Source organism: Pseudonocardia aurantiaca (genome assembly GCF_039526725.1).
GTDB classification, from domain to species: Bacteria; Actinomycetota; Actinomycetes; order Mycobacteriales; family Pseudonocardiaceae; genus Pseudonocardia; species Pseudonocardia aurantiaca.
On the sequence record NZ_BAAAJG010000012.1, the window covers coordinates 228,898 to 285,195 of the forward strand.

General features: G+C 70.6%; 56 protein-coding genes, 1 tRNA gene and 1 riboswitch (2 of these 58 cut by a window edge). Of the genes, 20 read left to right on the forward strand and 37 right to left on the reverse strand.

Features of this window, described 5'->3' with window-relative positions:
- Positions 1 to 151, reverse strand: partial view of a hypothetical protein gene (locus ABD143_RS20915; protein ID WP_343980899.1) — the 5' portion only. The gene continues 53 nt to the left of window position 1, outside the view; 151 of the gene's 204 nt are visible here — the first part of the coding sequence; its start codon is at positions 149 to 151; the stop codon falls past the left edge of the window.
- 145 nt (positions 152 to 296) lie between these two features.
- Here ABD143_RS20915 and ehuB (ABD143_RS20920) point away from each other — a divergent pair, with 145 nt between their 5' ends.
- The gene (ehuB, locus tag ABD143_RS20920; protein ID WP_343980902.1) at positions 297 to 1,163 is read left to right on the forward strand and encodes an ectoine/hydroxyectoine ABC transporter substrate-binding protein EhuB; all 867 of its coding nucleotides are present in this window, start codon (positions 297 to 299) and stop codon (positions 1,161 to 1,163) included.
- Positions 1,164 to 1,223: 60 nt separating this feature from the next.
- Here the strand turns inward: ehuB (ABD143_RS20920) and ehuA are convergent, their stop codons facing one another.
- From ehuA to ehuB (ABD143_RS20940), 4 genes are read right to left on the reverse strand one after another with little or no spacing between them, the layout of a single operon-like run.
- Positions 1,224 to 1,988, reverse strand: coding sequence for an ectoine/hydroxyectoine ABC transporter ATP-binding protein EhuA (gene ehuA / locus ABD143_RS20925; RefSeq protein ID WP_343981095.1), 765 nt, complete (start codon positions 1,986 to 1,988; stop codon positions 1,224 to 1,226).
- A 4-nt stretch (positions 1,989 to 1,992) separates the two neighbouring features.
- Complete coding sequence (gene ehuD, locus ABD143_RS20930; protein ID WP_343980904.1) at positions 1,993 to 2,652, reverse strand: ectoine/hydroxyectoine ABC transporter permease subunit EhuD; 660 nt, start codon at positions 2,650 to 2,652, stop codon at positions 1,993 to 1,995.
- A complete protein-coding gene (gene ehuC / locus ABD143_RS20935; RefSeq protein ID WP_343980906.1) occupies positions 2,649 to 3,356 on the reverse strand; it encodes an ectoine/hydroxyectoine ABC transporter permease subunit EhuC in 708 nt (235 codons plus the stop codon). The genes ehuD and ehuC overlap by 4 nt, the downstream gene beginning before the upstream one ends.
- A 16-nt stretch (positions 3,357 to 3,372) precedes the next feature.
- Complete coding sequence (ehuB, locus tag ABD143_RS20940; protein ID WP_343980909.1) at positions 3,373 to 4,290, reverse strand: ectoine/hydroxyectoine ABC transporter substrate-binding protein EhuB; 918 nt, start codon at positions 4,288 to 4,290, stop codon at positions 3,373 to 3,375.
- Positions 4,291 to 4,569: 279 nt separating this feature from the next.
- Between ehuB (ABD143_RS20940) and ABD143_RS20945 the strand changes: the two genes are divergently transcribed.
- Positions 4,570 to 5,403, forward strand: coding sequence for a hypothetical protein (locus ABD143_RS20945; protein WP_343980912.1), 834 nt, complete (start codon positions 4,570 to 4,572; stop codon positions 5,401 to 5,403).
- On the opposite strand, the gene ABD143_RS20950 is transcribed toward ABD143_RS20945, so the two are convergent.
- From ABD143_RS20950 to ABD143_RS20970, 5 genes are all read right to left on the reverse strand, one after another.
- Complete coding sequence (locus tag ABD143_RS20950) at positions 5,400 to 7,409, reverse strand: protein meaA (protein WP_343980914.1); 2,010 nt, start codon at positions 7,407 to 7,409, stop codon at positions 5,400 to 5,402. The genes ABD143_RS20945 and ABD143_RS20950 overlap by 4 nt on opposite strands.
- A 73-nt stretch (positions 7,410 to 7,482) precedes the next feature.
- Positions 7,483 to 8,241, reverse strand: a complete 759-nt coding sequence (locus ABD143_RS20955; RefSeq protein ID WP_343980916.1) for a DUF1206 domain-containing protein — start codon at positions 8,239 to 8,241, stop codon at positions 7,483 to 7,485.
- Positions 8,242 to 8,366: 125 nt separating this feature from the next.
- Positions 8,367 to 9,035: a DedA family protein gene (locus tag ABD143_RS20960; RefSeq protein WP_343980918.1), complete on the reverse strand. Its 669-nt coding sequence runs from the start codon at positions 9,033 to 9,035 to the stop codon at positions 8,367 to 8,369.
- Positions 9,036 to 9,110: 75 nt separating this feature from the next.
- Positions 9,111 to 10,379: a UDP-N-acetylglucosamine 1-carboxyvinyltransferase gene (gene murA / locus ABD143_RS20965; protein ID WP_343980921.1), complete on the reverse strand. Its 1,269-nt coding sequence runs from the start codon at positions 10,377 to 10,379 to the stop codon at positions 9,111 to 9,113.
- Between the two features lie 31 nt (positions 10,380 to 10,410).
- Positions 10,411 to 11,022, reverse strand: a complete 612-nt coding sequence (locus tag ABD143_RS20970) for a TetR/AcrR family transcriptional regulator (protein ID WP_343980924.1) — start codon at positions 11,020 to 11,022, stop codon at positions 10,411 to 10,413.
- Between the two features lie 101 nt (positions 11,023 to 11,123).
- On the opposite strand from ABD143_RS20970, the gene ABD143_RS20975 reads away from it, so the two are divergent.
- The 5 genes from ABD143_RS20975 (at position 11,124) to ABD143_RS20995 (ending at position 15,145) form a co-directional block, all read left to right on the forward strand.
- Positions 11,124 to 11,864 carry an SDR family NAD(P)-dependent oxidoreductase gene (locus ABD143_RS20975; protein ID WP_343980927.1) on the forward strand — a complete coding sequence of 247 codons (741 nt, stop codon included), beginning with the start codon at positions 11,124 to 11,126 and terminating at the stop codon, positions 11,862 to 11,864.
- Between the two features lie 97 nt (positions 11,865 to 11,961).
- On the forward strand, positions 11,962 to 12,618 hold the full coding sequence (locus ABD143_RS20980) for a DUF998 domain-containing protein (RefSeq protein ID WP_343980930.1): 657 nt from the start codon (positions 11,962 to 11,964) through the stop codon (positions 12,616 to 12,618).
- Positions 12,619 to 12,810: 192 nt separating this feature from the next.
- A complete protein-coding gene (locus ABD143_RS20985) occupies positions 12,811 to 13,179 on the forward strand; it encodes a YciI family protein (protein WP_343980933.1) in 369 nt (122 codons plus the stop codon).
- A 78-nt stretch (positions 13,180 to 13,257) separates the two neighbouring features.
- Positions 13,258 to 14,526, forward strand: a complete 1,269-nt coding sequence (locus ABD143_RS20990) for an RNA polymerase sigma factor (RefSeq protein WP_343980936.1) — start codon at positions 13,258 to 13,260, stop codon at positions 14,524 to 14,526.
- Between the two features lie 43 nt (positions 14,527 to 14,569).
- The gene (locus tag ABD143_RS20995; RefSeq protein ID WP_343980938.1) at positions 14,570 to 15,145 is read left to right on the forward strand and encodes a cob(I)yrinic acid a,c-diamide adenosyltransferase; all 576 of its coding nucleotides are present in this window, start codon (positions 14,570 to 14,572) and stop codon (positions 15,143 to 15,145) included.
- 173 nt (positions 15,146 to 15,318) lie between these two features.
- Here the strand turns inward: ABD143_RS20995 and ABD143_RS21000 are convergent, their stop codons facing one another.
- The 12 genes from ABD143_RS21000 to ABD143_RS21055 form a co-directional block, all read right to left on the reverse strand.
- On the reverse strand, positions 15,319 to 15,774 hold the full coding sequence (locus ABD143_RS21000) for a DUF2550 domain-containing protein (protein ID WP_343980940.1): 456 nt from the start codon (positions 15,772 to 15,774) through the stop codon (positions 15,319 to 15,321).
- A 7-nt stretch (positions 15,775 to 15,781) separates the two neighbouring features.
- On the reverse strand, positions 15,782 to 16,168 hold the full coding sequence (locus tag ABD143_RS21005) for a F0F1 ATP synthase subunit epsilon (RefSeq protein ID WP_343980942.1): 387 nt from the start codon (positions 16,166 to 16,168) through the stop codon (positions 15,782 to 15,784).
- A 4-nt stretch (positions 16,169 to 16,172) separates the two neighbouring features.
- Entirely contained in the window at positions 16,173 to 17,615 is a 1,443-nt protein-coding gene (gene atpD / locus ABD143_RS21010) for a F0F1 ATP synthase subunit beta (RefSeq protein ID WP_343980944.1), read from the reverse strand.
- Positions 17,615 to 18,601: a F0F1 ATP synthase subunit gamma gene (locus tag ABD143_RS21015; RefSeq protein ID WP_343980946.1), complete on the reverse strand. Its 987-nt coding sequence runs from the start codon at positions 18,599 to 18,601 to the stop codon at positions 17,615 to 17,617. The genes atpD and ABD143_RS21015 overlap by 1 nt, the downstream gene beginning before the upstream one ends.
- A gap of 21 nt (positions 18,602 to 18,622) precedes the next feature.
- Positions 18,623 to 20,278 (reverse strand): F0F1 ATP synthase subunit alpha, encoded by a 1,656-nt coding sequence (gene atpA, locus ABD143_RS21020; protein WP_343980948.1) that lies wholly within the window; start codon positions 20,276 to 20,278, stop codon positions 18,623 to 18,625.
- A 49-nt stretch (positions 20,279 to 20,327) separates the two neighbouring features.
- The gene (locus ABD143_RS21025; RefSeq protein WP_343980950.1) at positions 20,328 to 21,164 is read right to left on the reverse strand and encodes a F0F1 ATP synthase subunit delta; all 837 of its coding nucleotides are present in this window, start codon (positions 21,162 to 21,164) and stop codon (positions 20,328 to 20,330) included.
- On the reverse strand, positions 21,164 to 21,727 hold the full coding sequence (locus tag ABD143_RS21030; RefSeq protein WP_343980952.1) for a F0F1 ATP synthase subunit B: 564 nt from the start codon (positions 21,725 to 21,727) through the stop codon (positions 21,164 to 21,166). Before ABD143_RS21030 ends, ABD143_RS21025 begins: the two co-directional genes overlap by 1 nt.
- Before the next feature lie 43 nt (positions 21,728 to 21,770).
- Positions 21,771 to 21,977, reverse strand: a complete 207-nt coding sequence (atpE, locus tag ABD143_RS21035; RefSeq protein ID WP_343980954.1) for an ATP synthase F0 subunit C — start codon at positions 21,975 to 21,977, stop codon at positions 21,771 to 21,773.
- A gap of 65 nt (positions 21,978 to 22,042) precedes the next feature.
- A complete protein-coding gene (atpB, locus tag ABD143_RS21040) occupies positions 22,043 to 22,822 on the reverse strand; it encodes a F0F1 ATP synthase subunit A (RefSeq protein ID WP_343980957.1) in 780 nt (259 codons plus the stop codon).
- Between the two features lie 489 nt (positions 22,823 to 23,311).
- The gene (locus ABD143_RS21045; protein ID WP_343980960.1) at positions 23,312 to 23,785 is read right to left on the reverse strand and encodes a Cg1360 family ATP-synthase-associated protein; all 474 of its coding nucleotides are present in this window, start codon (positions 23,783 to 23,785) and stop codon (positions 23,312 to 23,314) included.
- Entirely contained in the window at positions 23,782 to 24,915 is a 1,134-nt protein-coding gene (locus ABD143_RS21050) for a glycosyltransferase family 4 protein (protein WP_343980963.1), read from the reverse strand. The genes ABD143_RS21045 and ABD143_RS21050 overlap by 4 nt, the downstream gene beginning before the upstream one ends.
- A gap of 12 nt (positions 24,916 to 24,927) precedes the next feature.
- The gene (locus ABD143_RS21055; RefSeq protein WP_343980966.1) at positions 24,928 to 26,217 is read right to left on the reverse strand and encodes a serine hydroxymethyltransferase; all 1,290 of its coding nucleotides are present in this window, start codon (positions 26,215 to 26,217) and stop codon (positions 24,928 to 24,930) included.
- A gap of 179 nt (positions 26,218 to 26,396) precedes the next feature.
- Here ABD143_RS21055 and ABD143_RS21060 point away from each other — a divergent pair, with 179 nt between their 5' ends.
- Positions 26,397 to 27,107 carry a TetR/AcrR family transcriptional regulator gene (locus tag ABD143_RS21060; RefSeq protein ID WP_343980969.1) on the forward strand — a complete coding sequence of 237 codons (711 nt, stop codon included), beginning with the start codon at positions 26,397 to 26,399 and terminating at the stop codon, positions 27,105 to 27,107.
- A 149-nt stretch (positions 27,108 to 27,256) separates the two neighbouring features.
- On the opposite strand, the gene ABD143_RS21065 is transcribed toward ABD143_RS21060, so the two are convergent.
- From ABD143_RS21065 to argS, 10 genes are all read right to left on the reverse strand, one after another.
- The gene (locus ABD143_RS21065) at positions 27,257 to 27,904 is read right to left on the reverse strand and encodes an L-threonylcarbamoyladenylate synthase (RefSeq protein ID WP_343980972.1); all 648 of its coding nucleotides are present in this window, start codon (positions 27,902 to 27,904) and stop codon (positions 27,257 to 27,259) included.
- Between the two features lie 60 nt (positions 27,905 to 27,964).
- Positions 27,965 to 28,837: a peptide chain release factor N(5)-glutamine methyltransferase gene (gene prmC / locus ABD143_RS21070; RefSeq protein WP_343980975.1), complete on the reverse strand. Its 873-nt coding sequence runs from the start codon at positions 28,835 to 28,837 to the stop codon at positions 27,965 to 27,967.
- Positions 28,838 to 28,919: 82 nt separating this feature from the next.
- On the reverse strand, positions 28,920 to 29,984 hold the full coding sequence (gene prfA, locus ABD143_RS21075) for a peptide chain release factor 1 (protein WP_343980978.1): 1,065 nt from the start codon (positions 29,982 to 29,984) through the stop codon (positions 28,920 to 28,922).
- A gap of 93 nt (positions 29,985 to 30,077) precedes the next feature.
- Entirely contained in the window at positions 30,078 to 30,299 is a 222-nt protein-coding gene (rpmE, locus tag ABD143_RS21080; RefSeq protein WP_343980981.1) for a 50S ribosomal protein L31, read from the reverse strand.
- Positions 30,300 to 30,507: 208 nt separating this feature from the next.
- Positions 30,508 to 32,781, reverse strand: a complete 2,274-nt coding sequence (gene rho / locus ABD143_RS21085; RefSeq protein WP_343980984.1) for a transcription termination factor Rho — start codon at positions 32,779 to 32,781, stop codon at positions 30,508 to 30,510.
- A 402-nt stretch (positions 32,782 to 33,183) separates the two neighbouring features.
- Entirely contained in the window at positions 33,184 to 34,086 is a 903-nt protein-coding gene (thrB, locus tag ABD143_RS21090; protein WP_343980988.1) for a homoserine kinase, read from the reverse strand.
- Positions 34,086 to 35,162 carry a threonine synthase gene (gene thrC / locus ABD143_RS21095; protein ID WP_343980991.1) on the reverse strand — a complete coding sequence of 359 codons (1,077 nt, stop codon included), beginning with the start codon at positions 35,160 to 35,162 and terminating at the stop codon, positions 34,086 to 34,088. The genes thrB and thrC overlap by 1 nt, the downstream gene beginning before the upstream one ends.
- Positions 35,159 to 36,487, reverse strand: coding sequence for a homoserine dehydrogenase (locus tag ABD143_RS21100; protein ID WP_343980994.1), 1,329 nt, complete (start codon positions 36,485 to 36,487; stop codon positions 35,159 to 35,161). Before ABD143_RS21100 ends, thrC begins: the two co-directional genes overlap by 4 nt.
- 7 nt (positions 36,488 to 36,494) lie before the next feature.
- The gene (lysA, locus tag ABD143_RS21105; RefSeq protein WP_343980996.1) at positions 36,495 to 37,937 is read right to left on the reverse strand and encodes a diaminopimelate decarboxylase; all 1,443 of its coding nucleotides are present in this window, start codon (positions 37,935 to 37,937) and stop codon (positions 36,495 to 36,497) included.
- A 1-nt stretch (position 37,938) separates the two neighbouring features.
- On the reverse strand, positions 37,939 to 39,588 hold the full coding sequence (gene argS, locus ABD143_RS21110) for an arginine--tRNA ligase (protein ID WP_343980999.1): 1,650 nt from the start codon (positions 39,586 to 39,588) through the stop codon (positions 37,939 to 37,941).
- Positions 39,589 to 39,765: 177 nt separating this feature from the next.
- Here argS and ABD143_RS21115 point away from each other — a divergent pair, with 177 nt between their 5' ends.
- The 3 genes from ABD143_RS21115 to ABD143_RS21125 all read left to right on the forward strand — a co-directional run bounded on the left by ABD143_RS21115 (position 39,766) and on the right by ABD143_RS21125 (position 41,375).
- A complete protein-coding gene (locus ABD143_RS21115; RefSeq protein WP_343981002.1) occupies positions 39,766 to 40,554 on the forward strand; it encodes a thioredoxin-like domain-containing protein in 789 nt (262 codons plus the stop codon).
- A gap of 11 nt (positions 40,555 to 40,565) precedes the next feature.
- On the forward strand, positions 40,566 to 41,264 hold the full coding sequence (locus tag ABD143_RS21120; protein WP_343981005.1) for a DUF305 domain-containing protein: 699 nt from the start codon (positions 40,566 to 40,568) through the stop codon (positions 41,262 to 41,264).
- A 36-nt stretch (positions 41,265 to 41,300) separates the two neighbouring features.
- A tRNA-Arg gene (locus tag ABD143_RS21125) sits at positions 41,301 to 41,375 on the forward strand.
- A gap of 291 nt (positions 41,376 to 41,666) precedes the next feature.
- On the opposite strand, the gene ABD143_RS21130 is transcribed toward ABD143_RS21125, so the two are convergent.
- From ABD143_RS21130 to ABD143_RS21140, 3 genes are all read right to left on the reverse strand, one after another.
- A complete protein-coding gene (locus tag ABD143_RS21130; protein WP_343981008.1) occupies positions 41,667 to 42,464 on the reverse strand; it encodes a GNAT family N-acetyltransferase in 798 nt (265 codons plus the stop codon).
- A 571-nt stretch (positions 42,465 to 43,035) separates the two neighbouring features.
- A complete protein-coding gene (locus tag ABD143_RS21135; RefSeq protein ID WP_343981011.1) occupies positions 43,036 to 43,398 on the reverse strand; it encodes a nuclear transport factor 2 family protein in 363 nt (120 codons plus the stop codon).
- A gap of 27 nt (positions 43,399 to 43,425) precedes the next feature.
- The gene (locus ABD143_RS21140) at positions 43,426 to 43,998 is read right to left on the reverse strand and encodes an NADPH-dependent FMN reductase (protein ID WP_343981014.1); all 573 of its coding nucleotides are present in this window, start codon (positions 43,996 to 43,998) and stop codon (positions 43,426 to 43,428) included.
- 171 nt (positions 43,999 to 44,169) lie between these two features.
- On the opposite strand from ABD143_RS21140, the gene ABD143_RS21145 reads away from it, so the two are divergent.
- Positions 44,170 to 44,655 (forward strand): MarR family winged helix-turn-helix transcriptional regulator, encoded by a 486-nt coding sequence (locus ABD143_RS21145; RefSeq protein ID WP_343981017.1) that lies wholly within the window; start codon positions 44,170 to 44,172, stop codon positions 44,653 to 44,655.
- A gap of 608 nt (positions 44,656 to 45,263) precedes the next feature.
- Positions 45,264 to 45,920, forward strand: coding sequence for an alpha/beta hydrolase (locus ABD143_RS21150; RefSeq protein WP_343981020.1), 657 nt, complete (start codon positions 45,264 to 45,266; stop codon positions 45,918 to 45,920).
- A gap of 114 nt (positions 45,921 to 46,034) precedes the next feature.
- Here the strand turns inward: ABD143_RS21150 and ABD143_RS21155 are convergent, their stop codons facing one another.
- Entirely contained in the window at positions 46,035 to 47,279 is a 1,245-nt protein-coding gene (locus ABD143_RS21155) for an MFS transporter (RefSeq protein ID WP_343981023.1), read from the reverse strand.
- 120 nt (positions 47,280 to 47,399) lie between these two features.
- Between ABD143_RS21155 and ABD143_RS21160 the strand changes: the two genes are divergently transcribed.
- From ABD143_RS21160 to ABD143_RS21170, 3 genes are all read left to right on the forward strand, one after another.
- Complete coding sequence (locus tag ABD143_RS21160) at positions 47,400 to 48,368, forward strand: LysR family transcriptional regulator (protein ID WP_343981025.1); 969 nt, start codon at positions 47,400 to 47,402, stop codon at positions 48,366 to 48,368.
- A 94-nt stretch (positions 48,369 to 48,462) separates the two neighbouring features.
- On the forward strand, positions 48,463 to 48,696 hold the full coding sequence (locus ABD143_RS21165; RefSeq protein ID WP_343981028.1) for a hypothetical protein: 234 nt from the start codon (positions 48,463 to 48,465) through the stop codon (positions 48,694 to 48,696).
- A gap of 304 nt (positions 48,697 to 49,000) precedes the next feature.
- Positions 49,001 to 49,702, forward strand: coding sequence for a hypothetical protein (locus ABD143_RS21170; protein WP_343981031.1), 702 nt, complete (start codon positions 49,001 to 49,003; stop codon positions 49,700 to 49,702).
- Here ABD143_RS21170 and ABD143_RS21175 read toward each other — a convergent pair.
- Complete coding sequence (locus ABD143_RS21175; protein ID WP_343981034.1) at positions 49,694 to 50,230, reverse strand: universal stress protein; 537 nt, start codon at positions 50,228 to 50,230, stop codon at positions 49,694 to 49,696. The genes ABD143_RS21170 and ABD143_RS21175 overlap by 9 nt on opposite strands.
- Before the next feature lie 258 nt (positions 50,231 to 50,488).
- Positions 50,489 to 50,551: riboswitch (Fluoride riboswitch) on the reverse strand.
- A gap of 96 nt (positions 50,552 to 50,647) precedes the next feature.
- On the opposite strand from ABD143_RS21175, the gene ABD143_RS21180 reads away from it, so the two are divergent.
- The 4 genes from ABD143_RS21180 to nrfD all read left to right on the forward strand — a co-directional run.
- Positions 50,648 to 50,872, forward strand: coding sequence for a hypothetical protein (locus ABD143_RS21180; RefSeq protein ID WP_343981037.1), 225 nt, complete (start codon positions 50,648 to 50,650; stop codon positions 50,870 to 50,872).
- Between the two features lie 223 nt (positions 50,873 to 51,095).
- The gene (fdh, locus tag ABD143_RS21185) at positions 51,096 to 54,389 is read left to right on the forward strand and encodes a formate dehydrogenase (RefSeq protein ID WP_343981040.1); all 3,294 of its coding nucleotides are present in this window, start codon (positions 51,096 to 51,098) and stop codon (positions 54,387 to 54,389) included.
- Positions 54,386 to 55,426 (forward strand): 4Fe-4S dicluster domain-containing protein, encoded by a 1,041-nt coding sequence (locus tag ABD143_RS21190; protein ID WP_343981043.1) that lies wholly within the window; start codon positions 54,386 to 54,388, stop codon positions 55,424 to 55,426. Before fdh ends, ABD143_RS21190 begins: the two co-directional genes overlap by 4 nt.
- Positions 55,423 to 56,298 carry the 5' portion of an NrfD/PsrC family molybdoenzyme membrane anchor subunit gene (gene nrfD / locus ABD143_RS21195; RefSeq protein WP_343981046.1) on the forward strand. Its footprint extends 171 nt past the window's final position, so the window shows 876 of its 1,047 coding nt (coding positions 1–876); the start codon lies at positions 55,423 to 55,425; its stop codon lies beyond the right edge, outside the window. The genes ABD143_RS21190 and nrfD overlap by 4 nt, the downstream gene beginning before the upstream one ends.

Below are 56,298 nucleotides of genomic sequence, written 5' to 3' on the forward strand. Positions count from 1 at the left end.
CCCGGGTGATCGGTCCGCGGCGTTGGTCGAGCCGAAGGGCGAGCAGCCCGAACGCCGCCGCGTAGCCGGCCCCGCCGAACACGCCGGTGAGCACCTGCAGGGCGAGCAGGAGCCCGGTCGGCACGGCATCGAGCCGGAGGGCGTACTGCACCTGTCGACGTCGAGCATCAAGGCGACGATCTCCAGCGCGCTGACCAGGCTCGATCTCACGAACCGGATCCAGCTCGCAATCCTCGCCCACGAGTCGCGCCGCAGCAGAACGGGCGACCCGCCGGGAAATCGATAACCTGCCCCCAATGCTTTCCCGAAGGCGGCTCCTCGCTCTCGCAGCGGCCATCCCGATCGGTGCGGCCGCGGCGTGCGGGAGCCCGGCCGGGAGCACCCTCGAACGGGCCCGGCAGGCCGGCACGCTGCGCATCGGCATCTCCGGCGAGCGGCCCTACGGATACGCCGACGCGGGCGGGCGGGTCACCGGCGTCCAGCCCGAGGTGGCCCGCGCCGTGCTCACGCGGCTCGGCGTCCCCGGGCTGGACGCGGTGCAGGTGCCGTTCGACCAGTTGCTCACCCGGCTGCGCGACGGCCAGTTCGACCTGGTCGCTGCCGGGATGACGGTCACTCCGGCGAGGTGCGGGCAGGTCGCGTTCACCCGGCCGGACTTCGTGGCCCCGCCGGCCTTCCTGGTGCGCACCGGCAACCCGCGCCGCGTCCAGACGTTCGCCGACGTGGCACGTTCCGGTGTGCGGCTGGCGGTGCTGGCGGGCTCGGCCGAGATCGACTATGCGCGGGCCGCGGGCGTCGCCGACGACCGGCTGCAGATCGTCGGCAGCCAGTCGGAGCTGTTCCGGGCCGTCGCCACCCGGAAGGTGCCCGTCGGCGCGCTGACCCGCATCTCGCTCGCCGACGAGCTGCGCCGCAACCCTGGCGAGGCCGTGGAGATCACCGCGCCCGTCACTCCCATGGTGGAAGGGCGGGCCGTGGTGCCCGGTGCCGCGTTCGCCGTCCGCACCGGCGAGACCGAGCTGCTCGCGGCGTTCAACGCGGAGCTGACGGCCATACAGGAGTCGGGCGAGTGGCTGCGGATCACCCGTCCGTTCGGCATGACGGAGGCGAACCTCCCCCGGCCGGACCTGACGACCGAGGCGCTCTGCCGACCCGCGTCCTGATTTCCGCGTCCTGATTTCCAGAGCCCCTCAATTTCCAGAGCTCCTCAATTCCAGAGCCCCTCAGGGGCGTTCCAGCACCGCCTTCAGGAACTCCTTCGTCCTCGGGTGCTCCGGCGCGGCGAACAGCTGGGCAGGTGCGGCGTCCTCGATCACCTGACCGCCGTCGAACATCATCACCCGGTCGGAGAAGTCACGCGCGAAGCCCATCTCGTGGGTGACGCAGAGGATGGTGATGTCGGTCGTCTCGCCGATGCGCTTCAGGAGCGCGAGCACCCCGGCCACGAGCTCGGGGTCCAGCGCCGAGGTGACCTCGTCCAGCAGCAGCACCCGCGGCTGCATCGCCAGCGCCCGCGCGATGGCCACGCGCTGCTGCTGACCCCCGGACAGGCGCGAGGGGTGCTCGTCGATGCGCTCGCGGAGCCCGACCATCTCGAGCAGCTCCTCGGCGCGCGCGTTCGCCTCGTCCTTCGACAGGCCCAGCACGCGCGTCGGCGCCTCGATCAGGTTGCCGCGCACCGTCATGTTCGGGAACAGGTTGAACTGCTGGAACACCATCCCGATGCGCTTGCGCACCTCGCGGCTGTGCTTCTCGTCGGCCGGGACCAGCCTGCCGCCCTTCTCCATATGGGAGAGGTAGCGACCGGCGACCCTGATCGTGCCCTCGGTGACCGACTCCAGGCACATCAGCAGCCGCAGGATGGTGGTCTTGCCCGACCCGGACGGCCCGATCAGCGTGACGTGCTCGCCCGGCGCGACGGTGAAGTCCAGGTCGGACAGCACGACGTTGTCGCCGAACCGCTTCTCGACCCCGTCGAAGACGATCATCGGCTCAGATGACTCCGACACGACGCTCCAATCTCCGGACCAGCACCGATGCCGGGTAGCTGATCAGCAGGAACAGGATCCCGGCCATCGTCAGCGGCTCCACGGGGCGGAAGGTCTGCGCCGTGATCTGGTTGGCCACGGTGATGACCTCGACGAGACCGATGGCCAGCAACAGCGGGACCTCCTTGAACATGGAGATGACGTAGTTGCCGAGCGCAGGCAGCACCCGTGGCACCGCCTGCGGCAGCACAACCCCCAGCCAGACCCGGTGCCGGGGCAGGCTCAGTGCGCTGGCCGCCTCCCACTGCCCGCGGGGCACCGCGTCGATCCCGGCACGGTAGACCTCGGAGGTGTAGCAGGCGTAATGCAGTCCGAGGGCGATCACACCTGCCGTCAGGGAGCTGAGCGTGATGCCGACGCCCGGCAGCACCGCGTAGATCAGGTACGCCTGCACGAGGAGCGGCGTGCTGCGCCACAGCTCGACGAACCCGCGCACGATCGGGTCGAGCACCGGCACGCGGCTGCGCCGGATGACCGCGAAGACCAGCCCGAGCGCGAACGCGAGCAGCGACCCGAGCGCCGTCGCCAGCAGGGTCACCTGCAGTCCCTGCCAGAGCGCCGGGAGGATCTCGATCGCGTACGCCCAGTCCCACCCGACCGTCATGCCACACCTCCCACCGCGGCGCGCCGGGCCCGCGGCGCCGGCGTCCTGCCGAGGCGCGCGCTCGCCCGCCGCTCCAGCGCCCGCATGACGGCCGTGATCATGAGGGCGAGCACCAGGAAGATCAGCAGCTCGACGAGGTAGATCGTCAGGGTCTCCCCGACGCCGAGGTTCGGCACGAGCAGCTGTCCCTGCCGCACGACCTCGTTCACGACCACCAGTGAGAGCAGCGCGGTGCTCTTGAGCAGCTGGATGAACAGGTTGTTGAACGGCGGCAGCATCTCGACCAGGGCTTGCGGCAAGATCACCCGCAGCATCCGGTCGCGCGGCGAGAGGCTCAGCGCGAGCGACCCCTCGTACTGCGCCTTCGGCACCGACTGCACGGCACCGCGGACGATCTCCGCGCCGTAGGCGCCGTGGTTGAGCCCGAGCACGAGCACACCCGCTGCGAGCGGGATGATCTGGTACCCGACGAGGGCGGGCAGCACGAAGAAGATCCAGAACAGCTGGACGACCTCCGACGTGCCCCGGAAGACCTCGACGTAGGTGCGGCTCACCGTGCGCACGAGTCGGGAGCGCGAGAGCAGGGCGAGGCCGGCCACGCTTGCGAGCACGATCGTCAGCACGATGCCGCCGACCGTCGCGATCACGGTCTGCGGGATGCCCGCCGCGAGACGGGAGATGATCAGCGGGAGGTTCTCGAACACCAGTGTCGCCTCCGCGTCAGGCGGCGCAGAGGCTCTCCGTCGTCACGTTCGGCCCAGGGATGTTGTCCTGGCTGAAGCCGAACGGCTGCGCGATCTGCAGCCACTGCCCGGACTGGTGCATCGCGGTCAGCTCGGTGTTGAAGGGGTTGACCATGTCGTCGCCCGTCCGGAAGACGAACCCCCCCGCGGAGATCTCCTGCTTGCCGTTGATCACCGGGAAGAAGCCCGGCGTCACCTCCACCCCGGCGCCCGGGTTGTTGGACACGACGTTGTTGAGGGAGATGTTGGTGAGCGCCGCACACGCCGCCCGCCCGGTCGTGACGGCCTGCAGGAGCGCGTTCTGGTCGGCGAGCACCTGGGTGTTGCCCGCCGGTACGCCACTCTCGCTGGCGTAGCCCTGCTCGACCGCGCCGTTCAGCACCGCGACGGTCAGGTTCTTGTCGCGCACCTGATCGAACGTCTGGACGCCCTCGGGGTTACCGGTGGCCACGAGGAACGCCGTCGGGGCGGTGTAGTCGGGCACCGAGAACGCCGCGGCCTGACAGCGCTGGGAGGTGATGAACATCCCGGCGGTGACCATGTCGAACTGACGAGAGAGCGTGAGGCCGCTGATGAGCGACCCGAAATCGACGGTGACGGCGTTGATCTGCGGGATGCCCAGCTTGCCGAGCACGGCGCGGGCCACCTCCACGGACTCGCCGGTGACCTTCCCCTGCGCGTCGGTGAAGCCGTAGGGCGCCTCGTTGGCGATGCCGACCGTGATCGTGCCGGCGTCCCGCGCCCGCTGCAGGGTGCCGGTGCCACCGGAGCCCGGCGACCCGCCCTGCGGGACCTGCGTGCACGCGGACAACGCCGCGGCCCCGCCGAGAGCCATCGCGCCGGCTGTTGCCGTGCGGCGGAGGAAGTCGCGCCTACTCCAGGATCGCTGCGCCATGGTGAGTCGTCCCCTTCCGTTCCTCCCGGCCGCGGCCAGATCGGCCACGGACGATCGCCCGAACGTAGTGACTCCGCCGAACGGGGCTCCAGCCTGGGGTGCGCCTGCGGCCACTCGTTACCCGACCGCAACCCGTCGCCGAACAGTTCAGACGGTTCACTCGATCGGTTGCCATGACACGCCCGGGAACCGGATACTCCAGTCGGTTCCGGACAGCCGACCTGCGGCGAGCGGTCGTGCCGCCCGGCTGTCCCCGCCGGGATGCGCGAGGATTCGACCATGCTGCGCATAGCCGGGCTCCCCGTCTGGATCGGCCCCTCCGACGTCATCGCGGGCGCACGGGCCGTCGCCGGATGGACCGACGAGGCCGTCGATCTGGTGGCGGCGCTCCCCGACCGCGCCTCCCGCCTGCTCGACGACGCCGAGGGCCTGGTCGCGCGGATCGGGGCCGTCGCGGGCCGCGCCGAGGCCGTCGTCGACCGGGCGGAGGCGATCGTGGGCTCGGTCGACGAGCTGCTGGTCGGCGTGCGCTCGGCCGTCACGAGCGTGGACGGGGTGCTGCGCGACGCCGCCGCCATGGTCCGCACGGTCGACGCGCTGCTCGCCGACGTCCGCACTGCCGCCGACAGCGCCACCGTGCTCGTCGAACGGGTGGACGCCGTGGCGGTCGACGCGGCCGGGCTCGTCACGCGGGCCGGCGGCGTGGCCGACGACGCCGGCAGCCTGGTCGGGCGGGCCACCGCGGTGGCCGACCAGGCCGGTGCCGTCGTCGACAAGGCATCGGGAGCGGCGGACGGGGCCGCCGACCTGCTCGCGACCTACGAGCCGATCGCGCGCCGGGCGGCCCCGCTCGCCCTGCGCTTCGTGGAGGAGTTCTCCGAGGAGGAGGTGCACGCCGCGGTCCGGCTGGTCGACCAGCTGCCGCAGCTCACCGAGCACCTGGAGACGGACATCATGCCGATCCTCGCGACGCTCGACCGCGTCGGGCCGGACGTCCACGAGCTGCTCGAGCAGCTCAAGGAGGTGCGCCAGGCCATCCAGGGCATCCCCGGGTTCGGGTTCTTCCGCCGGCGAGGCGAGCGCGAGGACGCCGAGGAGAACGGGGGCGGCTAGCCGGGCGCCTGGCCGTCCCCGCCGTGCGCGGCGAGCACGAGCGAGACGATCTCGTCCATCATCGCCGTGAGCTGGTAGTCCTTCGGCGTGAACACCGCGGCCACCCCCCGGCGGCGCAGCTCGGCGGCGTCGTCGGACGGGATGATCCCGCCCACCACCACCGGCACGTCGCCCGCCCCGGCCGCGCGCAGGCCGTCGACGACGGCAGGCACGACCTCCAGGTGCGAACCGGAGAGCACCGACAACCCGACGACGTGCACCCCCTCTTGCACCGCGGCGGCGACGATCTCCGCGGGCGTGAGCCGGATGCCCTGGTAGACCACCTCGAACCCGACGTCGCGGGCGCGCACCGCCACCTGCTCGGCGCCGTTGGAGTGCCCGTCGAGCCCGGGCTTGCCCACGAGCATGCGCAGCCGGGACCCGATGGCCGCGCTCGCCGCGCGCACGTGCTCCCGCACCTCGGCGATCTCGGCCCCGACCACCCCGCCCGCTACAGCCGCCGAAACTCCCGTCGGCGCCCGGAACTCGCCGAACACCTCGCGCAGCACCCCCGCCCACTCGCCCGTCGTGACACCCGCCTTCGCGCAGGCGATCGAGGCCTCCATCAGGTTGGTGTCGGTCTTGGCTGCGTCTCGCAGCCCCCCGAGCGCGCTCTCGACAGCCGTGGCGTCCCGGCCGGCGCGCCACGCCCGCAGCGCCTCGACGGCTGCGGCCTCCGTCGCCGGGTCGATCGTCTCGATCGCAGCGGCGCCCTCGGCCTGCAGCGGGCTCGGCTCCGTGCTCTCGAACCGGTTGACGCCGACGACGACGTCCGCACCCGACTCGATCCGCCTGCGCCGCTCCGCGAGCGAGCTGACGAGCCGGCCCTTCATGTAGCCCGACTCCACGGCCGCGACGGCGCCGCCCATCTCCTGGACACGCTCGATCTCCGCCCGGGCGCCCTCGACGAGCTCGGCGACCTTCGCCTCGACCACCCGGGAGCCTGCGAAGATGTCCTCGTACTCCAGCAGGTCGGTCTCGTAGGCGAGCACCTGCTGCATGCGCAGCGCCCACTGCTGGTCCCATGGCCGCGGCAGGCCGAGCGCCTCGTTCCAGGCCGGGAGTTGGATCGCGCGGGCGCGCGCGTCGCGGGAGAGCGTCACGGCGAGCATCTCCAGCACGATGCGCTGCACGTTGTTCTCCGGCTGCGCCTCGGTGAGCCCGAGCGAGTTGACCTGCACGCCGTAGCGCAGCCGCCGCTGCTTCGGGTCCTCGACGCCGTAGCGCTCCCGGGTGATCTCGTCCCAGAGCTGTGCGAGCGCGCGCATCTTGCACATCTCCTCGACGAACCGCAGGCCCGCGTTGACGAAGAACGAGATGCGGGCGACCACGGCACCGAACCGCTCCTGCGGGACCTGGCCGGAGTCACGGACGGCGTCGAGCACCGCGATCGCCGTGGAGAGGGCGTAGGCGAGCTCCTGGGCAGGCGTGGCCCCGGCCTCCTGCAGGTGGTAGCTGCAGATGTTGATCGGGTTCCACTTCGGGATGTTGGCCACCGACCAGGCGATCATGTCGGTGATCAGCCGCATGCTCGGCGCGGGCGGGAACACGTACGTGCCGCGGGAGAGGTACTCCTTGACGATGTCGTTCTGCGTGGTGCCCGCGAGCTGGCTCCGGTCGGCCCCGTGCTCGTCGGCCACGGCGACGTAGAGCGCCAGCAGGTACATCGCGGGCGCGTTGATCGTCATCGAGGTGTTGGCCTCGGCCATCGGGATGCCATCGAACAGCGCGCGCATGTCGCCGATGTGGCTCACCGGCACCCCGACCTTGCCGACCTCGCCCCTGGCCAGCTCGTGGTCGGGGTCGTACCCGGTCTGTGTGGGCAGGTCGAAGGCGACCGAGAGGCCCGTCTGGCCCTTCGCGAGGTTGCGCCGGTACAGCGCGTTCGACTTCTCCGCCGACGAGTGCCCGGCGTACGTCCGGATCACCCACGGACGGTCGCGCTCACGGTCGGTCGGGTACGGCACCGGGCACCTCCGCGTCGGGGTCCCGATCAGACTAGCTCTGCTCGGCATCCCGAGCAGCGTTGCTAGGTATGCGTCACACGCGGTGGTAGCGCGCGTCGAAGAAGCAGAAGACGCCGTAGGCCGCCAGCCCCAGCGCGACGGCGACGAGCAGGAACTGCCCGAACGGCTGGGCCGCGAGCGTCTTGAGGGCCACGTCGAGGCCGGCGGCCTCGTCGGGCCGGTAGCGGACGGCCGCGACCACCACGAGCACCCCGATGAGCACGATCGCCGCACCCTTCGCGACGAAACCGATCTGGCCCGTGCGCAGCGCACTGGCCCGGGCCTTCGGGTCGATCGGGAGGTCCATGTCCTGGAGGAACTTCCGCTGCACCCCGTTGACGATCGTGACGATGCCGGCCACCACGATGCCGATCCCCACGGCCCCGACGATGAGTTGCCCGCCGGGCAACCCGAGCACGCCGGCAGCGGCCCCCTGACCGCCTCCTCCGCTGCCACCGCCGGACGCGGTCCGGGCGGCCAGCACGGCGAGCAGCGCGAAGATGACCGCCTTGCCGCCGCTGACGGCGCGCTTGCGCAGCCGCCTCGTGCGGTCGGCCTCGTAGGAGAAGCCCCTGATGGCCTGTTCCAGCCGCCACAGCGCCACGGCGGCGAACCCGACCACCAGCACCCACAGCAGCGCCCGGCCAAGCGGCTGCTGGGTGAGGGTCTGGAACGCCCCGGTCTGGTCGGCGCGCTCTCCTGCGTCGCCGAACGCGATCTGCAGCGCCAGCCAGGCGATCAGCAGGTGCGTCACGCCGTAACAGAGGATCCCGACCCGCACGGCCGTCCGCATCGGTGTGCTCCGCGCCGCTTGCTTCGCGGACTGGCTGACGCTGCTCATCGGGCATTCACGGACCGACGGTCGCACGTGGGCAGTGACTCCGCAGCGCGTGCTGCTCCGTCCGGCCCAGCAGCGCGTCAGACGTCGTTGCGCGACGCCGCCGTCACCATCTCCTCCGCCGCGGGCGGGGTGCCACGGCGGTGCTTGCGGACGGCGCGCACCACCAGCACGACGACCACCGCAGCGATCGCCACCCCCGTCGCGGTCGGCCCGATGAGGTGCGCGCTGTGCCGCACCGCGGCGGACGCGGCGCTGCCGAGCGCGACGTACACGAGCCCCCACAGCACGGCCCCGAGCGCCGTGTACCGGGCGAACCGGCGCAGCGGCATCCGCAGCGTCCCGGCGATCACCGGCACGAGCGAGTGCGCGACCGCGAGGAACCGCGACCCGACCAGCGCGCGTCCGGTGCCGCCGCGCAGCAACGCCTCCGCGCGCAGCCAGTTCGGCTCCCCGACCTTGCGTCCGGCCCAGCTCGCCCGGATGCGCCCGCCGAAGGTCCGGCCGAGGAAGTAGCCGCCCGTCTGGCCGACGATGCTCGCACCGGCGGCGACGGCGGCGAGCGCCGCGTACTCACCCGCGGTGCCGACCGTGGTGGCGGCCGCGAGCAGGACGACCTCGCCGGGCGTGACGAGCCCGACGAGCACCGTCGTCTCCAGCACCAGCAGGGCACCGACCACGGCGTAGAGCTGCCACGCCGGGATCGCGTCGAGCATCGTGAAGAACGAGTTCAGCCAGTCGGTGATCACCCGTCAAGCGTGGCGGCGGAGGCGCCCCCGGCCCATCCGGGCATCCCCTGAACAAGGGTGGGGTTGCCCCCCTGTTCAGCGGTCAGGGTCGGTGCTCACCCTGGCGACGTCGGCGCCCAGCGCACGCAGGTTCTCCACGAACCGGGGGTAGCCGCGGTCGATGTGCTCGACGTCCCACACCTCGGTGCGGCCGTCGGCGCACAGCGCGGCGAGCACGAGCCCGGCCCCCGCCCGGATGTCGCTCGCCCACACCGGTGCGCTGGAGAGCCGCTCGACGCCCCGCACGACGGCGTGGTGGCCGTCCGTGCGCGCGTCGGCTCCGAGGCGGACCATCTCGTCCACGAACCGGAACCGGGCCTCGAAGACGTTCTCGGTGATCATCGACGTGCCCTCGGCGACAGCGGAGACCGCGATGGCCATCGGCTGCAGGTCGGTGGCGAAACCCGGGTAGGGCAGCGTCACGAAGTCGACAGCGCGCGGCCGCCCGTCCATCCGGACGGTGAACTCCTGGTTGCCGATCGTCGTGTCGGCGCCCGCGGTGCGCAGCTTGTCGAGCACGAGGTCGAGGTGGTGCGGGTCCACCCCCCGCACCGTGACGGACCCGCGGGTCATAGCCGCGGCGAAGGCCCAGGTGGCGCCGACGATCCGGTCGCCGATCACGCGGTGCGTGGTGGGCTGCAGCCCGGTGACGCCGTGCACGGTGAGCGTGGACGTGCCGACGCCCTCCAGCTTGGCGCCCATCTGCTGGAGCATCGTGCAGAGGTCGACGATCTCCGGCTCGCGCGCCGCGTTGTCGATCACCGTGACGCCCTCGGCGAGCACGGCGGCCATGAGGATGTTCTCGGTGGCGCCCACACTCGGGAAGTCGAGCCAGATCTGCGCGCCGCGCAGCTCGTCGGCCTGCGCGACCACCCGGCCGTGCTCGATCTCGGTGGTGGCACCGAGCTTGCGCAGCCCGGCCTGGTGCATGTCGAGCGGCCGGGAGCCGATGGCGTCACCGCCGGGCAGCGGCACGATCGCGCGCCTGCACCGGGCCACGAGCGGCCCGAGCACACACACCGATGCGCGCAGCTTGGACACCGAGCGGTAGTCGGCCTGCGCACCCGGCGCGGCCGGTACGTCGATCGTGACGGTGTCGTGGTTCACCTCGACCGTGCAGCCGAGGCTGCGCAGGACGTCGGCCATCAGCGGGACGTCAAGGATCTCCGGACAGTTCGTGAGGGTCGTCGTGCCCTCGGCCAGCAGCGCCGCGGCCATCAGCTTGAGGACGCTGTTCTTCGCCCCTATCACGTCGACGGCGCCTTCGAGCCGCGCGCCGCCGTTGATCGCGAAATGCTCCACCACGGGCGCCGACGCTATCTCCTCCTGCCCTCGGTCACGCGCGCGGCCGCGCCGCACACTCCCACCCCGCCATCGCGGTTTCCACCACGGCGGTCAGCTCGGTACGGGTGGCACCGTCCCTGGCCTGCAAGGACATTCCGAACTGGACAGATGAGACATACGCCGCAAGCGCACCTGCGTCAACGCCGGACGGCACGTCGCCCTCAGCCTGACCGCGGTCGAGACGCTCACGAACCGCCGCCGTCAAGAGCCGGCGCTGCTCGGCAAGGAAGTCGCGAATGCCTTCGGTGCTGGGCGTGTAGGTAGTGGCGGCGAGCACCACCATGCAGCCAGTGGGGCGGCCGGGCTCGGTATAGGCGTGCGCGTTGGCGCGCAGCATCGCCTCCACGCCCTCCCGCGCCGTGGGCGCCTCGCGCAACGCCCGCAGCGGCGGCTCCCCCTCGACGTCCTCGTAGCGCGCGACGGCCTCGCGGAACAGGTCCTCCTTGGCGCCGAACGCCGCGTAGAGGCTGGGCGGGCGGATCCCCATGGCGGTGGTCAGGTCACTGATGGACGCGCCCTCGTACCCGTGCTCCCAGAAGACCTCCATGGCACGGCGCAGCGCCTCGGCGCGGTCGAACCCGCGCGGCCGTCCGCGCTCCGCCATGGCCCCACCTTTCTGTATCGCTCCCTAAAGATACCTCTTGACGGGGTACCGCCCTGCGGGCAGTCTTTCCATATCGATCACTACAGATTTAGGGGAGCTCGATGGGGGATCTGACCGGACGGGTGGCGCTGGTGACCGGCGGCAGCCGCGGGATCGGCGCGGCCGTCGCGCTGCGGCTGGCACGCGAGGGTGCCGACGTGGCCGTGACCTACCTGGCGTCGGCGGAGCGGGCGGCCGAGGTCGTGCGCTCGATCGAGAAGGAGGGGCGGCAAGGACTGGCCGTGCAAGCCGACAGCGCTGACCCGGTCGCGGTCGCCGCCGCGGTCGACCGCACGGCGGCCGAGCTGGGCCGCCTCGACGTGCTGGTCAACAACGCGGGCGTCTTCCCGTACGGCCCGTTCGAGGAGGTCGACCTCGCCGAGCTGGACCACACCTTGGCCGTCCACGTGCGCTCGGCGTTCGTCGCGGCGCAGGCCGCGTCGCGCCACCTCGGCCCGGGCGGGCGGATCATCAGCATCGGCAGCAACCTCGCCGAACGCGTCAGCGCGCCCGGCGTCACGCTCTACGCGATGTCCAAGGCCGCACTCACCGGCCTGACCCGTGGCCTGGCCCGCGAGCTCGGCCCGCGCGGGATCACCGTCAACGTCGTGCAGCCCGGCTCCACCGACACGGACATGAACCCCGCGGACGGGCCGGGCGCGGACGGCCAGCGCGCGCTGACGGCACTGGGCAGCTTCCAGACCGCCGAGGACGTCGCCGCCACGGTCGCGCATCTGGCGGGCGAGAGCGGACGCACGATCACCGGAATCGCCCTGCTCGTGGACTCCGGGGCGAACGCCTGAAAATTTCTCGGCCCATCGTGTCGATCCGGTCGTGCGCTCCTCGTGGAGGGGACGAACGCCGGGCCACCCGCCCGGCGACGACCAGAGGAGAGTCCCGATGACGACAACCAGCACGACGGCCGCCACCAACGTCAGAGCCCTAGTGACGTGCGGGCTGGTGGCCGGACCCGTATATGTCGGCACGTCGTTGGCCGAGGCCCTCACCCGCCCGGGGTTCGACCTCACCCGCCATCCCTGGAGCGTGCTGGCGAACGGTGACCTGGGCTGGATCCACGTCACGAATTTCGTGCTCACGGGTGTACTGCTCGTCGCGTTCGCGGCCGGTCTCCGGCGCGCGCTCCGGGGCGGCCGTGGCGAGGCGTCCGCGCCCGTCCTCGTGGCTGTGTTCGGGCTGTCGATGATCGTCGCCGGCCTGTTCCGGGCCGATCCGGAGCCCGGGTTCCCCGTCGGGACGCCCGAGGGCCCCGTGCCCGTCTCGGTCCACGGGCTGGTGCACTTCGCCGCGGGCGGGATCGGGTTCGTCGGCGTCGCGGCGGCATGCCTCGTGCTCGGCGCCCGCTACGCGGCCCAGCGCCGACCGGGCTGGGCATGGTTCTGCCGGGTGACCGGCGTGGTGTTCCTCGTGGCGTTCGCCGGGCTCGCCTCGTCGGGCGGCAGCCCCGCGGGCATCATCGGCTTCGTCGCCGCGATCGTGCTCCTCTTCACGTGGATCACCGCGGTGGCCGCCGACATCCTCCGAACGTCCGCCGCCTGAGAACCCCCCACCAAGGAGCGCCCTGAACAACTCGGCCCTACTGCGCGACGCCCAGGCGGGCACCTCGCGGCGTTGGACGATCGGGCCGATACAACAGCGGTATCGGCCCGACCGTCCGCCTTGCGATGCACCCACCTGGACGCCGCTCGCTACGGGCGGAGTTATTCAGGACCCTCCAGAGAGGATCGACAGATGCGCTACATCGTGCTGCTGACCGGCCACCGCCCCACCGACGCGCCGCCCGAGCTCATGAAAGCCATCATGGAGTTGGGCGCGGAAGCCAGCGCCTCGGGCGCCCTGCTCGACACCGCCGGCCTCGCCCCGGCCACCGACGCCGCCCGCGTCGAGCTCCGCGAAGGGCACCTGAGCGTGATGGACGGCCCGTTCACCGAGGCCAAGGAAGTGATCAGCTACGCCATCTACGACGTCCGCTCCAAGGAGGAGGCCGTCGAGTGGGCGCGCCGGTTCATGGCCGTCCACCAGCAACACGTTCCCGAGTGGGACGCGGTATCCGACGTGCTGCGGCTGATGGGACCGGAGGACTTCGGGCCACCCGCCTGAGCCCGGTGAGTGGGGCCGTGGCCGACCCGCCGCGGCCCCACCGGGCCCCGTGCTTGACTCCCCCGCGTGGAGTCCAGAGTGAGCCAGGGAGCTGCCCGGAAAGCCGTCGAGGCGGTCTGGCGGATCGAGGCCGGCCGGCTCGTGGCCGGGCTCGCCCGGATCACGCAGGACGTGGGGCTCGCGGAGGAGTTCGCGCAGGACGCCCTCGTCGCCGCGCTCGACCAGTGGCCCGGCAGCGGCGTACCGCCCAACCCGGGCGGCTGGCTGATGACCGTCGCGAAGAACCGCGCCATCGACGCCCACCGGCGCCGCGTCGTCCACCTCCGGGCCGCCGAACGACTCGGCCGGGACGCTGACCCCACGGACGGCCCGGAACCCGATCTCGAGGACGCCCTCGACGACCACATCGGCGACGACCTGCTGCGGCTGGTCTTCACCGCCTGCCACCCCAGCCTGCCGATGGACAACCGCGTCGCCCTCGTCCTGCGCTGCCTGGGTGGGCTGTCCACCGACGAGATCGCGCGCGCCTTCCTCATCCCTGAGGCCACGGCGGCCCAGCGCATCGTGCGCGCGAAGCGGAAGCTCGCGGAGCAGCACGTGCCGTTCGCCCTGCCGACGCCGCCCGAGATGGCTGAGCGGCTGGCGTCGGTGCTCGAGGTCGTCTATCTCGTATTCAACGAGGGCTACTCCGCAACCGCGGGACAGGACTGGACGCGCCCCGCGCTGTGCCACGAGGCCCTCCGGCTCGGCCGCGTGATCGCCGGGCTCATCCCCCGCGAACCCGAAGTCCACGGGCTGCTCGCCCTCATGGAGATCCAGGCTTCCCGGCTGCGCGCCCGCAACGGCCCGGACGGGGCTCCCGTCCGCCTCGGCGACCAGGACCGGCGCACCTGGGACCACCTGCTCATCCGCCGAGGCCTGGAGTCGCTCGCGCGCGCCGAGGCGCTCGACGCGCCCGTCGGCCCCTACACACTGCAAGCCGAGATCGCGGCCTGCCACGCCCGCGCCAGAACCGCCGCGGACACCGACTGGGAGCGGATCGTCGCCCTCTACACGGTGCTCGGCCACATCTGGCCGAACCCTGTCGTCACGCTGAACCACGCGGCCGCGCTCGGCCTGGCCGGGCGACCGGCCGACGGGCTCGACAAACTCGACACGCTCGACGAGATGTCCCGCGGCGCCGGCCTCAGCGGCTACCCGCAGCTCGCCGCGGTCCGCGGTGACCTCCTCGCCCGGCTCGGGCGCTCCGCCGACGCCGCTGCCGAGTTCCGCCGTGCCGCTGCCGCCACCCGCAACGACGGCGAGAAGGCCCTGTTCCTCGCGCGCGTCCGCGATCTCCAGCCGTAGCGCCCGGTACCGCACTCGGGCGGCGCGCGCATACGCTGCCTACATGGCCGTGCACCTGACCAGGATCTACACCAAGACCGGCGACGACGGCACCACCGCACTCGGCGACTTCAGCCGCGTCCCCAAGACCGACGTGCGGCTCGCGGCCTACGCCGACACCGACGAGTGCAACGCGGCGGTGGGGGTGGCCGTCACGGTCGGCGACCTGGCCCCCGAGCTGCTGGTGCCGCTGAGGCAGGTGCAGAACGACCTGTTCGACGTGGGCGCGGACCTGTGCGCGCCGATCGTCCCGGACCCGCAGTACCCGCCGCTGCGGGTCACTGAGGACTATGTCACGCGGTTGGAGGGGTGGTGCGACGAGTTCAACGAGGGCCTGCCGAAGCTCGACTCGTTCGTGCTGCCAGGTGGGACGCCAGGGGCGGCGTACCTGCATGTGGCGCGCACGGTGGCCCGCCGCGCCGAACGCTCGGTCTGGGCACTCCTCGAGACCGACGCCGAACGCACCAACCCGCTCACGGCGAAGTACCTGAACCGGCTCTCGGACCTGCTGTTCATCCTCGGCCGCGCCGCCAACCCCGACGGCGACGTCCTCTGGCGCCCCGGAGGCACCCGAAGCTGACACCCGCGAGTCAGGGCCCGAACGCCCGCGAGCCCGGGTGCGCGAGTCGCTGGAGAGGTGCGCGCGAGTCGCCGCGAAAGTGTGTGCGAGTTGCGGGATGAGGTGTGGGAGTCGTCCACCTGACCGGCGCGACTCGCACACCCGAATCCAGCGACTCGCGGGGGGCGGGCTGGTCAGGAGGCCTGGCGGTAGCCGGTGCGCCCAGGTGGAACGGCCTCCAGCCAGGAGAGGAAGCCCGTGAGCACGCCGATCGGCATGGCCAGTTCCAGGTCGACGCCCCGCACGCGGCAGTTCAGCACGGACGCCGACTGCGGGAGGAGGTAGGCCTCCGTGCCCGACGGGATGCGCCGGTCAACGATCTCCAGCTCCGTGCGGTCGACGACGACCGTGGGCCCCGGCCGCAACGACGTCATCCGGAACCACGAGAACTCGTCGCCCTTGTAGCGGCCCACACCGAAGTGCCAGCCCGCGCTGGCGTCCTGCGCATTGGACGACGAAGCGGGGCGGCGGCGCAGACAGACGTCCACACCACCGCCCCGCATGAGGCGCACTCGCCGGAAGGCGAAATATCCGAGGCACAGACACGCGAGCAGCAGCAGGATGCTGACAACGAGCGCCGTACCTCCCATCGAGGCCCTAGTGCTCGGCCGCGCCGGCGGCTTTCAGCCGCGCGTTGGCCCTGGCCGCCGCCGCCGCGCCATCCGGCTCGGACGTGTCCGCCCGGTCCAGCGCCGCGCGGGCCCTCGATACGTCGATCTCGTCGGCGAGCTCCGCGTACTCGGCCAGCACCGTCACGTTGTCCGGTGTGATCGAGAGGAACCCGCCGTGCACCGCGAGCGTGGTGGAGGTGCCGTCGGCGCCGTCGACGCGGACGACACCCGCCTCCTCCAGCTGCGCGAGCGTGGGTTCGTGACCGGGCAGCACGCCGATCTCCCCCACGGTGGTGCGGGCGAGCACGAAGTTGGCCGACCCCGACCAGATCCGCCGCTCGACCGCAACCAGCTCGACCGTCATCTCCGCCATGTGCTCAGCCCTGCAGCTTCTTGCGGTTCTTCTCGAGGTCCTCGAGACCACCGCAGAGGAAGAAGGCCTGCTCCGGGACGTCGTCGAACTCGCCCTTGGCGATCTTGTCGAACGCCTCGATGGTCTCCTTCAGCGGCACCGTGGAGCCCGGCTGGCCGGTGAACTGCTCGGCGACCAGCAGGTTCTGCGAGAGGAACCGCTCGATGCGCCGCGCGCGGCCCACGAGCTGGCGGTCCTCCTCGGAGAGCTCGTCGATACCGAGGATCGCGATGATGTCCTGCAGGTCGTTGTACTTCTGCAGGATCCGCTTGACCTCGTTGGCGACCCGGAAGTGCTCCTCGCCGATGTACTGCGGGTCGAGGATCCGGGACGTCGACGTCAGCGGGTCCACCGCCGGGTAGATCCCCTTCTGGGAGATCGGCCGGGAGAGCTCCGTGGTGGCGTCGAGGTGCGCGAACGTGGTGGCGGGCGCCGGGTCGGTGTAGTCGTCGGCGGGCACGTAGATCGCCTGCATCGAGGTGATCGAGCGACCGCGCGTCGAGGTGATCCGCTCCTGCAGCTCGCCCATCTCGTCGGCCAGCGTCGGCTGGTAACCCACGGCCGACGGCATGCGGCCGAGCAGCGTGGAGACCTCCGAGCCGGCCTGGGTGAACCGGAAGATGTTGTCGATGAAGAGCAGCACGTCCTGGTTCTGCTCGTCGCGGAAGTACTCCGCCATCGTCAGCGCCGACAGGGCGACGCGCATACGCGTGCCGGGCGGCTCGTCCATCTGCCCGAACACCAGCGCCGTGTCGTTGATGACGCCGGACTCGGTCATCTCCGTGATGAGGTCGTTGCCCTCACGGGTGCGCTCGCCGACGCCGGCGAACACCGAGGTGCCACCGAAGTTCTTGGCGACACGGGTGATCATCTCCTGGATGAGCACCGTCTTGCCGACGCCGGCGCCGCCGAACAGGCCGATCTTCCCACCCTGCACGTACGGGGTGAGGAGGTCGATGACCTTGATGCCGGTCTCCAGCATCTCGGTGCGACCTTCGAGCTGGTCGAACCGCGGCGCCGGGCGGTGGATGCCCCACAGGTCGCCGGTGATCTCCAGGTCGGGCTTGTCCAGGCATTCGCCGAGCGCGTTGAACACGTGCCCCTTGACCTGGTCGCCGACCGGCACCGAGATCGGGCGGCCGAGGTCGGTGACCGTCTGGCCGCGGACCAGGCCGTCGGTGGGCTGCATCGAGATGGTGCGCACCATGTGGTCGCCGAGGTGCTGCGCGACCTCGAGAGTGAGGGTCTTGGCCAGGTCACCGAAGGTGACGTCGACCGTGAGCGCGTTGTAGAGCTCCGGCACGGAACCGCGCGGGAACTCGATGTCGACGACCGGGCCGGTCACGCGGACGACCCGGCCGGTCGTGGTCTGGGTCGACTCTGCCTGGGTATCGGCGGTGGCGGTCATCAGTTCTCACTCCCTGCACTGACGAGAGCGTCGGCGCCACCGACGATCTCACTGATCTCCTGGGTGATCTGGGCCTGACGGGCCTGGTTGGCCTCCAACGTCAGGGTACGGATCAGTTCGTTGGCGTTGTCTGTGGCGGCCTTCATAGCCCGCTGCCGGGCCGCCGACTCCGACGCCGCCGACTCCAGCAGGGCGGCGAAGAGCCGCGCGCCGATGTACTTGGGCAGCAGCGCGTCGAACAGCGTGTCCGGGCTCGGCTCGAACTCGTACAGCGGACGCACCCCGCCTGCGGCCTCGGCCGCCTGCTCGCGCCGCTCCTCGATCTCGCCACCCGGAGCGCCCACGGTGTCGGCCTCGTACTCGACCTCGAGCGGAGCCATCCGCCGCGCCTGCGGGATCTGGGTGACCATGTTCTTGAACTGCGTGTACACGAGGTGCAGCTCATCCACGCCCTGGATGCCGTCCTCGCCGGGCCCCTCGCCGTCGTCGTCGGAGCCCGCCATGAAGGCGGCCACGAGCGTGCGCGCCACCTCGGCGGCGTCGGCGTAGGTGGGCTGCTCCGAGAAGCCGGTCCAGGCCTGCTCGACCTTCCGCCGGCGGAACCGGTAGTAGCCCACGCCCTTGCGGCCGATGACGTAGAGCACCGGCTCCTTGCCCTGGTCGCGGAGCAGCTGCTGGAGCTGCTCCGCCTCCCTCAGGACGTTGACGTTGTAGCCGCCGCACTGACCGCGGTCGCTGGTGACGACCAGCACAGCAGCCCGCTTCGGGTGCTCCCGTTCCACGAGCAGCGGGTGGTCCAGCGCGGAGTTGCTGGCCAGCTCGCTGAGCACCGCGGTGATCTGTTCGGCGTACGGGCGCGACGCGTCCACCCGCGACCGGGCCTTCGCGATCCGGGATGTCGCGATCAGCTCCATCGCCCGGGTGATCTTCTTGATGGACTGCGTCGACCTGATCCGCCGCCGCAGCACGCGAATCTGTGCCGCCATGGTGAAGTCCCGTCTACCCGATCAGCTCGAGTCGCTCGAAGGAGCCGGCTTGTTGACCTTGACCGACTCGCGGTCGACCTCGTCCTCGTCCAGCGCCTCGGCCGCTGCTTCCTTCGGCACCACGGAGGAGCCGTCGGACGCAGTGAACTCCTTCTTGAAGTCGCCCACGACCTGCTCGATCCGCTCGACCAGTTCGTCGGAGAGCTTTCCGGTGTCGCGGATCTCGGCCAAAATGCCCTCGTGGTGGCGGCGCACGTGGTCGAGGAACTCCTGCTCGAAGCGCCGGACGTCGCCCACCGGGACGGTGTCGAGGTGCCCGCGCGTGCCGAGGTAGATCGAGAGGACCTGCTCCTCGACGGGGTACGGGTTGTACTGCGGCTGCTTGAGCAGCTCCACCAGCCGCGCCCCGCGACCGAGGGCCGCGGCGGAGGCCGCGTCCAGGTCGGAGCCGAATGCGGAGAACGCCTCCAGCTCGCGGTACTGCGAGAGGTCGAGCCGCAGTGAGCCGGACACCGTGCGCATCGCCCGGACCTGCGCGGAACCACCCACGCGGGAGACCGAGATACCGACGTTGATCGCCGGCCGGACGCCCTGGTTGAACAGGTCGGACTCCAGGAAGACCTGGCCGTCGGTGATCGAGATGACGTTGGTCGGGATGTAGGCCGACACGTCGTTGGCCTTGGTCTCGATGATCGGCAGACCGGTCATCGAGCCCGCGCCCAGCTCGTCGGACAGCTTCGCGCAGCGCTCCAGCAGGCGGGAGTGCAAGTAGAAGACGTCGCCGGGGTAGGCCTCACGGCCCGGCGGGCGGCGCAGCAGCAGCGAGATCGCGCGGTACGCCTCGGCCTGCTTGGACAGGTCGTCGAAGACGATGAGGACGTGCTTGCCCTGGTACATCCAGTGCTGCCCGAGGGCGGATCCGGTGTAGGGGGCGATCCACTTGAAGCCGGCCGGGTCGGAAGCCGGGGCGGCGACGATGGTGGTGTACTCCAGCGCGCCCGCGTCCTCCAGCGACTGCCGGACGCCGGCGATCGTGGAGCCCTTCTGCCCGATGGCGACGTAGATGCAGCGCACCTGCTGCTTCGGGTCGCCGGTGGCCCAGTTCTGCTTCTGGTTGATGATCGTGTCGACGCAGACGGCGGTCTTGCCGGTCTTGCGGTCGCCGATGATCAGCTGGCGCTGGCCGCGGCCGATCGGCGTCATGGCGTCGATGGACTTGATGCCGGTCTGCAGCGGTTCCTTGACGCTCTGGCGCTGCACCACCGAGGCGGCCTGCAGCTCCAGCACGCGGTCCGTCTCCGCCTCGATGTCGCCGAGCCCGTCGATCGGCTTGCCCAGCGGGTCGATGACGCGCCCGAGGAAGTTGTCGCCGACCGGCACCGAGAGGATGTTGCCGGTGCGCTTGACCGGCTGCCCCTCCTCGATGTGGGCGTAGTCGCCCAGGATCACTGCACCGATCTCGTGCACGTCCAGGTTCAGCGCGACACCCTGCACGCCGCCCTCGAACTCGAGGAGCTCGTTGGTCATCGTCGAGGACAGGCCCTCGACGTGGGCGATGCCGTCGCCGGTGTCGGAGACGGCGCCCACCTCTTCACGGGAGGTCTCGGTCTCCAGCGACGAGACGTAGCTGGAGATCGCGCTCCGGATCTCCTCTGCCGAGATCGTCAGCTCAGTCATGGCAGTCTTGGCGTTCCTTCGTCTCGATCATTCTGTTCGGGGCCGGCGGTCAGCTCGGCAGGGCGCGGCGTGCGTCGGCGAGCTTCCTCGCCACGCTGCCGTCGATGACCTCGCCGCCGACCCGCACGACCAGCCCGCCCAGCAGCCGCGGGTCCAGCTCCACCTGGAGCGAGATCGAGCGGCCGTAAAGCTTGCTCAGCGTGTCGGTGAGCTTCTGCTCCTGCTCGCTCGTGAGCGCGACGGATGTGGTGACGCGCGCGACGGACCGGTCGCGCCGGGCGGCGGCCAGCTCGGCCAGCTCCTCGCACACGACGTCGAGGTGCCGGGCGCGCGGGAGCCGGACGGTGTGGCGCAGCAGGGCCGCCGTGATCGGGGAGACCTTCCCCTCGATCAGCCGGTCCAGCAGCTCGACCCGCTTGTCCGCCGGCGTATTCGTGTCGGCGAGCAGCGTGGCCAGCTGCGGCTCGCGGTTGAGCACCCGGCCGAACCGGAACAGCTCGTCCTCGACGTTGTCGAGCGACCCGTCCTTCTCGGCCGCCGCGAGCAGCGCCTGCCGTGCGATCGACTCGAAGGCGACGACCAGGTCACCGACCTGCGACCAGCGAGAGGCGACGAGGGCCTTGGCCATCTCGAGCGTGGGCGCCGACACCTTCTTGCCGAGCACCCGCTCCAGGAGACCCGTGCGCGCCAGCTCCGGCGTCGACGGGTCGGCGAGCAGCCGGCGCAGCGGGCGCTGCTCGACGAGCAGCCGCGTGACCGCGAACAGCTCGTCGCCGAGGCGCTGCAGGTCGGCGGCCTTGCGGCCCCGGACGGCGACGTAGTCGTCCAGCCGGGCCTCGGCCGACTTCAGCGACTCCCGGCTGGCCGCCTGCAGTACCGCTGCCATCAGCTCGTCCCGCCAGCGGGGGTGGTCTCCCGACGCTCCGCGAGCCCGTCGAGCTCCGCGACGAACTGGTCGACGGTGGCCGACCGGCGCACCTCGTCGGCGAGGGCCTCACCGACGATGCGCTCGGCCAGCTGCACGGCCAGCCCGCCGATCTCGGCCCGGAGCTGGCGGACGGCCTGCTCCCGCGCCGCCGCGAGCTGCTCCTCGCCGCGGGCCCGGATGCGGGCGGCCTCTTCCTCGGCCTGGGCGCGCAGCTCGGCCTTGATCTGCGCTCCCTCGGCACGGGCCTCGTCGCGGATGCGCGCGGCCTCTGCCCGCAGGCCCGCGAGCTGCTCCTCGTACTGCCGCTTGAGCTCGTCGGCCTCCTGCTGGGCCTCCTCGGCCCGCTTCAGCCCGCCCTCGATCTTGTCCGTGCGCTCGGCGTAGACCTTCTCGAACTGCGGGAAAGCCGTCCGGCGCAGGACCAGGAACAGCAGGATGAAGGCGATGGTCCCGACGATGATCTCGACGGGATGCGGGACGAGGGGGTTGAGCGCCTCGGCCGCGAGAAGGGTGGTCGTCATGGGTGTCTCCTCCGCCTAGCCGGCGTTCGGCCTGCGGTGCCTGTCAGAGCGCGAACGCCATGACCAGGCCCAGGATGGCCAGTGCCTCGGACAGCGCGAATCCGATGAACGCGATGCCCTGGAGCTGGCCACGGGCCTCCGGCTGGCGGGCGACGCCGTTGATGAACGCCGCGAAGACGATGCCCACGCCGATGCCGGGGCCGATCGCGGACAGGCCGTAACCGACGACGTTCAGGCTACCGGTGATCATTACGCTTTCCTCTCATCCGATCCGCGGTACGTCCCGCGGACCCGTTCAGTCATGGGTGGGAGCAACTAGTGGTCGTCGGCGAGAACACTGCCGATGTACGAGGCGGTCAGAATCGTGAAGATGTACGCCTGCACGACCTGCACGAACGCCTCGAAGAACGTGAAGACGATGCCGAGCCCGAACGCGAACGGCGACAGGACCTGCAGCGGGATCGACTCCGAGTGCAGCAGCATGTACTCGCCGCCGAGAATGAACACCAGCAGCAGCAGGTGGCCGGCGAACATGTTGCCGAACAGCCGCAGCGCCAGCGTGACCGGCCGCAGCAGGATGTTCGAGAGGAACTCGATCGGCGTCAGCACGATCCGGACCCACCACGGCACGTCGGGCGGCCACGTGGCGACCCGCAGGTACCCGATGAACCCGTGCTTACGGAGGCCGACGACGTTGTAGATGAGCCAGCTCATGAAGGCCAGCACGTACGGCATGCCCGGGTGGGCGAACGTCGGGAACTGGATGAGCGGGATGATCCCGAACAGGTTGTTCACCAGGATGAAGGCGAACAGCGTGGTGAGGTAGGGGACGTACTTGAGGAACTCCGGCCCGATGTTGTCGCGGCCGATCGAGTTGCGCACGATCCCGTGGAACGACTCGCCGAGGAACTGCGTCCTGCTCGGCACCAACTGGGGCCGCCGCGAGGTGATCGTGAAGAACGCGTACACGATGATCGCGGCGAGCACGAGCTCTAGGACCGGCTTCGTGACGACGCCGAAGATCGGCGGCAGTTGGAAGTCCTCGACGCCCGGCGCTTGGAAGCCCGGGTTTGGGGCGGTGGCCGAAATGGTCACCCAGTGCTCCTTCCGGTTCCGCCGCTCGGGTGACACCCGATCCGGCGAAATCGTGACGATCAGGACTTAACGTACCTGATGTAGATCAAGTACAACGAGGCCGCCCCACCGAACAGCAGGCCGATCGGCAAGAACACCCTGGTGCCCAGCAGTGCGTCCAACCCCCAGCCGGCGCCTCCGAAGAGGAGGAAGCCGGACAGCAGGTAGGACAGAGCGGTCCACGCGTCGCCCGGCGGTGGCGGCTTAGCGCCTCCGCCGCGCGAGTGATCCGGCTCCATCACAACGGACCCTATCAGGCGGGTTAGTAGAGGTTTACCGGGGACGACCTGGAAGGACACCCTCCCGGGCGACACAAAGCCACTGGAAGGGCCCCCATCGGGACCGCCGTTGGCTCTATCGCATGTAGAAGACTGTTCCCATCGCGACCAGGGTCACAGAGAGACACTGATCACACTCGATCGGTGATCATCCGCCGACTGACGGGAGAGCTCACAGATCCACGGCCGGGATGCGGGTCCGGACGAACCCGACAACCTCCCCGACGATCCACGCGGCCGTGACGGCGAACAGCGCGTAGGCGAACGCCCGGTTGTCGAAGAGCGTCGTGCGGTGGAACACGAGCAGGAACACGAGCAGGAACACGATCTTCGCCGCGAACGCGGTCATGGCGCCGACCATCACGCCGGCCGGGGTGGCCCGCGCCGTCTTGATCATGACGAACGTGCTCAGCCAGCCGAGCCCGCCTGCGATCACCGTGCCGACGACGGCACCGATCCCCCCAGGGACCCCGCCCAGGACGAACCCCAGCGCGATGGCCACCACCCCGACGATGACGGTCAGGATGACGGCGTAGTGCTGCATCCCCGCGCCGAGCCGGAGTACCGAGGCGACGTGCGGGGCGTCCGTGGTGGACGTCGTGGTGTCCTGCATGGGGCTCTGCTTCGAGTCGTCGGAGTCGGTCATTTGGCCCTCACTCTCGGAATGGCGGATGCGAGCACGGCCACGACCAGGCCGATCCCGACCGCCCACAGCACGATGAACGGGTCGTCGATCAGCGACAGCGCCACGGCGCCGAACGCCAGCACGCCCGCCCACAGGTAGATCAGCAGCACGGCCCGCCGCTGGCTGTGGCCGATCTCCAGCAGCCGATGATGCAGGTGCATCTTGTCGGGCGAGAACGGGCTCATGCCCTTGCGGGTGCGCCGCACGACCGCCATCACCAGGTCCAGCACCGGCACGAACACGACTGCGGCGAGCACGATGATCGGCGCGAAGAGCGCGAGCAGGTCCGTGGCCGAACTGCCGCCGCCGCCGAGGAAGACGCGACCTGACGCGCTCGTCGTCGCCGCGGCGAGAAGCAGGCCGATCAGCATCGAGCCGGAGTCGCCCATGAAGATCCGGGCGGGGTTGAAGTTGTGCGGCAGGAACCCCAGGCACGCACCGAAGAGCACCGCCGCGATCAGCGTCGGCGAGTAGGCCGACGGGTCGTTGCCGACGCGGCCGACGACCCCGAGTGTGAAGAGGCCGGTGGCGGCCGCGGCGATGAGGCCGATGCCGGCCGCGAGCCCGTCGAGGCCGTCGACGAAGTTCATGGCGTTCACCAGCGCCACCGTCAGGACGACCGTGAGCACCACACCCTGCGACTGGCCGAGCGCGATGATCTCGCCCCCGCCCCATGGCACCCAGATCGCGAGCCACTGCACCCCGAACAGCACGATCACCCCCGCCGCGGTGATCTGCCCGGCCAGCTTGGTGAGCGCGTCGAGCTCGTAGCGGTCGTCGAGCGCTCCCACACCCGAGAGCAGCAGGGACGCGAGGACCACGCCGAGCACCTCAGGCGAGTAGTCGAACGCGAGCCGCAGGGCGGGCAGCTGGTAGGCCATCAGGACCCCGCCCAGCACGCCGGCCAGCATCGCGAGTCCGCCCCACCGGGGCGTCGGCGTCACGTGCACGTCGCGCCCGCGTGGCCAGGCCACCGCGCCGAAACGCAGCGCCAGCACCCGCACGAGCCCGACGAGCAGGAACGTGATGACCGCGGACGTCAGACCCGAGAGCAGGTACTCCCGGAACGGCAGGACGAGCGTGTCGCGCACCTCGGCCGTCGATCAGGGGCGTGGGTAGGCGGGGAAGCGGGCGACGAGCGCCGAGACCGCCTCCGCGACGTCCGCGAGCTCGGCGTCACCCGCCGTCGTGCCGTGCTCGGCTCGCACCGCGCGGCCCAGGAGCGAGCCGATCTCGGCCATGTCGGACTCGGTCATGCCCTGCGTCGTGACGCTCGGCGAGCCCACACGCAGCCCGGACGGCTTGAGCGGCGGCGCCGGGTCGTACGGGATCGCGTTCTTGTTCAGCGTGATGCGGGCGGCGTCGGACCGGGTCTCGGCCTGGTCGCCGGTGACGCCGATCGGCCGCAGGTCGACGAGCGCAAGGTGCGTGTCGGTGCCGCCGGACACCGCCCGCATGCCCTCGGCCTCGAGGCTCTTGGCGAGCGCCTGCGCGTTGGCGATGACCTGCGAGGCGTAGGCCTGGTACTCCGGCTGCGCCGCCTCCCGCATCGCGACGGCCTTGGCCGCCACGGCGTGCATCTGGGGGCCGCCCTGGGAGAACGGGAACACGGCCTTGTCGATGGCCTTGGCGTGCTCGGTCTTGGCCAGGATCATGCCGCCACGCGGGCCGCGCAGCACCTTGTGCGTGGTGGCCGTGACGACGTCGGCGAACGGCACCGGCGACGGGATCGCCTTGCCCGCCACGAGGCCGATGAAGTGCGCGGCGTCGACCACGAGCTTGGCGCCGACCTCGTCGGCGATCTCGCGGAACGCGGCGAAGTCGATCAGTCGCGGGTACGCGGTGGCGCCAGCGATGATCATCTTCGGCCGGTGCTCGCGAGCCAGGTCGCGGACCTGGTCGTAGTCGATCAGCTCGCTGTCCTGGCGCACCGTGTACGGCACGGCGTTGAACCATTTGCCCGAGAAGCTGACCTTGCTGCCGTGCGTGAGGTGGCCGCCCTGCTTGAGGTCCATGGCCAGCACCGTGTCGCCGGGCTGCGTGAACGCGGCGTACACGGCGAAGTTGGCCGACGCGCCCGAATGCGGCTGCAGGTTGGCGTGCTCGGCGCCGAAGAGCTCCTTCGTGCGGGCGTTGCCGATCTCCTCGGCGCGGTCCACGACCTCGCAGCCGCCGTAGTAACGGCGTCCCGGGTAGCCCTCCGCGTACTTGTTGGAGAGCGTGGACCCGAGCGCCGCCAGGACCGCGGGGCTCGTGAGGTTCTCGCTCGCGATGAGCTGCAGGCCGCCACGCAGCCGCGCCAGCTCGTCGAGCACCACTCCCGCGATTTCCGGGTCCTGGTGCTGCAGCGCGTGGAAGTCGGGGCCCCAGAACGGGGTGCTCTGCTCGCTCACGCCACCTCCTCGCTAGCGCTCGTCGGCCGCGTTCGCGGCGCTGCTGTGCTGAACTGTGCGCTCGCAAGCTCGCTCACGTTGCACAACGGTACCTGCAGCACACCGCGTAACCGGGGACGCCATGGAGAGCAGTGATCGCGTTCGTTGCCGCTGCTCTCGTTCTGTGCGACACTCCGGACATGTCCGCCGCCGGAACGCGCGCCCGGGTGCGCGCCGAGCTGACCCGCGAGATCGCCGACGTCGCCCGCAGGCACCTTGCCACCGAGGGCGCCGCCGCACTGTCGCTTCGCGCCGTCGCGCGCGAGATGGGGATGGCCTCGTCCGCCGTCTACCGCTACTTCCCGAGCCGCGACGAGCTGCTGACCGCACTCATCGTCGACGCCTACGACGCGCTCGGCACCGCGGCCGAACACGCCGAGGCGGTCGTGGTGCGGACCGACCTGCGTGGACGCTGGCGAGCCACCTGTCGGGCGACGCGGGAGTGGGCGCTCGCGCACCCGCACGAGTACGCGCTGCTCTACGGCTCGCCGGTACCCGGGTACGCGGCCCCCGAGACGACGATCGCCCCCGCGGCCCGCGTGGGGGTGCTGCTCTGCCAGGTGCTGTCCGACGGCGTGGCGGCCGGCACGGTGGACCCGGCCCCGGACGGCACCGGCGCAGGAGCCGCCCTCACCCCGGGCCTGGCCGGGAGCCTGGGCCTCCCAGCCACCCTCGCCCCGCGGGCGGTGACGGCGTGGAGCGGGCTGTACGGAGCGGTGAGCTTCGAACTCTTCGGCCACACCCACAACGTGGTGGCCGACCAGGCAGCCCACTTCGAAACGACGGTCGACCGCCTGGCGGACCTGGCGGGGCTCCCTGATCAGGAGGGTGCTGAGGCACTCCGGCCGTAGCGAGCGGCGGCCAGGTGGGATGGCCGCGTCGCATCGGGTCGCCTGATGGGAGGAGCCGATACCGGGGTTGTATCGGCGACGACGACAACGCCGCGAGGTGGCCGCCTGGCCGTCGCGCAGTAGGCCAGAGTGCCTCAGCGCGCTCCTTATCAGCTCATGAGCATCTCGCGGCCGAGCACCTCGGCCACCGCGCCCGTGCTCACCGCGCCCTCGCGCAGCACCCTCGGGTCGTCGCCCGTCAGGTCCACGATCGTGGACGCGACCGCCTCGCCGGACGGGCCGCCGTCCAGGTAGACCGCCACGCTCTCCCCGAGCTGGGACTCCGCATCGGGCGCCGACGCCGCGGGCGCCGAGCCCGAGACGTTCGCGCTCGACACGGCCATCGGGCCGACGTCACGCAGCAGTTCCAGCGCCACCGGGTGCAGCGGCATCCGCAGCATCACGGTGCCCTTGGTGGAGCCGAGGTCCCAGTTGAGCGACGGGGCGTGCGGCAGCACCAGCGACAGCCCACCGGGCCAGAAGGCCTCGATCAGGTCGCGGGCGGCCTTCGGCACACCGAGCACGAGGCCGTCGATCGTCGACCACGAGCCGACGAGCACCGGGACGGGCATGTCCGGGCCCCGGTTCTTGGCCGCGAGCAGCGAGCGCACGGCGGAGGCGCTGAACGCGTCGCAGCCGATGCCGTAGACGGTGTCGGTCGGGAGCACCACCAACCGGCCGGCACGCACGGCGCGCGCGGCGGCCGCGAGGCCCTCCGTGCGCTCGTCGGGCACGGCGCAGTCGTACTTGGAAGCCACGGCTCGAAGCCTACGAGGTAGGAGCGCGCTGAAGAGCTCTGGCCTACCGCGCGGCGCTCGCTACGCGGGCCGACGGCGGCGGGCGGTGGCGAACCGGGGGCGGCCCGCGAGGTCGTGGTGCTCCTCGACGTCGGTGAGCACCCGGCGGCGGCACAGCAGCGCCGGCACCACATCGCCGTGGGTGTCGTCGTGCTCGATGGCGAGTGCCCCGCCGTAGCGCAGCAGGCCCGCCGCGGCGCCGATGACCGCCCGGATGACCTCCAGCCCGTCGGGGCCGCCGAACAGTGCGAGCGGCGGGTCCCACTCCGTGACCTCCGGCGGCAGCGGCGTGCCGTCGGGGACGTAGGGCGGGTTGCAGAGCACGAGGTCGACGTGCGCCTCCAGCTCGACGAGCAGGTCGGGCTCGCCGACGTCGGCGGCGTGCAGGGTGACGGCCGTGCCGCCGCGGGCCACGTGGTCGGCGATGTTGCGCTGGGCCCACGTCAGCGCGCTCGGGTCGACGTCGACGGCGTGGACGATGGCGTCCGGACGGGCGGCGGCAACGGCGATCGCCAGCGCGCCCGTGCCCGTGCAGAGGTCCACCACCAGCGGCGACGGGGTGCTCGCGACGGCCTTCAGCCCCCACTCGAGCAGCAGCTCCGTCTCCGGGCGGGGCGTGAACACCCCGGGGCCGACGGCAAGCTCGACCGGGCCCAGCACGGCGGTGCCGAGCAGGTGCTGCAGCGGCTCCCGCGTCGCCCGGCGCTCCACGAGCGTGCGCAGCCGCTCGACGACCGACGCGTCGATCAGCGGGTGCAGCATCAGGCGGCCCCGCTCCACACCGACGACGTGCGCGGCGAGGATCTCGGCGTCCGCCCGCGGTGACGCGACGCCTGCGGCGGCGAGGGTGCGCTCGGCCTCGAGGATGGCCAACCGCAGCGGCTGCCGGCTCACGGCGCCAACCCAGATGCCAGGAAAGCCACATTCAGCGCGGTGGTCGTCCTGAATGTGGCTTTCCACGCAGTGCGAGGTTGCATCACGACCCGACGGCCTCCGCGCGTTCGGCGGTTTGCAGGGCCGACAGCACGTCGTCCAGCTCGCCGTCCAGCACGGCGGACAAGTTGTAGGCCTTGTACCCGACGCGGTGGTCGGAGATGCGGTTCTCCGGGAAGTTGTACGTGCGGATGCGCTCGGAGCGGTCGACGGTGCGCACCTGCGAGCGGCGATCCGCCGACGCCTTCGCCGCGGCTTCCTCCTCGGCAAGCGCTTGCAGCCGCGACCGCAGCACCTCCATCGCCCTGGCCCGGTTCTGCAGCTGCGAGCGCTCGTTCTGGCAGCTCACCACGATGCCGCTGGGCAGGTGCGTGATCCGGACGGCTGAGTCAGTGGTGTTGACGCTCTGCCCGCCGTGCCCGGACGAGCGGAACACATCCACGCGCAGGTCGTTCTCGTCGATCTCGACCTGGGCGTCCTCACCGGCGTCCGGGTAGACGAGCACGCCGGCCGCGGACGTGTGGATGCGCCCCTGCGACTCGGTGACGGGCACCCGCTGCACGCGATGCACCCCGCCCTCGAACTTGAGCGCGGACCAGACGCCGTCGGCGACGGGCTCCCGCGAGCGCACGGAGAGGGTGATGTCCTTGTAGCCGCCCAGGTCGGACGGCACCGCGTCGATGACCTCGGTCTTCCAGCCGCGGCGGTCGGCGAGCCGGGTGTACATCCGGACGAGGTCGCTCGCGAACAGGGCGGACTCCTCGCCGCCCTCCCCCGACTTGACCTCGAGCAGCACGTCGTCGCCGTCGTGCGGGTCACGCGGGACGAGCAGCTCGGCGAGGCGGCGCTCCAGCGCGGGGATGCTGGCGGCGAGCTCGGCGGCCTCGACGCGGAAGGCGGGGTCCTCGGCGGCCAGCTCACGTGCGGCGGTCTCGTCGGCCCTGGCCGCGCTCAGCTCACGGGCGAGCGCGACGATCGGCCCGATCTCGGAGTATCGGCGGCCGAGCTTGCGCGCGGCGGCGGCGTCAGCATGCACTGCCGGGTCGGCGAGCCGGAGCTCGAGCTCCGCGTGCTCGGCGAGCACGGCGTCCACGGACGGTGCGGTCATGCCGGGCCTCCTTTCGCTGCCTTCCTCCTGCAGACACGACTCCTGCAGACACACAGACGGCGCCCACCAGACCGGTGGGCGCCGTCGGGGTAGCTAGGAGTTCTTGCCGGCGCGCTTGCCGTAACGGGCCTCGAAGCGGGCGACGCGGCCGCCGGAGTCGAGGATGCGCTGCTTGCCGGTGTAGAACGGGTGGCACGCCGAGCAGGTCTCGACGGTCATCTTGCCGCCGGCCTTGGTGCTGCGAGTGGTGAAGCTGTTGCCGCAGCCGCAGGTGACCTGCGTCTCGACGTACTCGGGGTGAATGCCAGAACGCACGTTGGGTTCCTCTCGAAATGGTGCCGGGTCCCCGCGTGCGGGGTGAACCGGAACCGGAGCGTGACAGCCCATTCAACCACCCGGCCGCCGGTGGTGTTCCCCCGGCGGTCTCGGAGTCGCCGTGCCCGTCCCCGGGCGCTCCTAGGAACGCCGCCGGCCCCGCCGCGGAACGCCGCGTGCGGGGCCGGAGACGGGTGCAAGTTCCGGGTCAGTCGTCGCCGCCCGGGGTGTTCTTCGCGACCTGCATCAGAAACTCGATGTTGGTGCGCGTCTTCCGGAGCTGGGTGAGCAGCAGGTCGATCGCCTGCTGGTCGTCCAGCGCCGAGAGCACGCGCCGCAGCTTGACCATGACGGCGTGCTCGTCGGGTGAGAGGAGCAGCTCGTCCTTGCGGGTGCCCGAGTCGCCGACGTCGATGGCCGGGAACACCCGCTTGTCGGCGATCTTGCGGTCGAGCTTGAGCTCGGCGTTGCCGGTGCCCTTGAACTCCTCGAAGATCACCGTGTCCATCGTGGACCCGGTCTCGACGAGCGCCGTGGCGAAGATCGTCAGCGAGCCGCCGTCCTCGATGTTGCGCGCCGCGCCGAGGAACCGCTTCGGCGGGTACAGCGCCGTCGAGTCGACACCACCGGACAGGATCCGGCCCGACGCGGGCGCGGCCAGGTTGTAGGCCCGGCCCAGCCGCGTGATGTTGTCGAGCAACACGACCACGTCGTGGCCCATCTCGACCAGGCGCTTCGCCCGCTCGATCGACAGCTCCGCGACCGTGGTGTGGTCTGTCGGCGGCCGGTCGAACGTGGATGCGATGACCTCACCCTTCACCGACCGCTGCATGTCGGTGACCTCCTCAGGCCGCTCGTCCACGAGGACGACCATGAGGTGGCACTCCGGGTTGTTAGTGGTGATCGCGTTGGCGATGTTCTGCATGATCGTGGTCTTGCCGGCCTTCGGCGGTGACACGATCAGCGCGCGCTGCCCCTTGCCGACCGGCATCACCAGGTCGATCACGCGGGTGGTGAGCTTGTGCGGCTCGGTCTCCAGGCGCAGCCGCTCGTTCGGGTAGAGCGGGGTGAGCTTGGTGAACTCCGGCCGGTTCTTCGCCGCGTCGGGCTCTTGCCCGTTGATCGAGTCGACCCGCACCAGCGGGTTGAACTTCTGCCGCGCCTGCTCACCCTCGCGGGGCTCGCGCACCGCGCCGGTGATCGCGTCGCCACGGCGCAGCCCGTACTTGCGGACCATCGACAGCGACACGTAGACGTCCGTGGGGCCGGACAGGTAGCCGGTGGTGCGGACGAACGCGTAGTTGTCGAGGATGTCGACGATGCCGGCCACGGGCAGCAGGACGTCGCCGTCGCGCACCTCGGTGTCGACGTTGCCCTGCCCACCGCCCTGGCTGCCACCGCGCTCGCGGTCGCGGCCCCGGCGGCGGTCGCGGAACCGGCGCCCGCGCCTGCCACGGCCATCGCCGTCGTCGTCGCCGTCGTCGTCCAGGCGGTTGTCGCGCGGGCCGCGATTGTCGCCGCGGTTGTCGGGCCGGTTGTCACCGCGGTTGTCGGGCCGGTTGTCACCGCGGTTGTCGGGCCGGTTGTCACCGCGATCACGGTTGTCGCGATCACGGTTGTCGCCGCGGTCACGGTTGTCGCCGCGGTTGCGGCCGCCCTCGCGGCCACCGTCGCGGTCGCCCCTGCCGTCATCGCGGCGGGTGTCGGTGCGGCCCTCGGCCCCGCCGTCACGGTCACCACGGCCGCGCTGCCGGTCGTCGCCGGTCTCCTGCGCGCCGTCGGCCGGTGCCTCGGACTGCTGCTCGGCCGCGCGGTTGCGCCGCGTCTGGCGGGAGCGGCGCCCGATGGTGGGGCCGTCGGCGATCGTGTCGGCGATCGTGTCGGTACTCGTTTCGATGCTGCTCTCTGTACTGGTGGTTTCGGTGCTGGGCGCGCTGGGCGTGGGCTCGGCGCTCACCTCGGCGGCGGGCGCGGTGCCGTTCACGGCCGGCGTCGCCTCTGCCTCGGCGCCGTCGGCGGGCCGGGGCGCGGGGGCTCCGGCGGCTCGCGACGCGGCGCGGCGACGCCGCGTGGGCGCCGGGGCCGGCTCGGCAGTTGCGGTGTCGGCAGATGCGGTGTCGGCAGATGCGGTGTCGGGCGCAGTCGCGGCGTGTGCGGCGCCGTTCACGACGGGGGCCTCGACGGGCGCGGCCACGGCCGGTTCGGTAACGGCGGCAGGCGCGGCGACGGCGGACTCCGTGCCGTTCTCCGGCAGCGTCAGCTGCGAGGTGGCGGCCTTGGGAGCAGCCTTGGGGGCGGCGGTTCCGCCCTGCCTCTCCTTGATGGCGGCGATCAGGTCGCCCTTCCGCATCCCGGCGGTGTCGGGGATGTTCAGCTCGCCGGCGAGCTGGCGGAGCTCCGCCAGCACCATTCCGGTGAGGCCCCCACGCTTGCGGGGAGCAGGTGCGGTGGCCTCGGTGCTGACGAGATCGGTCTCGCTCACAAATGTCCTTCCTGACCGACTGGGCTCCGTGCCCAGGTCAGCGGATTCACACACTCGCCCGGACGGTGTGCCGGACGACATGTCGGTCAACGGGTCGCGGGAGTTGCGGCGCGCCTCGACAGGCAAGGGCGGCGATCGTCGCGACGGTCGCGGTGGAAGGCCGCTCGGGTCGGAAACCGGTTCTGGTTCAACGGAACTGCGCGTGATCCAGGATTGGGCAAATCCGGCTCGAGTGGCCACGCGGATGCCGCGTGGATCGCCGTTGCGGTGCCGAGAGTAGACGCTTGGACCTGCGGCGGGCAACAGCACCCCTGATCGACGCGCCGGGCGGTCTTGGTGACCATCGTCCTAGCAACCCGGGCGGGCGGTCATGCGTCGGGCGGTCGATCTAGGAGCGCGCTCCTAGCCGATCTCCACCCGGGCGCCGTCGGCGTCGACCGGGAGCGGGAGCGGCGTGAAGCCGTGCAGGTCGAGGTCGCCGGGCACATTGCCGTCGAACGTCAGGGCGAGCACGGTGGGACCGGCGCCGGAGATCGCGGCAGGGATGCCGCGTTCGCGCAGCGCGTCCACGAGGTTGGCCGACTCCGGGTAGGCCGGACGCCGATAGCCCTGGTGGAGCCTGTCTTCCGTGGCCGGCAGCAGCAGTTCGGGGCGCTGGGTGAAGGCCAGTACGGCGAGTGCGGTGCGGCTACCGGTGAAGGCCGCGTCGACCAGCGGCACGCGATCGGGGAGCAATCCCCTCGTGGTGCTCGTGAGCGACTCGACCCCCGCGACGAGCGCCACCGGGAGGATCCCCGGGTGCGCGTCGAGTCGTACAGCGTTGAAGCGCTCCGACGTATTCCCGGCGGTCTCCCACGCGACGACGAAACCGCCGAGCAGGCTTGCCGCCGCGTTGTCGGCGTGACCCTCCATACCGGCCGCGACCTGAAGGATCGTGTCGCGCTCCAGCTCCGCGTCGCGCCCGGCGAGCACGACGGCGGCCACCGCGCCCGCCACGGCCGCCGCGGCCGAGCTACCCAGGCCGCGCGAGTGCGGGATCCCGTTGCGGCAGCGCATCCGCAGGCCGGGCGGCGCGTCCCCGACGATGTTCCAGGCGGTGCGCATCGCCCGGACGACCAGGTGCGCGTCGTCGCAGGGAACGTTGCCCGCGCCCTCCCCCTCGACCTCCACCTCGAGGCCGTCGGCCGCCGCCGACACCTCGACGTCGTCATAGATGCCGAGCGCGAGCCCGAGCGCGTCGAAGCCGGGTCCGAGGTTGGCCGACGAGCCGGGAACCCGCACCCGCACCTCGGACGGGCGGCCCATCAGCGCAGCTCCAGGGCGTCGGCCACGGCGCCGGGGTCGATCGGCACGACGGTCGGCGCGGGTGCGGCGAGCAGCGCGGTGTCGGGGTCCTTCAGCCCGTGGCCGGTGACCGTGCACACCACGAGTGAGCCTTGCGGGAGCGACCCGTCGGCGACGGACTGCAGCATGCCGGCCACGCTCGCCGCCGAGGCGGGCTCCACGAACACGGCCTCACGCGCGGAGAGCAGCCGGTACGCCGCGAGGATCTCCTCGTCGGTGACGGCCTTGAACTGCCCGCCGGACTCGTCCCTGGCGTTCATGGCGGCCGCCCAGGACGCCGGCGCGCCGATCCGGATCGCGGTTGCGATCGTCTCGGGGTGGCGGACCGGCTCGCCGCGCACCAGGGGCGCGGCGCCAGCGGCCTGGTAGCCGTACATGCGCGGGGCCGAGTCGATCAGCCCGTCGGCGAGGTAGGCGCGGTAGCCCTGCCAGTACGCCGTGATGTTGCCCGCATTGCCGACCGGCAGGCAGTGCACGTCGGGGGCCCGGCCGAGCTCGTCGCAGATCTCGTACGCGGCGCTCGCCTGCCCGGCGATTCGGGTGGGGTTCACCGAATTGACGAGCGCGGCGACGGGGTAGTCGGCCGCTGTCTTGCGGGCGAGCTCCAGGCAGTCGTCGAAGTTGCCGTCGATCTGCAGGATGCGGGTGCCGTGCGCCACGGCCTGGGCCAGCTTGCCGAGCGCGATCTTGCCCTGCGGCACGAGGACGGCACAGGTCAGGCCGGCGCGGGCGGCGTAGGCGGCGGCCGAGGCCGACGTGTTGCCCGTGGAAGCGCACAGCACGCCCTGCTTGCCGTTCGCGAGCGCGTCGGTGACCGCCATCGTCATCCCGCGGTCCTTGAACGAGCCCGTCGGGTTGGCGCCGTCGACCTTGAGGAAGACCTGGCAGCCCGTCTCCGCGGACAGGTGCGGCGCGGGCAGCAACGGCGTTCCGCCCTCGCCGAGTGTGACGATCGTCCAGCCCGGCTCCACCGGCATCCGGTCGCGGTAGGCCTCGATCACCCCCGGCCAGCGCTTGAAGCTCGTCGAGGTGGTCATCCGGCAACACCCTTCCGGCCCAGGTCCTCGACCCGGAGCACGCTGTCGACGGCCCGCACTGCGTCGAGCCCCGCGAGCACGTCCACTGTGGACGCGAGCGCCGCCTCGGGCGCCGCGTGAGTGACGACGACCAGCCGCGCGGCCGCGTCGCCGCCGTTGCCGCCACCGGTCTGGCGCACCGCGGCGATGCTGACGCCGTGGCGGGCGAACTCACCCGCGATCGAGGCGAGCACACCGGCCCGGTCGGCCACCTCGAGGCTCACGTGGTAGCGCGTGGCCACCGTGCCCATCGGCCGCACCGGGAGGCTCGCGTAGGCCGACTCCCGCGGCCCGCGCCCGCCGCCGACGAGATTGCGGGCCACCGCGACGAGGTCGCCGAGCACCGCGCTCGCGGTGGGCGCGCCGCCGGCGCCCTGGCCGTAGAACATCAGCTGACCTGCGGCTTCGGCCTCGACGAACACCGCGTTGAACGCGCCGTCGACGCTCGCCAGCGGGTGCGCGGCCGGGATCATCGCCGGGTAGACGCGGGCCGAGACGCCCTCCGGGGTGTCGCCCTCGGCAGGGGTGCGCTCGCAGATCGCCAGCAGCTTGATCATGCAGCCGATCTCGGCTGCCGCGGCGATGTCGGCGGCCGTGACCGACCTGATGCCCTCGCAGTGCACGTCGGCCGCCGTCACACGGGTGTGGAACGCGAGCGAGGCGAGGATCGCGGCCTTGGACGCGGCGTCGTAGCCGTCGACGTCGGCGCTCGGGTCGGCCTCGGCGTACCCCAGCCGCGTGGCCTCCTCCAACGCGTCGCCGTAGCTCGACCCGGAGGCGGCCATCGCGGAGAGGATGAAGTTCGTGGTGCCGTTGACGATCCCGGCCACGCGTGTGATCCGGTCGCCCGCCAGCGATTCGCGCAGCGGCCGCAGCAGCGGGATCGCACCCGCGACGGCCGCCTCGAAGTAGAGGTCCACGCCGGACGCGTCGGCGGCCTCGGCGAGCGTGGCGCCGTCCTCGGCGAGGAGCGCCTTGTTGGCCGTGACCACCGACTTACCGCCCTTGAGGGCCTCCAGCAGCAGCGTGCGGGCCGGCTCGATGCCGCCGATCACCTCGACGACGACGTCCACGTCGTCGCGCGTGACCAGGCCCGGCGCGTCTGACGTGATCAGCTCGCCGAGGTCGGAATGCTTGTGGGGCCTGCGGACGGCCACGCCGGCCAGCTCGACGGGCGCCCCGGCGCGAGCGGCCAGCTCGTCGGCCTGGTCGCGCAGCAGCCGCACGACCTCCCTGCCGACGGTGCCACAGCCGAGGAGGGCGACCCGGATCGGTTTCACGCGCACGCCCCGATCATGCCGTGACCTCGAGGCGGAACTGGTCCTCCGGGGTCTCCCGGCGCAGCAACACCCGCGCTTCGCCGTCGCGCACCGCGACGACCGCGGGGCGGGGCAGGCGGTTGTAGTTGCTGGCCATCGAGTAGCAGTAGGCGCCGCTGGCGGCGACGGCGAGCAGGTCGCCGGGGGCCAGGTCGGCGGGCAGCCAGCAGTCGCGCACGACGATGTCGCCGCTCTCGCAGTGCTTGCCGACCACCCGCGACAGGACCGACTCGCCGCTCCCGTCGCGCTCGGACGAGCGCGAGACGAGCCGGCAGTCGTACACCGCGTCGTAGAGGGCGGTGCGGATGTTGTCGCTCATCCCGCCGTCGACGCTCACGTAGCGTCTGGCGGACGAACCACCGAGCGGCACATCCTTGAGCGTGCCGACCTCGTAGAGGGTGACCGTGCCGGGCCCGGCGATCGCGCGGCCGGGCTCGACCGCGATCTGGGGGACGTCCAGGTCGGCGGCGTGGCATTCGTTCTTGACGATGCCGCGCAGCTCCTCTGCCAGCTCGGCGACGTCCACCGGCGTCTCGTCGGCGCGGTAGGCGATGCCGAACCCGCCGCCGAGGTCGAGGGTGGTGAGCGCCGCCAGCGCGTCGCCGCCGTGCTCCTTGTGCAACTGCCCGAGGAACCGCACCACGCGGTGCGCAGCGACCTGGAAGCCCTCGGTGTCGAAGATCTGGCTGCCGATGTGGCTGTGCAGCCCCACCAGCTCCAGCGAGTCGGAGGCGAGCACCCGCCGTACGGCCTCCGCCGCGTCGCTGGCCTCACCCGCCGCGAGCGAGAAACCGAACTTCTGGTCCTCGTGGGCGGTGGCGATGAACTCGTGGGTGTGCGCCTCGACGCCCACGGTCACGCGGACCATCACCGGCACGACCACCCCGCGCTCGCGCGCCACCGCGTCGAGCCGGGCGATCTCGAGGAACGAGTCGACGACGATCCGGCCCACGCCCGCCTCGACGGCGGCGACCAGCTCGGTGATCGACTTGTTGTTGCCGTGCACGGCAATCCGCTCCGGCGGGAAGCCCGCCCGCAGCGCGACGGCCAGCTCGCCGTCGCTCGCGACGTCGAGGCTCAGGCCCTCTTCGGCGACCCAGCGGGCCACCTCGGTGCACAGGAACGCCTTGGACGCGTAGTGCACGGCGTCGGCGCCGAACGAGGCGGCGAACTCGGCCGCCCGGGAGCGGAAGTCGGCCTCGTCCACGACGAAGAGCGGCGTGCCGTAGGTCTCGGCCAGCTCGCGGACGTCGACGCCTGCGACGCGGAGCGCGCCGTCGTCGCCGCGGGCGGCGCCCCGGGGCCAGACCGACGGCGCGATCTCATCGAGCCCGGCGGCGTCGAGCGGACGCGGCCCCGCGGTCTCGGGCGGGAGCGTGATGCCGGCGTGAAGGGGGCCGGCCGGATGTGCCCTCATCTCACATCCGCTCCGGAGCCGAGACGCCCAGCAGCCCGAGGCCGTTGGCGAGCACCTGACGTGCGGCTCCGCACAGGCCGAGCCGGGCCCGGTGGAGATCGGTGACCTCCTCGTCGCCTATCGGCAGCACGCGGCACGCGTCGTAGAACTTGTGGTAGGCGCTCGCCAGCTGCTCCAGGTAGCGGACCACGCGGTGCGGCTCCCGCAGCTCCGCCGCCGTGGCGACGACGGCCGGGTACTCCCCGATGGTGCGGATCAAGTCGCCCTCGCGCGGATGCTCCAGCAGCCCGTACCCCGTGCCGGGTTCCACCCCGAGGTCGGCGGCGTTGCGCTCGAGCGACGCGAGCCGGGCGTGCGCGTACTGCACGTAGAAGACCGGGTTGTCGTTGCTGCGCTTGACGAGCAGGTCGAGGTCGATGTCGACCGAGGAGTCCACGGAGGAGCGCACCAGCGAGTAGCGCGCGGCGTCCACGCCGACGGCCTCCACGAGGTCGTCCATCGTGACGGTGTTGCCTGCGCGCTTGCTCATCCGCACCGGCTGGCCGTCCTTGACGAGGTTGACCATCTGCCCGATCAGCACCTCGACCACGGCCGGGTCGTCGCCGAACGCCGCCGCGGCCGCCTTGAGCCGCGCGATGTAGCCGTGGTGGTCGGCGCCCAGCATGTAGATGCACAGGTCGAAGCCGCGCGAGCGCTTGTCCAGCAGGTAGGCGAGGTCACCCGCGATGTAGGCCGGGTTGCCGTCGCTCTTGACGACCACGCGGTCCTTGTCGTCGCCGTGCTCGGTGGAGCGCAGCCACCAGGCGCCGTCGGCCTCGTACAGGTTGCCGGACTCCTTGAGCCGCTGGATCGCGGCGTCCACGGCGCCGGACTCGTGCAGCGACTGCTCGTGGAAGTACACGTCGAAGTCGGTGCCGAAGTCGTGCAGCGCGCGCTTGATCTCGTCGAACATCAGACCGACGCCCACCCGGCGGAACGCCTCGCGGCGCTCGCCGTCCGGCAGGTCGAGCGCCCCCGGCTCCGCGGCGACCACACGCTGCGCGATCTCGGCGATGTACGCGCCGCCGTACCCGTTCTCCGGGGTGGTCTGGCCAAGCGCCGCGGCGATGAGCGAGTCGACGAACCGGTCGATCTGCGCGCCGGCGTCGTTGAAGTAGTACTCGCGCGTGACCTTCGCGCCCCGCGCCACCAGCACGCGGCCCAGCGCGTCGCCGACCGCGGCCCAGCGCGCCGCGCCGAGGTGCAGCGGCCCGGTGGGGTTGGCCGAGACGAACTCGAGGTTGACGTTGCGGCCCGAGTACTCGTCACCCGTGCCGTACGCGGTGCCTGCCGCGAGCACCTCACCCACGATCGCGCCCTGGGCGTCGGCGGCCAGCCGGAGGTTGATGAAGCCCGGCCCGGCCACCTCGGCGCTCGCGATGCCCGGCTGCGCCATCAGCGCCTCGGCCAGCCACCCGGCCAGCTCACGCGGCGGGATACCGGCCTTCTTCGCGGTGCGCATGGCGACGTTGGTGGCGTAGTCGCCGTGCTCGGGGTGGCGGGGGCGCTCCACGCCCACGTCCCCGGGCAGCACGGCGAGATCCAGGCCACGGCGCGTCAGCACATCCGACGCGGTGGCACGGACCAGGTCTTCGAGTGCTGCGGGGGTCACCTCACGAGTCTATTGGTTCCGCCGAGTGCCCCCGCCTGGCGGCTTCGGGCCCCTTGACAGCGCCTTCGGAGGATGCTGCCTGCCGGTTTCTCAGGCGGCGCTCCTACACTGCGCGGCGGCAAGGGCTGTCCTTGTGACGGCTCGTGCGGATTCCCGACTCCGAGGTCTGGACGGACGATGGTCAGCGGCAAGACGAGCAAGGCGGCGCGCAACTCGCGCGGCAGGACGGTCCAGCGCAAGTCCACCCCGTGGGGCATGATCGCTGCGGTCCTGGTGGTCGTGCTGTTCGCCGTCGCCGTCTTCGGGTACGCCTTCATGCGTAACGAGGAGAACCAGGCGAAGGCCGACGCGCTCGCCCCGTTCACCCCCACTGCGCAGAACCAGGACCCGTCGACGCAGATCCCGGGCGTCCAGGTCATCCAGTACCCGGGCGGCCAGCACGTCGACCCGAACGTGCAGGTGGCCTACACGCACAGCCCGCCCTTCGGCGGGGCCCACGACTACAGCTGGGCCGCCTGCAACGGCGTCGTCTACCCGCAGGCGGTGCGCAGCGAGAACATGGTGCACTCGCTCGAGCACGGCGCCGTCTGGATCGCCTACAACCCGGACCAGGTCACGGGTGCCGCCCTACAGACCCTCAGCGACAAGGTCGACAACCAGCCCTACACGCTGATGTCGCCCTACCCCGGCCTCGACCAGCCCATCTCGCTGCAGTCGTGGGGCCACCAGCTCAAGCTGACCGACGCGAACGACCCGCGGATCGACCAGTTCATCGCCGCGCTCCGGGTGAACCAGTACCAGCACCCCGAGCCGAACGCGAGCTGCAACGAGATCGGCCCCGGCGGCTTCTCCCGGGACGCCCCGCCGCCGTTCGCACCCGCGCCGGCCCCCGGCACGCCGGGCTCCCAACCGGAGACGACGGACGGCGTCGGCGTCGCCCCGGACGCGCCGCCGACGGGTTCATGATGGGAGTGGTGGTGAGCAGCCCCACCCAGGCACCCGAGGACCAGACGCCGGACGAGCCGCGCGAGGCGCGGTGGGTCCGGCCGGTCCTCGCCGTCGCCGCCGTCATCGGGCTCCTGCTTCTCGGCGCCGCGGGCGGACTGCTGCTCGGCAGGCCCGGCTCGTCCGACTCGCAGGTGCCCACGTCCGGGTCCGTGGACGTCGGGTTCGCGCAGGACATGAGCGTGCATCACCAGCAGGCCGTCGAGATGGCGTCGTGGGAGCGCGACCACACCACCGATCCCGTCCTGGCCCAGCTCTCCTCCGACATCGAGGCCACCCAGACGGGCCAGATCGGCCGCATGCAGGGCTGGCTGGAGCTGTGGAACGCCGCGCCGCTGCCCGTCGGCGGGCACATGGCGTGGATGACGGAGCCCTCCCACGACCACTCCGCCACCCCGACCGGCGGCGTCGCCACCATGCCGGGCATGGCGAGCAGCGCCGAACTCGCTGCCCTGCGCGCCGCCACCGGCCAGCAGCTCGACGTGATGTTCCTGCAGCTGATGCTCCGCCACCACCAAGGCGGGGCGCCGATGCTGGAGTACGGCGCGACGCACGCCGACGTGCCGCAGGTGCGCAACCTCGCGTCGCAGATGCTGCGGTCGCAGACGGCGGAGACCGACTACCTGCGCCAACTCCTCGCGGAGCGCGGAGGGCAGCCGCTGCCGATGTAGATCGAGGGGTGGGGTAGGGTTTGAGGAAGTAGCACGGCCCCCGTAGCTCAGGGGATAGAGCACCGCCCTCCGGAGGCGGGAGCGCAGGTTCGAATCCTGCCGGGGGCACCATCCGGATCACCAGCAGAAACGGTCCCTCACCTGCAGGAACAGAGTGAGGGGCCGATCCTGTTGTGCCGGCCACGTCCGGGGCGCACCGGCCGTTTGCGGCCATCTACGGCCAATACACGTCCAAGTTGTACGTGAGCTTGGGCAGCTCCGGGGCGCGCTCCCCCGGGAACAGCCGGCCATCCGGACCGGTCCTGTACGCCGCGATGCGCTCGTGGAGCAACGCGGTGAGTTCGGGTCGGATCGACGCCTCTGTAAGATCAAGTGCGCCGCCTCCGGTGGCGCTCGGGCCAGCTACCCGGCCCGGCTTGCCGAGTAGCTGCGCGTGACAGCGGTGGGCCGGAACCCGAATCGGGCGTAGAGGTGCTTCGGGGTGTCGTCTGCCTCGGCACCGATCAGTACTGGCCGCGAGCCCCGCTCGCGGGCGGTTCGGATCACGAAGCGCAGCATCTGGGTCGCGATCCCCTCGCCACGCGCCTCGGGGTGCACGAAGACATCCTCGATCATGGCTGCGCCATCAGAGCGGGTCCACACCCCGATGCAACCGACCGCCCGGGAATCGTGACGCGCGACGAAGTAGGTGGCCGGTGTGAGACCCCGTCGGAGCAGCACCGCCGCGCAGGTCTCCGAGACAGATCGCACCGCGCGCCCGGCTCGGCGGTCTTCCTCGATGTGGTCGATCCTGAACAGTCCCTCGATTGCCCGCCAATCCTCGTCGTCCTGGGCGAGTTCCAACATCAAGGTGGCTGGCTCGATGGCGACCGACGCCGGGAGCACGAACTGAAGTTGCGTGTCGAGCGACCAGTCGTTCAGCACGAGCAGCGCTTCGACGGCCGGTGGAGTGCGCGGCGAGATGAGGACCCGTCGGCAGGGTGCGCCAGTGATCGCTTCGACGTCTGCCAGGAGTGAGACGAGCTGATCCTCGGAGCCGACTCTGAGCGAGGTGAGGAAGTTCTCGAGCGGATGGCCCGGAGCGGCCGGCGACCTCACCAGCCGACCAAGCCCGAGATCGACACTCTCGCCGCCCAGCGACCAAAACTGCTCGACGAGGTCAGCCACCTCATCGGCCGTCAGCTCCATCACCTGCATCATCGACCTCCCGTTTCGATCTCGTTCTGTCGTATCACGGAAGGAGCCGGGCTCCGTCCCGCGTCAAACACCGCTTCGGAGATCAGGGGGATGCGGCGGGGTGGGGATCTCCACCTCGACCCAGCATGCATGGAGCAAGAACAACCCACGCGGACAATGCACGGACGCAACAGGTGGAGCAGCGTCCACCGCAGGTCAGAGCCGATATGACAGCGCTCTGTAAATCCGCTCCGCGCTACGATCCGCGCATTCGGTACTCCATGTCGGTCGGTTGTGACCAACTTTTTAGCAACAGCGCCCGCCCACGCGGCCAGCACGTTCGTTCCCACACCACGTCGCCCGGGTGGCGCTCACGCAGCTCACGTGCGGGTTGCCGACCGCGGCCGCCTCCCGAAACGTCTCCTCGGTGTCGGCCTCCGCCCCGGTCGCAGAAGTAGAACGTAGGGCTCTGTCTGATCGCGACCCGGTGGCGCCGGGTGCCGCGCATGGCCTCGCCGGTGTCTTCCCCGCCGTCACGGCTGATCAATGACCAGCTGTAGGCACTGGTCGAACTGTGATCCCGGAATCCGGCCCTTCAGCCCGGAGTGGGCTGGCCTTCCACGAACACCGTGCGCACGGTCGTGATCCTCCCGTCCCGGACCGTGATCACGTCGATGCCTCGGACCACGGGGGCGCCGGCTGGCCCGAACGCCCACGCCAACGCCCCGAAGTCCGGTCCGACGTACTTCGGGCTGTCCTCCTCGAACACGTACGTGTCCGGAACACGCCCCAGCAGGTCGCCAGCCTTCGCCCCCAGGGCGGCCCAGCCGGTCACGACCTCCTCCGGGTCGCTGAACTCGACATCCTCCGCGTAGACGTCGCGAATGGCCGCTTGGCGGGACGACTCGTCACGGTTGGCGAACACACGGTGCAGGTTCGCTGACAGCAGGTCAGCCACGGTAGCCACGATGATCCCCAACCCTTTTCAGGCGGCCACGGGCGCGGCGCGCAGCGGGGCCAGCGCGGTGCTCCACGCGACGACCTGGTCGAGCAGCGTGTCCAGCGCGGCCACGTTGTGGGCGCCGGGGCGGAACACGTGGAAGTCCTCGAACTCGGTCAGCAGCGACAGTGTCACCTGCTGGCGCACGTCCGCCATCTGCAGCTCGCCGGCGATCAGCCGCAGGTGCTCGACGGCCCGGGCGCCGCCGACGCTGCCGTAGGAGACGAACCCGACGGCCTTGTTGTGCCACTCGGCGTACAGGTAGTCGATCGCGTTCTTCAGCACCCCGGACGTGCTGTGGTTGTACTCCGGGGTGACCATGACGAAGCCGTCGAACGAGGCGATCTTCTCCGCCCAGCGCTTTGTGTGTTCGTGTTGGTACTGGCCGAACGACGGCGGCAGCGGCTCGTCCAGGTGGGGCAGCGGGTAGTCGAGCAGGTCGACCAGCTCCAACTCGGCGTCGTCGCGACGGGAGGCGACGTCGTCGACCCACTTGGCGACCTGCTCGCCGTTCCGGTTGGGGCGGGTGCTGCCGAGGATGATGCCGATCCTGATCATGGCGGTGCTCCTCTTCCGATGTGGCGACCGTCCACGGCCGGCCCTCACGGTTGCCGGACGGCGGCCTTGGGGCCGCGCCTGCTGCCGCGGGAAACCGGTCGCGGCGGTTTGATTCTATGTCAACAAAGGCTAGTGCAGTTTGATTCCATGTCAACAAGTAGGGTGGGCGGCGTGGAACCCGCCTGGTTGGACGAACGCGAGATGCGGGCCTGGCGCGGCTTCAACCGCATGCGCGCCGAGCTCACCGCCCGGCTGGCCCGGCAGCTGGGCCAGGAGGCTGGCCTGAGCTGGGCCGACTACGAGGTGCTCGTGCGAGTGTCCGAAGCGCCGGGCCGGCGGATCCGCGCCCGTGACCTGGGCCGGTCGTTGCGGTGGGAGCGCAGCCGGCTGTCCCGGCAGATCGCGCGCATGGAGGCGCGGGGCACCGTAGAACGCGCTCCCAGCGAGGGGGACGCCCGGGGCTTCGACGTCGTCCTCACCGATGCGGGCCTGGCCGCGATCCAGGCCGCGGCCCTGACGCACCTCACCGCTGTCCGACACTGCTTCGCCGACCTGCTCACCCCGCAGCAGCTCGACGTCTTCGGCGACATCGCCGAGACCGTCACCAACCACCTCGCCGCCGAGCACACCGACGTCGTCAACGGCGAGGAGGAGTGATCCCGGTCCCGCGATGGTGAGGTGAACCCACGATGGCGAGTGTCGCCGGTCAGGCGCCACGACAATCTCGCCGGAACTCACGGCTCGGTTGTAGACGCGTCTTGGGCCTACGAGCTCGATGCGGCGCGCGGTCGGGCAGGCGTGCCATGAAGACCTGCGCGCGGGCGGTTCAGCGACCACGTCCGGGGTGAAGGCGATGCGCCGTGCCGCTCGCCACTCATACGCGTCCAGCTACTTGTCCGCGGGCCGTGACATGCACACCAGGGCTGTTGGATCTTGATTGGACCGCTCTGATGTTCACCTCACGGCGGTGGCGGGTGCGTGGATGTGTGCAGAGCCTGGAGTCGCGCGGTGGTCGGGCTGGACGTCGTCGCCGGCTCTGCACACACATGCGCATCCAGCCGCAGTCCCGCCTGTGGCGTCCTCCCCCAAGACGGGTGGGAGCGTCTTCCACCTCGGTTCGCCCGCGGGCTGATCGGGTGTGGTCAGCGGAGGAACCTGTCCGCCGTGAGCGGCGGCGGCGCCTGCACTGGATCACTGAGTACTGGCATCGGCGGGATCACCGGTGGGTCCGCGTCGACTCCGAGGTGATCGGCGGGGTGTCGTGCATGATTGGCTATTACCAACCCAATAGCCTTGGCCCTATGCCAAAACCGACACACGCCCACAGCTTCCTCGCCGGCACCGATACCACCAGAGCGCCGCTCGTTCTGCTACATGGCTCAGCCGGCACCGAATCCGATCTAATGCCACTGGCCGACGAATTAGCGCCAGGGGCGACGAAGCTCGGCATCCGTGGAACAGTTGCCATGGGCGGGGGTCATGCCTTCTTTCATCGCTTTCCAGATCGCCGGGTGGACGAGGCAGACATTGCGGCCAGAGTACCGGTGCTGGCGGAATTCATTGAAACGTCCTGCGCCGGCTACAACCTCACTAGACGGCCTATGGCAATCGGCTTCTCCAACGGTGCAATCATGGCCGCAGCCCTGTTGATGACCCATCCTGGCCTGCTGGCGGGCGCGATCCTGTTCCGACCCCTTTCCCCTTTCACCCACGATCCCCCCTACCGTCTGGACAGTACGCCAGTCCTGATCATCGACGGTGCGAAAGACAGCCGCAGATCGTCCGGCGATGGCCTACGACTGGCCGAACGGCTGCGTCGTGCTGGAGCGCTGGTGAACCACCATTTGCTGCCGGTCGGCCACTCGATCACCGCCGAGGACGGAGGGATTGCACACGAATGGCTTCGGGCGCTCAAGCTTTGATCGGTGCCGCTGACGGCGGCGCCAGCGTGTCCAGGAGCAGTCGCTGCCTGGTGTCGTGCGCGGGGCGGGTGATCGTGGCCGTGAGGTGGGCGATCTCGTTGCGGGTCAGCGGGATCAGCGTTGCCGGGCCCGGGCCCGGGCCGCGGGCTCGGGGTCGGGCATGTGTGCCTGTTTGGGCAGCAGGAGCGGGGTGGCGAGCAGGAGGACGCCGGAGATGGTGATCGCGGCGAGGGGGCTGGTGAGTGTGGCGAGGATTCCCCAGATCACCATGAGGGTGGCTTGTACGAGTTTGCTGCTGACACTCCACGTGCTGAGGACTTGCGCGGCGTGATCCGCGGGAGTGCGTTGCAGGCGTTCTGTGGCATAGATCGGGTTGAAGATGCCCATGCAGGTGATCAGCAGGCCTTCGACGATGATCACGGTGAGGAGCCCGGGGATGCCGGGATGGGTGAATGCGAGACCGAGCGGGAAGACCGATCGCAGCCAGCCGGAGACGATCATGACCCGGTGCCGACCGTAACGGGCGACGAGGTGTGCGGAGAGGCGGGCGCCCACGAAGCCGCCGAGTGCCGGGATGCCGAAGGCAAGACCGTATTGCCAGGCCGGGAAGTGGTACTGGCCCAGCAGGAGGACGGCCAGAAGCGGGACGGTGGCCATGATCAGGCCGCCGACCAGGATCGAGTTGAGGAACAGGCGCCGCAGTACGCGGTCGTGGAGGATGAACCGCCAGCCGGCCAGAAGGTCGGCTCTGCGCAACCCGGTGGCCGGGTCGCGGGGTGCTGCGACGTCGCCCCCGCGGATGCGGAGGACCCCGAGCGCGGACAGCAGGTAGCTGAGGGCGTCGGCCATGACAGTGATGACCGGGCCGAGCACCCCGATGAGCGCGCCACCGAGGGGCGGGCCTGCCGCGGTCGCCATCCAGCTCGTGCCCTCGAATCTCCCGTTCGCCACAAGGAGGTGGTCGCTGCGGACGAGATGTTTCAGATACGCGCCGGATGCGGCGGTGAAGGCGATGCTCGCGGTCCCGGAGATGACCGAGACGACCAGCAGTTGGCCGTAGGACAGCAAGCCGAGGACGTACGCGATCGGAACACTCGCCATCGCGGCGAACCGGATCAGGTCCATCGCGATCATCACCGGACGCTTGGCCCGGTGCTCGACCCATGGCCCGAGCGACAACGCAACAATCGCCGCGACGGCAAGCCCGGCCGCCTGTAGAAGGGAAACCGCGAATGCCGGCGAGTGCAGCACTTGAACCGCGATCAGCGGGAACGCTCCGAAGGCAATCCACGTACCGTATGTACTGACGGCGTAGGCCGACCACAGCCAACCGAAACTGCGCCCCAACTGCACGCGCATGCGACTCCCTTGCGACAACCGATGTTCGGGTCGCTGAATCACATCAGCCGCACCGTCGCGTGATCAAACAACCGGCTCCCGGCGAGCCACAACGATCAGTTGGGCACTTAAACTGGATCAATGGATACCGAGGCGGTGCGATCGTTCGTCCGCGCGGCCGAACTCGGACAGCTGCAACGTGCGGCCGACGAGCTCGGCGTGACGCAGCAGGCCGTGTCGAAGCGGATCGCAACCCTCGAGCGCGAACTCGACGTCCGGTTGTTCATCCGCACCGCCCGAGGGGTCGAGCTGACATTCGACGGCCAAGCCTTCCTCCCGCACGCCCGGAACATCATCACGGGTGTCGATCGCGCCGTCACCGCGATCAGGCCGGGCTCGCGAGCCCTTCGGGTCGACGTTCTCGGCCTGCGATCCGCGCAGGCTGTCGTCCTGCACGAATATTGGCGGTCGCATCCCGAAACCGACCTCGACGTGGTGACCCTCAGGGTCAACGACCCGCGCGTGGCGGTCACGGCCGTCCAAGCGGGCGATATCGATGCCTCGTTCCGCACGGTCACCGACCCGGCCACGCTGCCGCGCGACGTGCACATGATCCACGCGTTCGACTCCCCGCTGGAACTCCTCGTCGGTCCGAGACATCCGCTCGCCTCCGCACGAGCACTGACACCACCCCAGCTGCGCCAGCACCGGATCTGGGTGCCGGGTATCGCGCCGCGAAGCGAATGGGCAGAGTTCTACGATCAGCTCGCCACCGACTTCGACCTCCGCATCGACGCCGCCGGCCCGAACTTCGGCAACGAGGTACTCCTGGACGCCCTCGCGGACTCCGCAGACGTGGCCACCCTCGTAGGCGCGCGCGACCGGTACATCTGGCCGACGAACTACGACATACGCCGCATCCCGATCGTGAATCCGACGCTCGCATACCCGCTCTCGCTCATCTTCCCCAGAACGAATCCACACCCAGGACTCCGGGCGATCATCAACCACTTCGCAAGCCTGACACCGCTCCCCGAGTCAGCCTGGCTGCCATCCTGGGCGACGGCGCCACGCCGTAGCGACGGCGACATCGCGCACATCCGCCACTAACAGTCTCCAGGAGCCACCCTCATCCCGAAGCGTGTCCGACCGTCCGCGACCGATCACCGCGCGACCTGCTGCGAGCGGGCCATCGGCCATGCACATGATCCCCACCCGGTGGGTCGAGCGCAGAGCGGGTGAGTCGGGGGCGGAGCTCCTCACCGGTCCTTGGCGTTGCGATCACCGTTGCCGGCCGCGACCTCGGGCCGGACATCCCATCGCCGCCCGCACCGGCCATTGCATTTCGTTCTGGCAGTTCACGAAGTACGGCATCGCCGTCACGACCTTCTCCACCGCGCTGGCCCGGATCTACGTGGCCATGCGCTACTTCCTGTGAACCCCGGACCGGGCCCGGCACTCTCGTCGCGTCAGTGTCCGGCGCTTGGGGCCATTGCTCCCATTCCTTGGCTCCGGGGTGGCGTCGGGGGGCGAAACTGCGAGATCATCCGGATCCTGCGGAACCTCCGGTTCAGCTGCTGAACCGGCCTCGGCTCGGGTTGGAGGACGATGGGGTGGGCGGCATTGGGCTGCGGCCGTCGCGGTTGCCTGGACAGGCTCGCGCAACCGGCTGCGCCGGCGTCTGTCGAGACGCGCCGAGAGGCTGACGTCGAGGGTGCGCCGTGATCGTCGAAACGCTGGGCTTGATCGGCATCGCGGCGATCGGCTACTACCTCGTTGTCGGTCGACCGCGAGCGAGGAGGGCCCGGGTCCACACCGGCCTCGCCGCGCTGGCTCCAATCATGACGGCCGCGACGGTGGGCAACGGGCCACTCACCAGCACTCCCGGCACCAGCAAGCTGCATCTGCGCGGCGGCTATCAGGGATTCCACATCGAGGCCTGGAGCGAAACGACTGACCCTCGACCGGCAGGCAGCGACGATCCGTCGAGTCCCGTGAACCAGTTCGTCGTCAGGTGCGTCGGCCTGAACGGACGCCAGCCGTGGAACTGCCAACGGCGGAGGGTCAGCCTGAACCCGTTCGCCAAGGACCAACTCGTGTTCACCGCATCACTCGACTCGGAATCGTTCCTCGCCGGGCGGTTGGGCCAGTTCATCGGGTTACCCCCGCCGGACCCGGAACTGGAGCAACGCCTGTCCGGGGCTGGGCTGCTCGCCGAGATCGCAGGCCTCGGGCACGGTCCCCACAGCTGGCTCCCGCATGTCAGGTTCGTTCCCCCAATTGACTTCACGCGGGGCTCGCGCCCGCCGAACGTCAGCTGGCTGGAATGCCGGGTCGAGGTGGAGCACGGGCTCGTGCCCACGGCCGAGCGCTTCCAGCAGTTGCTGGATTGCGTGGTTCGCCTGGTCCACATCAACGCCCGGGAGAACCCCGGGTCAGGATGAGCCGCCCGGCCGATGGTGGAGATTTTGCTGTGCCCAGCTGAGTTGTGTTGGTGGGACGATGAGGACGGGGCGGTGTTGGTATTCGATGAGGGCGTGTGAGACGGAGGGTTGGACGAGGCGGGAGAGGGTGGCTCGGAGTCCTTCGCCGCGGGTCCCGACGACGATCATGAGTGCGTTGTGTTCGTCGGCGGCGGCGGCGAGTGCTTTGGCTGGGTTGCCTCGGCAGGATTGGTAGGTCCACGGGAGGCCGCTTCGGATGAGGGCGGCTTCGACGTGGTGACGTTCTTCGGTGAGGATCCATTCGCCTTGTTCTTCCCAGTCGGCGGCGTCTGGGTCGATGGGGTAGTCGTCGAGGACGACGACGTGGACGACGTGTAGTTGGGCGCCGAGTTGGCGTCCGAGTTCTGCGGCGACGGCGAGGGCGTGGTCGCTTGTGGTGTCGCGGCAATGTCCGACGACGAGCGTGTTCGCCCGCTTCTTGCTCGATTTGGCAGATACGCTCTTGGGCTTTTCAAGCTTCGCGGTCATGTCGTCGCTCCAGGTCTCGCGCTCCACCGGTTGTGTTGCGCGTGCAACTTGGGTTGTTGTTGTGGGGCTGTGCTGTCGGGTGGTCGGCAGGCAGAACCCGGGGGTGGCTGACTTTCCGGGCAGCGGTGCGTGCACCCCAGGCCGTGATCTGGTGGCGACGGGCGACGGCGAGCCCTGGTGCTGGGGCCGGGGGAGGTGGGGCCGCGGAGGTGGGGAGTCGGAGCTTGTGGTGTCACGTCCCACCTCCAGAGTTAAACCCTGTTGGTAGGAGCCATCAGCCCGTGTGGGCGGTCAACGGCGAGCCCCATCGCCTGTGACCTGAATCACACCTCTCCGGGCGGTCGGACGCACTCCTCGCAGCAACCTCTCCACCTCGAACCCGAGACGGCCCTGGTCAGCCTCGGCATCGAGACCGACGTGCTGGGGATGGACCTCGACCAGGTCGCCGCCGAAGAGGTCGCGGCCGTCGTGGCGGCACACCCACGACCGGACTTCAAGAACAACATCCTGCGGGCGTTCTACGACGGGATGAAGGACCGCCCCGACACCACCTTCGGAACCATGAACGACGACGTGCTCGCCCACTTCGCGCCCGGCCGAGACAGCCTGGCTGCCATCCTGGGCAACGACGCCACGCCGTAGCGTCGGCAACATCGCGCACACCCGCCATTAACTCGTCGAGTTGGCCCGCGCGCGAATAAACATGCGTCACCCCATGTTCGGATGATTCACTGCCCGGGCGACGAGGGCCGTACGCATCCGGTTCGCCGCGGGTTGTATCTCCTGCCATCGCATGGTGTCCTAGGAAGCGGTTGCGTCGGCGCCTGGCAGCAGCCGTTGATTGATCTCCGGACGGAGAAAGCGCATGGGTGTGCCTCGCTGGCTCAGCTCGTGGCCGATATACCGTCAGCTGACTGGACCCGACCGGCTGGGCCGTGGTGCAGCTGCGGAGTCACCACTTTCGGCTGCCATGCAGGCACGGACAGCAACCGCAGATCGGATCGTTAAGTCCGTTTGCCCGTATTGTGCGGTTGGTTGTGCTCAGAATGTTTTCGTTACCGACGAGAAAGTGATCCAGATCGAGGGCAACGCCGACAGCCCCATCTCGCGTGGTCGGTTGTGCCCCAAGGGATCGGCGAGCAAGCAGCTGGTCACCGGCCCGCAGCGGGAGCAGAAGGTGCTCTATCGGGCTCCCTACTGCACAGACTGGAGTGAGCTCGAGCTCGACGCGGCCATGGACATGGTCGTGGATCGGGTGCTGGACGCCCGGGCCAAGGGCTGGCAGGACCACGACGACCAGGGCAACCGGCTCCGTCGCACGATGGGCATCGCCCACCTCGGCGGAGCAACACTGGACAACGAAGAGAACTACCTGATCAAGAAGCTGTACACGGCCCTGGGTGCGATCCAGATCGAGAACCAGGCCCGTATTTGACACTCCGCCACGGTTCCCGGTCTGGGAGCCTCCTTCGGCCGCGGCGGCGCCACCAACCCCCAGCAGGACCTGGTCAACTCCGACTGCATCGTGATCATGGGCTCGAACATGGCCGAAGCGCACCCGGTGGGGTTCCAGTGGGTGATCGAGGCAAAGGCCAGGGGGACGCGGGTTTTTCACATCGATCCCCGGTTCAGCCGCACCAGCGCCGTGGCCGACGCGCACGTGCCGCTCCGCGCCGGGAGCGACCTGGCCTTCCTGGGCGGAGTGATCAACTACATCCTGAGCAACGAGCTGGACTTCCGGGAGTACGTCGTCGCCTACACCAACGCTGCCCACCTGGTCCGCGAGGACTTCCAGGACACCGAGGACCTGGACGGGCTGTTCAGCGGGTACGACCCGGCAACGGCGACGTATGACCCCGCGTCCTGGCACTACGAGGGGATAGACCCGACCGAGACCTCGGCAGCACGGGAGGGGCCGGCGGAGGCCAAGCAGCGCGCGCGGGGCGACACGCACGGTGGGGCTGGGCCGACACTGGGCGGGGTGGCGGGGGACATCACCTCGGACCCGACACTGCGCCATCCGCGATGCGTCTACCAGGTCCTCAAGCGACACTTCGCCCGGTACACCCCCGAGATGGTCGAGGAGGTCTGCGGCACCCCTCGGGAGCAGTTCCTCGAGGTGTGCAAGGCCTGGACCGCCAACTCGGGGAGGGAACGCACAGCCGCGCTGGTGTACAGCGTCGGGTGGACCCAGCACAGCGTCGGGGCGCAGTACATCCGCGCCGGGTCGATCATCCAGCTGCTGCTGGGCAACATCGGCCGACCCGGCGGCGGCATCCTCGCGCTGCGGGGGCACGCGAGCATCCAGGGCTCCACCGACGTCCCCACCCTGTTCAACCTGCTTCCCGGCTACCTGGCGATGCCCTCGTCCGTCTCTCATCCGGACCTGGAGAGCTACCTGGAGAGCATCTGCGGCGGTGAGAACCAGAAAGGATTCTGGTGCAACGCCAATGCGTACATGGTGTCGTTGCTCAAGGAGTACTGGGGCGACAAGGCCACGCGCGAGAACGACTTCTGCTACGACTACCTGCCGCGGATCAGCGGAGATCACGGCACCTATCGCACCGTCCTGGACATGATCGACGGGAAGGTCTTCGGCTATTTTCTGATCGGCCAGAACCCGGCCGTCGGGTCGGCGCACGGTCGGCTGCAGCGCCTCGGAATGGCCAACCTCGACTGGGTGGTGGTCCGCGACCTCGCCATGATCGAGAGCGCCTCGTTCTGGAAGGACGCGCCGGAGATCGAGACCGGCGAGATCGTCACGGAGAAATGCCGTACGGAGGTGTTCTTCTTCCCTGCTGCCTCACACGTGGAGAAGGAAGGTTCGTTCACCCAGACCCAGCGGATGCTGCAGTGGCGGGACAAGGCCCTCGAGCCCACCGGCGACCAACGCTCGGATCTGTGGTTCTACTACCACCTGGGCCGGCGGATCAGGGAGCGGCTGGCCGGGTCGAGCGACGACCGGGACCGGCCGATCCTGGACCTGGCCTGGCACTACGAGGTACATGGCGACGAGCCGTCCGCTGAGGACGTCCTCAAGCACATGAGCGGGCGCGATCTGACCACCGGTCGGCTGGTGGACGGCTATATGGACCTCAAGGCGGACGGCACCACGTCCTGCGGCTGCTGGATCTACAGCGGTGTCTACGCCGGGGGCGTCAACCAGGCGGCGCGGCGGACATCGCGACTCGACCAGGACGAGACCGCCCTGGAGTGGGGGTGGGCATGGCCGTACAACCGGCGGGTTCTCTACAACCGCGCCTCGGCCGATCCACAGGGCCGCCCCTGGAGCGAGCGCAAGGCGCTGGTCTGGTGGGACCCGGACAACGACGAATGGACCGGTCGCGACGTGCCCGACTTCGAGCGGAACAAGCCGCCCGACTACCGGCCGCCTGCCGGTTCCTCCGGCCCGCAGGCCCTGCGTGGCGACGACCCGTTCATCATGCAGGCCGACGGCAAGGCGTGGTTGTTCGCACCCCGGGGGCTGGTCGACGGTCCCTTCCCCACGCACTACGAGCCGCACGAGTCGCCCGTGCGCAACCCGTTCTACACGCAGCAGGGCAACCCGACACGGATGGTCTACGGGCGCCCCGACAACCCCTCCAACCCGTCCCCACCGGAAGCGCACTTCGACGTCTTCCCGTACGTGCTCACCGCGTCCCGGCTCACCGAGCACCACACCGCAGGCGCCATGAGCAGGATGTTGCCCTACCTCGCCGAACTGCAGCCCGCGATGACCGTCGAGGTCTCTCCGGAGCTCGCCGCCGAGCGCGGGCTGACCCACCTCGGCTGGGCACACGTGATCACCAGCCGCGCCGCCGTCGAGGCCCGGGTCATGGTGACCGACCGGATGGCGCCGCTGCGCGTCCAGGGCCGGACCCTGCACCAGATCTGGTTGCCCTTCCACTGGGGCACCGTCGGCCTCGTGACCGGAGACGGGTTCAACGACCTGCTCGGCGTGTTCCTCGACTCCAACGTGTTCATCCAGGAGGGCAAGGTCGCCACCTGCGACATCCAGCCGGGTCGTCGCCCACGCGGGCGTGCGCTGCTCGACTACGTCGCCGGGTACCGGGATCGCGCCGGCATCACCACCGAGACCGGCACACACATCGCCACCGGGAGCGGCGTCGCGCACGTCGAGGAGGAGCTGCCATCGTGAAGCGCACGAACAGCCTGAGCGGGCCGTTGCACGACGTCGCCGGTGACGCCGGTCATGTCGACCATCCGCCACGCGTCGGCTTCTTCACCGACACCTCCGTCTGCATCGGCTGCAAGGCCTGCGAGGTGGCCTGCAAGGAATGGAACCTCGTCCCCGACGACGGGTTCGACCTGCTCGGCATGTCGATGGACAACACCGGCTCGCTGGGCGCGAGTACCTGGCGACACGTTGCGTTCGTCGAGCAGCCCGTTCCCCTCGGCGCTCAGACCTCCGGCCTGGCCGGGCTCCCGACCGGGGAGGTCTCCGCCGGCCCCGTGCAGGCCGAGGTCGTGGCCGGCAGGCTGCGGGCGGCCGAGCGGGGCGGCGGGGAACTCGGCACCTCGCCGCTCGAGGTTCCGGAGGTGCCCGAGGACCTGGGCATGCCGACGTTCCGGCGTCCGGGCGACGGCACAGGCGCGGAGACCCGCACGGACTTCCGCTGGCTGATGTCCTCCGACGTCTGCAAGCACTGCACGCACGCAGGCTGTCTGGACGTCTGCCCCACCGGCGCGCTGTTCCGAACCGAGTTCGGCACCGTCGTCGTGCAGCAGGACATCTGCAACGGCTGCGGCTACTGCGTCTCCGGCTGTCCGTACGGCGTGATCGACCGGGGCATCGCCGACGGCAGGGCACACAAGTGCACGTTGTGTTACGACCGGCTCCACGACGGGCTGGAGCCGGCGTGCGCCAAGGCCTGCCCGACCGACTCCATCCAGTTCGGCGAGCTCGACGAGCTGCGCGAGCGCGCAGCGAACCGGGTCGACGAGCTGCACGAGCGGGGCGTCACCGAGGCCCGCCTCTACGGAGCCGACCCCGACGACGGTGTCGGCGGCACCGGTGCATTCTTCCTGCTCCTCGACGAGCCCGAGGTCTACGGCCTACCGCCGGACCCGGTCGTCCCGACCCGCGACGCCCCCGCGATGTGGCGGGCCGCCGGCGCTGCCGGGGCCGCCTTCCTGGCCGCCGGCGTCGCTGCGTTTCTCGGGGCCCGGCGATGACCGGGGACCGCTCCGCCCCGTCCCCCGCGGACACGAAGCGCGGTCGCGATCACGACGGCGCGCGCGAGCAGCGAATGGTGCCGGAGGCGGAGTTCCGTTCCTACTACGGCAGGCCGGTGCTCAAGCCTCCGGTGTGGGATTGGATGGTTCCCGCCTACCTGTTCACCGGCGGGCTCGCGGCCGGATCCGCGGTGCTCGCGGCCGGGGCTGACGTCACCGGCCGACCGAGGTTGCGCCGGGCCGGCCGGCTGGGCTCGCTCGCCGCCTTGACCGCGAGCGGCGTTCTCCTGGTCGGCGACCTCGGCCGGCCCGAACGGTTCCACCACATGCTCCGCGTCGCCAAGCCCACGTCCCCGATGAGCGTCGGCACCTGGATCGTCACCGCCTTCAGCCCCGGTGCGGGAGTCGCGGCGATCGACGAGCTGGTGCCGCGCCGCTTCAGCCGGACTCTGCTCGGCCGGCTGCTGCACCGGATCGCCCGCCCGGCCGGCATGTCCGCCGCGCTCGTCGCGCCGGGCCTCGCGTCCTACACCGCTGTGCTGCTCTCGCACACGGCCGTGCCGGCGTGGAAGGAGGCCGGCGAGGTGCTTCCGTTCGTCTTCACCGGATCGGCGGCGGCCGCCTCCGGTGGCCTCGGCATGGTGTTCACGCCAGTGGACGAGGCAGCCCCTGCCCGGTGGTTCGCGATCTGCGGCGCGACAACCGAGCTCGCGGCGTCATCCCTGCTGGAGAGCCGGCTCGGCCTGGTCGGGGAGGCCTACACGACGGGCCGGGCACACCGGCTGCGCCGCGGGTCCGAGGTGCTCACCGTGTTCGGTCTGGTCGGCACACTGCTCGGACGGCGCAACCGGACCGTTGCCGGGGTCGCCGGG

Coding starts and splice junctions, on each gene's coding strand:
- ehuB (WP_343980902.1), top strand. CDS start 297: ATGCTTTCCCGAAGGCGGCTCCTCGCTCTCGCAGCGGCCATCCCGATC.
- ehuA (WP_343981095.1), bottom strand. CDS start 1,988: ATGATCGTCTTCGACGGGGTCGAGAAGCGGTTCGGCGACAACGTCGTG.
- ehuD (WP_343980904.1), bottom strand. CDS start 2,652: ATGACGGTCGGGTGGGACTGGGCGTACGCGATCGAGATCCTCCCGGCG.
- ehuB (WP_343980909.1), bottom strand. CDS start 4,290: ATGGCGCAGCGATCCTGGAGTAGGCGCGACTTCCTCCGCCGCACGGCA.
- ABD143_RS20945 (WP_343980912.1), top strand. CDS start 4,570: ATGCTGCGCATAGCCGGGCTCCCCGTCTGGATCGGCCCCTCCGACGTC.
- ABD143_RS20955 (WP_343980916.1), bottom strand. CDS start 8,241: ATGCGGACGGCCGTGCGGGTCGGGATCCTCTGTTACGGCGTGACGCAC.
- ABD143_RS20970 (WP_343980924.1), bottom strand. CDS start 11,022: ATGGCGGAGCGCGGACGGCCGCGCGGGTTCGACCGCGCCGAGGCGCTG.
- ABD143_RS20975 (WP_343980927.1), top strand. CDS start 11,124: ATGGGGGATCTGACCGGACGGGTGGCGCTGGTGACCGGCGGCAGCCGC.
- ABD143_RS20980 (WP_343980930.1), top strand. CDS start 11,962: ATGACGACAACCAGCACGACGGCCGCCACCAACGTCAGAGCCCTAGTG.
- ABD143_RS20985 (WP_343980933.1), top strand. CDS start 12,811: ATGCGCTACATCGTGCTGCTGACCGGCCACCGCCCCACCGACGCGCCG.
- ABD143_RS20995 (WP_343980938.1), top strand. CDS start 14,570: ATGGCCGTGCACCTGACCAGGATCTACACCAAGACCGGCGACGACGGC.
- ABD143_RS21000 (WP_343980940.1), bottom strand. CDS start 15,774: ATGGGAGGTACGGCGCTCGTTGTCAGCATCCTGCTGCTGCTCGCGTGT.
- ABD143_RS21005 (WP_343980942.1), bottom strand. CDS start 16,168: ATGGCGGAGATGACGGTCGAGCTGGTTGCGGTCGAGCGGCGGATCTGG.
- atpD (WP_343980944.1), bottom strand. CDS start 17,615: ATGACCGCCACCGCCGATACCCAGGCAGAGTCGACCCAGACCACGACC.
- ABD143_RS21015 (WP_343980946.1), bottom strand. CDS start 18,601: ATGGCGGCACAGATTCGCGTGCTGCGGCGGCGGATCAGGTCGACGCAG.
- atpA (WP_343980948.1), bottom strand. CDS start 20,278: ATGACTGAGCTGACGATCTCGGCAGAGGAGATCCGGAGCGCGATCTCC.
- ABD143_RS21025 (WP_343980950.1), bottom strand. CDS start 21,164: ATGGCAGCGGTACTGCAGGCGGCCAGCCGGGAGTCGCTGAAGTCGGCC.
- ABD143_RS21030 (WP_343980952.1), bottom strand. CDS start 21,727: ATGACGACCACCCTTCTCGCGGCCGAGGCGCTCAACCCCCTCGTCCCG.
- atpE (WP_343980954.1), bottom strand. CDS start 21,977: ATGATCACCGGTAGCCTGAACGTCGTCGGTTACGGCCTGTCCGCGATC.
- ABD143_RS21045 (WP_343980960.1), bottom strand. CDS start 23,785: ATGACCGACTCCGACGACTCGAAGCAGAGCCCCATGCAGGACACCACG.
- ABD143_RS21060 (WP_343980969.1), top strand. CDS start 26,397: ATGTCCGCCGCCGGAACGCGCGCCCGGGTGCGCGCCGAGCTGACCCGC.
- prfA (WP_343980978.1), bottom strand. CDS start 29,984: ATGACCGCACCGTCCGTGGACGCCGTGCTCGCCGAGCACGCGGAGCTC.
- thrB (WP_343980988.1), bottom strand. CDS start 34,086: ATGGGCCGCCCGTCCGAGGTGCGGGTGCGGGTTCCCGGCTCGTCGGCC.
- thrC (WP_343980991.1), bottom strand. CDS start 35,162: ATGACCACCTCGACGAGCTTCAAGCGCTGGCCGGGGGTGATCGAGGCC.
- lysA (WP_343980996.1), bottom strand. CDS start 37,937: ATGAGGGCACATCCGGCCGGCCCCCTTCACGCCGGCATCACGCTCCCG.
- ABD143_RS21115 (WP_343981002.1), top strand. CDS start 39,766: ATGGTCAGCGGCAAGACGAGCAAGGCGGCGCGCAACTCGCGCGGCAGG.
- ABD143_RS21130 (WP_343981008.1), bottom strand. CDS start 42,464: ATGATGCAGGTGATGGAGCTGACGGCCGATGAGGTGGCTGACCTCGTC.
- ABD143_RS21140 (WP_343981014.1), bottom strand. CDS start 43,998: ATGATCAGGATCGGCATCATCCTCGGCAGCACCCGCCCCAACCGGAAC.
- ABD143_RS21150 (WP_343981020.1), top strand. CDS start 45,264: ATGATTGGCTATTACCAACCCAATAGCCTTGGCCCTATGCCAAAACCG.
- ABD143_RS21155 (WP_343981023.1), bottom strand. CDS start 47,279: ATGCGCGTGCAGTTGGGGCGCAGTTTCGGTTGGCTGTGGTCGGCCTAC.
- ABD143_RS21160 (WP_343981025.1), top strand. CDS start 47,400: ATGGATACCGAGGCGGTGCGATCGTTCGTCCGCGCGGCCGAACTCGGA.
- ABD143_RS21165 (WP_343981028.1), top strand. CDS start 48,463: ATGATCCCCACCCGGTGGGTCGAGCGCAGAGCGGGTGAGTCGGGGGCG.
- ABD143_RS21175 (WP_343981034.1), bottom strand. CDS start 50,230: ATGACCGCGAAGCTTGAAAAGCCCAAGAGCGTATCTGCCAAATCGAGC.